The organism is Natrinema sp. H-ect4, from assembly GCF_041894845.1.
Lineage (GTDB): Archaea > Halobacteriota > Halobacteria > Halobacteriales > Natrialbaceae > Natrinema.
Genome location: NZ_JBHDYC010000016.1, coordinates 1 through 57002, shown reverse-complemented (window position 1 = coordinate 57002; position 57002 = coordinate 1). Strand labels below are relative to the sequence as shown.

Genomic DNA, 57002 nt, shown 5'->3' with positions numbered 1-57002 from the left:
TCTGCCCCACCCTCGAGCAGGTTCAAGTAGAGGTTCTCGTAGAACACCAGGATCGACAGTCCGAGGACGGTGATCGTGACCATGATCGCCATCGGAACGCCGGTGGAGATGAGCTGTTTGTTGTCGTCCCAGTTGGCGAGCCAGACGGTCGCGGTGAGCAGCGCAAGCGCCGCGAGCAGCTGGTTCGCGCCGCCGAACAGCTGCCAGAGGACGACCCACTGGCCGGAGACGACGAGCAGGTACGCGGGAACGATCTGGACGATCGGGTTCGTGTACCGACCGCGTGCGATCGAGCGCGGATCGAGGTTCAGCCCGGTATCGCTCCGTCCCGCGGGCGTGCCGACGAGCTCTTCCATCATGTACCGACCGAGACGGACGGCCGTGTCGGTCGACGTGAGCAGGAAGCTACAGAGGACCAGCGCCATGAACACGGCACCGACGTTCTGGGGAATGCCGAGACTCGTGAGAATGAGTCCACCACCAGACGCGAAGTTCGGCAGTGCAGCGCCGATCCCACCTGCGGGGTCGGCGAATCCCCACACTGCGAGTGTCGAGAGTGCAACCGCGGCGAGAAGACCCTCGCCGAGCATCCCGCCGTAGCCGATCAGCCGAGCGTCGGTCTCGTTGTCGAGCTGTTTGGCGGTCGTCCCCGAGGAAACCAGCGAGTGGAACCCGCTGATCGTCCCACAGGCGATCGTAATGAACAGCAGCGGGAACAGTGGTGCGAGTCCAGCGGCTTCAACGCCCCAGAAGCCTTCGAACGCGCCGATGGTGCTGTCGACGACGAGCGGCTCGGACGACGTCCCGAGGAGTGTCCCGACGATGATCGCGACGATAGCCCCTCCGACGCCAGTGTACAACAGGAACGACGACAGGTAGTCACGCGGCTGGAGCAACACCCAAACCGGCAACGCGCTCGCGATCGCGGCATAGACCATGACGACTGGTATCCATCCCGCAGTGTTACCGCCAAGCGCGGCAGCTCCCGGCACCCAACTCCCGTCACCGCCGAGCAACACGATCGTCTCGGCCGGATAATCACCGGCGAACAGCGCCAGCGGGTACTGGAGCCCCACCCAGACGGCCGCAAAGACCCCCGCGACGAATAGAATCGTTCCGGGGATGAACGGGCCGTTGAACTGGTACAGGTAAATACCGAACACCAGTGCCAACCCGATGTAAATCAGGGATGCCGTTACCACCTGCGGATAGGCGTTGAAGACGATCCCCACGACCAACGCGAACACTGCCACGACCAATATGATCGTCAGGAACGCGAACCACAACAGCATGTTTTTGCCGCTCTCCCCGACGTACTCGCCGATCATGTACCCGATCGACTTCCCTTCGTGACGGAGACTGCCCGACAGCGATACGAAGTCGTGAACGGCACCCATCAACGGGTTCCCGATGGCGATCCACAGCAAGGCGGGCACCCATCCCCAGATGGCGCCGGCTGTGATCGGTCCCACGATCGGTGCCCCACCCGCGATACTCGAGTAGTGATGGCCCAACAGGACCGGTTTCTTCGATGGAACGTACTCCTGTCCGTCCTCGTATTTGTGAGCCGGTGTTTCCGCCTCCTCGTCGAGTTCGACGAACTGCGTGAGGTATCGCGAGTATCCCACATACCCCATGGTAAACGTCACTAACACTGCCGCGATGATCCAGATTATCTGAGTCATGGTACGTCTACGCAAATCCAGTGGGTTCGATAACCTTAATTGTTATTTATATTATTTGGTGGCTATCTTCCCATTTTTAATTAGACCCGATGGTAAGGTTTTTTGGACGTAACGCCACGGCTGAAAGGTAAAAGAGAAGGGAAGAAGAATTTCACGAATATCTTATGATTGATGGCGTAGCTGAACAACCGATACGAGAGTACCAACTGAAACGATTCACACACCGATCGCACAGTCCGCGGTTCTCGCACACTGTGTTCACTCACGGCTCGCTTCGCTCACCGTTCGCGTCCCCGCGGTTCTCGCTCACTACATTCGCCGAGAACGGTAACGGGCCGACACACTACTCCAGAACCGCTTCGAGCGCGTCCATCGTCCGATCGATGCGCTCGAGGCGCGCGTTGTGTCCCATGTGACCGATCCGGAGGATGTCGTCCGCGAGGTCGCCGAGGCCGGTCGCGAGGACGATATCGTGCTCGGCGGCCAGCGTTTCTTGGAGCGCTTGTGCGCGTCCGTCAACCTCGAGTGCGGTCACGGTCGGCGACGACCGCGCGGGGACAGGATAGAGCGACAGCCCGAGATCGTCGGCTCGCTCGCGACATCGCCGCGCAGCCGCTTCGTGGCGCTCGAAGACGGTCTCGAGTCCCTCCTCGAGCAACAGGTCGATCGCCGTCTCGAGGCCGTACAGGTTCGCGGCGAGATGCGTATAGGGAAACCACTCCTCGTCGGCGGCGTCGCGCCACGGCTCGAGATCGGTGTACAGACTCGCCGTCTCGAACGACTCGATCTTCGCCCATGCGCGGTCGCTGACCGAGCAGACCGTCAGTCCCGGCGGCGCGCTGAAACACTTCTGGGAGGCACCCAGACAGACATCGATTCGCTCCGTCGGGACTGACACGCCGCCGAGCGAGGAGACCGCGTCGACGACGCTGATCACGTCGCGCTCGTCGAGCACCTCGAGGACTGGCTCGATGTCGTTGAGGACACCCGTCGGCGTTTCGCAGTGAACCATCGTCGCGACGTCGAACGGGCCCTCCTCGAGGTGGGCTTCGACTCGATCGAGGTCGAGTGGCTCGTCCCACGGCGCGTCGCAGACCACCGCCTCGCCGTCGGCCATCTCGACGAAATCGGCGAACCCCTCGCCGTAAAGCCCGTTCGCGATACAGAGCACGCGGTCGCCCGGTTCGACCAGCGACGCGACGGCGGCCTCGAGACCAAGGATGCCCTCGCCGCCGAGGATCGCGATGTCGTCGTCGCCGTAGATCGCCTCGAGTTTCGCGGTCAGATTGCGATAGAACTCGAAGAATTCCGGCTCGACATCCGGGTTCGGCGTCGGCTCGCTCATCCGCTCGCGGACGGCCGCCGGCACCTCGGTCGGGCCGGGCGTCATGCGCAGTCGATCGTCGGTCATACGGTGGGTACCGGCGCGTTTGGACATAAAACCTCTCGAGACGAGTGGGGAGTCTCGATCGCTGTTGGGAGAGAGCGCTTGTGTAACAGCTACTTTTGACGGAGTTGCTATGAAAAACGCGCTGCGATCGTGGCAACAGGGGATCGCCACGCCCTCCCCAACCGATTCGATCGCGCCTTCACGGCGCTCACTCATCCCTCGCACGATGTTGCGCCGCGGTGAACCGCGGCCCAGCGCGCGCCACCGCACGCCGGTTGGCTGGTCTGGAGCGATACGTGGTTCCCCTCTATCAAACGTGTAGCCCATCATTCGACGAGCTATAGTAGCCACTGCAAGTCACTGCACACCTGATCGCACGACAGCTGTGCGATCAGTGTGTGAATAGTTGCAGTTGGTACTATATTTCCACGTCGGCCGTCGCAGGTGCATCACCTTCATCCGACACCCGGCCGATTCTCGTCTGCGGTGGCGATGGGGTCGCGGCCTCGAGAGCGCTTTTCCGTTCGGCGCGCGTATCCCCGCTCAAGATGAGCGAGCGCCGACGGCTCACGACCGTCGAGACGGTCCACGAAAACCGGTCGTGGCTGTTCACGATCCGAGATCAGTACGGCGAACCGGACGAAGCGATCCTCGTGCCATGCGGGGACAACGTCGAGTCGTGGATCAATCGCTGCACCCACGAGGCCCAGCGGTTCGATACGGGCCGCGGGGCCGCGATGCGGGACGGACAGATCATCTGTCCGAAACACGGCTCGATGTTCGACTCCTGCTCGGGCTATTGCGACAACGGCGAGGCGGCCGACACGACGCTCCCGGGCGTCGAAGTCAGCGTCGACGACGGCGTCGTCTATCTGACCGACAACGACGTGACCTTCGCCCACGAGGGCGGGATCGACGAAGGCGACGACGAGGACGATGACGATGGCCCGGCGTCGACCTCCCACATCGGATTCTGATCGTCCGCGACGGCGAACGACTCTCCGGAAGGGTGTGCGCGTCTCGAAAACGTATTCCGCGCGCTACGACTACGACCGCCTATGCTCACCTTCATCGGCCTCGGTCTCTACGACGAGCGCTCGATCACCGTCGAGGGCCGGGACGCCCTGCGAGCGGCCGATCGCGTCTACGCCGAGTTCTACACCAGTCAGCTGATCGGGACGACGATCGACGACCTCGAGTCCTATCACGACCTCGAGATCGAGGTCCGGGATCGGGCCGGCGTCGAACAGCATCCCGACGACATGCTCACAGCGGCCGAGGACGAAGATATCGCGTTCCTGACGGCGGGCGATACGATGATTTCGACGACCCACGTCGACCTTCGGCTGCGGGCTCACGACCGCGGAATCGAGACGCGGGTGATCCACGGCGTTACCGCCCAGACGGCCACCAGCGCGCTGACCGGACTGCAGAACTACCGCTTCGGCAAGGCGACGACGCTGCCGTTTCCGTACGCTCACGGGGCCGAGGGACTCCCGGCGAGCGTCACGGAGACGATCGACGACAACCGTGCTGATGGGCTGCACACCGTCGTCTACCTCGATATCAAGGTTGGATACGATCCAACCAGCAGTCAGAACTCTTCGAGTTCTGACGACAAAGCAGAACGCGAGGAATACATGACAGCCGACGTCGGTGCCGAACTGCTCGCAGCGGAGTACCCCGATCTCGCGGGCGTCGTCGTCGCCCGCGCGGGGAGCCCGGATCCGCTCGTCGAGGCCGGGACAATGACCGAACTGGCGGGCCGCGAGTTCGGCGACCCGCTGCATCTGCTCGTGATCCCCGGGGAGTGTCACCTGCTCGAGGCCGACGCACTGGTCGAACTGGCCGGGGCAGACCGAGCTGTCCTCGAGATCGCCTGACGGCGGTTGAGGATCGCTGACAGCGGTTGAAGCTCGGTGACGACGACCGGTTCGGCGGCCGGTATCGTCCTCCCGAACGACCGCGTTTCGATCGGAAACGGACGCCGGGAGATTTACGGTCGGTGCGGGAAAGCATGGGCCATGAGCGGTCCGGAGGTCACGAGTACAACGCGCGGGTGACCGCCGTCAACGACATGTTCGCGACGATCACCGTCCTCATGGTGATCGCCGCCTTCGTCTACGTGGTCGCGGGAATCGGCGTCGGGGCGCTCGGCCCGTCGACGCTCGTCTCGGCGGTCGTCTTCCTCGCGCTCACGGCCGCGTTGCTGTGGCTCGGAGCCTTCGCGTACTACATGGACCACCTCGGTGCGAGCGACGAGCACTGGGAGGGGACGTTCGACGGCATCCGGATCTCGAAGGGCGTGACCCGAAAGCGCGGACTGTCGACGCTGCGGTCGATGCGCAGCGAGGGCGCGACCGACGAACGGGAGGAAGAAGCGTCCGCGGAGGGGGTCCCGGAGCAAAGCTCCAGGCGCTGAACCACACCACTACCACGGCTTCCGGCCCTACAGGACGGACTCGAGCCGATCCAGAAAGTCCCCCGGGACCTCGACATGGGGCGTGTGACCGACGTTTCCGAAGACGACTTCCTCGAACTCGCCGCCGCGATCGGCGTAGGCCTCGAGAACGGCGCGGGTCTGGTCGACCATCGGCTGTGGCGGGAAGACGTCCTCGCCGGGCCACTCCGGGAGTTCGTCCATTCGGCCGAGCGTGCCCAGATCGAAGAGGGAGGCGTTCGAGACGATCTGATCGGAATCACCGCGAATCCACAGTACGGGCGGTTTCTCGTCGGGATCGATTTCGGTGATCGCCTCGAGTTCACAGTACTTCGGCGAGATCGCGTTGTTCACACCCGTTTCGCCCGGGGCAATGCCGGGCCAGTTGTCGCTCGACTTCGACGATCCCGGATAGTTCTTATCGCCGGTCGCCGTATCGAGCATCCCCGTCAGATACGATTCCTCGCGCTCGCTGTCGAACTCGTGGGTCGGGTCGACGTAGTAGGTTCGCAGCACCTTTCGTGGAGAGGTCTGTCCCTCCTCGCTTCGGTCGCGGTTCTCGAGGCCCGCGACGAACGCGTCGTTACCGATCCCGCCGCCGGAGCCGGCGTAGTCGTCGAAACACGGCGTTCCGTCCGTATCCTTCGTGCCGCCGAAGCCGTACGGCGAGAGCGGGTTGACCAGCACGAGCGAGGCGACCGCCTCGGGGTGGTCGATCGCGTACCGCATCGCGACCCCGCCGCCGTTCGACCAGCCGACGATGACGAGCGGCTCCGCGAGCGCGAGTGCGTCGACGAACGCTCGGAGATCCGCCGCGAAGTCGCCGAGGCCGTTCGTCGCGTCGACCGGTTTCGTCTCCGAATCGCCGTACCCCCGCAGATCGGGCGCGATCGCGCGATGGCGGGCGGGCAAGTCGACCAGTACGTCCTCGAAGAACCGCGAGGACGAGACGTTCCCGTGGCAAAAAAGGATGGTTTCTCCCTCGGCGGCGGCCCGATCGGAGCCGCCCGACTCGAGGTAATGGGTCTCGAGTCGGTCCGTTTCGACGGTTCGCGAGTCGACGCCACCGAGGGTGTCGTCTCGAGTCATGGCCGCCGGTACCACGGCTCCCGTGATAACTCTCCGGCCACAAACGGAGACGCCTACAGCCGATCGATGATCGCGTCGGTCACGTCATCGGTCGAGGCGTCCCCACCCAGATCGGGGGTCCGCGGCCCGTCGGCAAGCGTCGCTTCGACGGCCTCGTGAACGGCGTCGCTCTCCTCGTCGTAGCCGAGGTACTCGAGCAGCATGGCGGCGGAAATGATCGTCGCGGCGGGGTTCGCGACTCCCTGGCCGGCGATATCTGGTGCGGTGCCGTGGACGGGTTCGAACAGCGCGCGATCGGGGCCGATGTTAGCCGATGGGAGCAGGCCGAGGCCGCCGACGAGGCCGGCCGCGAGGTCCGAGAGCACGTCGCCCGCGAGGTTCGGGCAGACGACCACGTCGAACTGTTCGGGGTCGAGACAGACCCGCGTCGCGAAGGCGTCCATCAGTACCTGATCGGTCTCGACGCCGTTCTCGTCGGCGACCGATTTGACGGTGTCGCGGAAGAGACCGTCCGTCTCGCGCATGACGTTGGCCTTGTGGACGATCGAGAAGCCGTCGTGGTCGTCGCCGGCGACGTAGTCGCAGGCGAACTCGGCGAGCCGTTCGGAGGCCGACTCCGTGACGACGCGGGTGAGCGTCGAGACGTCTTGCGTCAGTCGATCTTCGTGACCCGCGTAGACGCCCTCGGTGTTCTCCCGGAGGAAGATCAGGTCCGTCTCGGGGCGGACGGCGTCGATCCCCGGATACGCTTTCGCGGGCCGAACGTTGACGAACGAGTCGACCGCCGTCCGAAGCGGCAGGATGACGTCCGCGGCCGTCTCGCCGGCCGCGCCGAACAGCGTCGCGTCCGCCGACGCCGCGAGGTCGTAGGTCTCCTGGGGCAGCGCCTCGCCGGTCTCCTCCTTTACCGCGTCGCCCGCATCGGCGTCGACGAACTCGAAGTCGATCGCGAGGGCCTCGAGGACCTCGACCGCGGCGGGTGTCACTTCCTGTCCGATTCCGTCGCCCGGAATGACGGCGATTTCGTGAGTCATGCCCAAACATCGACGTGGGGCCGAAAAGAGGGTATCGATACCGGCGCTGGGGACCGAATCAGTGCGGACTCGAGACGAGTCGCCCATCGGCTGGCCGGCAGTCGTGGCTATCGTCGAGCTCAGGGACTGCTGACACCGGTCGAGAACCCGACCGCCTCGGCGAGCGCGCGGCGCTTGAGCAGGACGAAGCCGACCGCGACCAGCCCGAAGCCACCGACCGTCAGGACGCCGATTTCCTCGCCGAGCAGGAAGACACTCGCGATCGTCGCCACGATCGGGACCAGGTAGCCGATCAGCGCCGCCTCGAACGCACCGTGTTCCTCGAGGATGGAGAAGTAGATCATGAACGCGATGGCGGTCGCGAACACTCCGAGGTAGAGCAGGGCACCGATAGAGACGGGACCGAGCACGTCGGCACTGGGAAACTCGCCGGCACCCAGACTGACGGCGTGTAAGACCAGTCCACCGACGAGCATCGACCAGCCGACCAGCGGCAGTTGCTCGAGCGTCGGCCCGGCCCGCTGGATCAGGACCCCGCCGAGCGCGACGCTACACACCTGCCCGACGATGAGCAGCCGTGCGGCGGTGTCGCCCGCCAACAGGTTCCCTGGATCGGGCTGGACGACGAGGCCGACGCCCAGAAAGCCGATGGCGGCACCGACGGCCCCGAGCGGCGAGAGCCGTTCACCCAGCAGCGGGATCGCCCACAGTGCGGTGAGGATCGGAACCAGTCCCTGCAAGATCGCGGCGACCCCGCTCGGAACCGTCTGCTGGCCGAGGAAGAGGAGCCCGTTGCCCGCGATGAGGAAGATGCCACCGCCCGCGACGGCCGCTAGATCATTCCGCGCGGTCGGACGCCACTTTTCGACTCGGACGACAGCTGCAGCCAGTAACAAGACCGCTGCGATGTCGTACCGGGCGGCCGCGAAGAGCAGGGGTGGGAGGTACTCGAGGCCGATCGAAATCGCGGGAAAAGAAAATCCCCAGAGAACGGCCAGCAACACGAAAAGCGACGCATCGAGAGCGCGAGACATGGGGAAGTATAGCCGTCAGTCTCCGAAATAGCTCGCGATTTCCGTGGTTACCTGCCGCTTTCGGTGTGGCACCACGACGCAATTCGGTCGTCAGGGCGATACGCACGACTCGAGTCGTGACACGAGATGCGGTCGAATGTGACGAGCGATCAAAACCGAGTCGCAAAAACGGAGGCCTGCTTATTCGGCTTCGGGAATCGCCGCATCGTCGACGTACGGCAGTTCTCGAGCCTTCTCGCGGACCGCGCCGGCGTTGGACTTCATCAGCGCCGTCGTGTCCCAGACGCCGTCGACGAGCGCCTTGCGCTGGGCGTCGTCGACGGTCACGTCGATCGTGGTATCGTCGTAGGTCACTTCTTCGGCCTCGATGTCGATGTCGATCTCGCCGTCAGGATTCGCGTCGACCCAGTCCTGCAGGGCCTCGATCGTCTCGCTGTCTGCCGTGACGGTCGGAATGCCCAGCGCCAGACAGTTGCCCGCGAAAATCTCGGCGAAGCTCTCGCCGATGACCGCATCGATCCCCCAGCGCATCAGGGCCTGGGGGGCGTGCTCTCTCGAGGAGCCACAGCCGAAGTTGCTGTTGACGACCATCACCGAGGAGTCCTGGTAGCGCTCCTCGTTGAACGGATGCTCCTTCTGGTTGTCGTCGTCATCGAATCGCAGATCGAAGAACGCGAACTCGCCCAGTCCGTCGAAGGTGACGACCTTCATGAACCGCGCGGGGATGATCTGGTCGGTGTCGATGTCGTTACCCCGAATCGGAACGCCGGAGCCGGAGACGTAGTTGACCTCGGGAATCTCGACGTCGTCGCTCATGCTTCCACCTCCAGCACTTCGCGCTTCGATGGAAGCACTCGCTCCGCGTGCTCACGGGTCGTTACACTCCCCGTTCGCATTTCCGAGACGATTCGCGTCTCGCTACTCATGCCAGATTCACCTCCTTCAGATCGCGCACGTCAGAGACCTCTCCGTTGATCGCCGCCGCGGCGACCATCCGCGGACTCATCAGGACGGTGCGACCGTCCTTCGAGCCCTGCCGGCCGACGAAGTTCCGGTTCGAGGAGGAGGCACAGGCCTCGTCGCCCTCGAGTTGGTCTTCGTTCATGCCGAGACACATCGAACAGCCGGCGTTTCGCCACTCGAAGCCGGCTTCCTCGAATGTGTCCTTGAGGCCTTCCTCCTCGGCGGTCCGTTGTACGCGCTGGCTGCCGGGGACGACCATCGCGCGGACGTCGTCGTCGACCTGTCGGCCCTCGATGATCCGAGCGGCGCGTCGCAGGTCCGGCAGGCGGGCGTTGGTACAGGAACCGAGGAAGGCAACGTCGATATCGTAGCCCTCCATCGTCTCTCCGGGCTCGACGCGCATGTGTTCCTGTGCGCGTCGGGCGGTGTCTTGCTTCTCTTTCGGCAGCGACTCCGGTTCCGGAATCGGGTCGGAGATGCCGACTCCCTGCCCAGGCGTGGTGCCCCAGGTGACGACCGGCTCGAGTTCGTTCGCGTCGATGTGGACGACATCGTCGTACTCGGCGTCCGCATCGGAGCGGATCGATTCCCAGTAGGGTTTGAGTTCGTCGAATTTCTCCGGGTTCTCCTGGAAGTAGTCGGTCTCTTTCATCCACTCGTAGGTGGTCTCGTCGGGGTTGACGTAGCCCGCGCGAGCGCCGCCCTCGATGGACATGTTACAGATCGACATCCGCCCTTCCATCCCGAGGCTCTCGATGGCCTCGCCGGCGTACTCGTAGACGTAGCCGACGCCGCCCTCGGTGCCGAGCCGGCGAATGATCTCGAGGATGACGTCCTTCGCTTCGACGCCGTCGCCGAGTTCGCCGTCGATCTGGATCTTGCGGACCTTTTGCTTCTCCATGGCGACGGTGCCCGTCGCGAGCACGTCGCGGATCTGGGAGGTCCCGATGCCGAACGCGAGCGCGCCGAAGGCACCGTGGGTGGAGGTGTGAGAGTCTCCACAGACGATCGTCTTGCCGGGCTGGGTGATCCCCTGCTCCGGTCCGATGACGTGGACGATCCCCTGATCGCCCGTCGTCGGGTCCGAGAACTCGATGCCCGCCTCACGGACGTTTTCCTCGAGTTCGGCCATCATTTCCTCGGCCGCGTCCTCCTTGTAGGGACGGGACTGGTCGGCCGTCGGCACGATGTGGTCGACCGTCGCGTGGGTCAGCTTCGGAAAGGCGACCTCGAGGTCGCGCTCGCGGAGCATCCCGAACGCCTGCGGGCTCGTGACCTCGTGGATGAGGTGGAGCCCGACGAACAGCTGATCCTGTCCAGTCGGCAGGCGAGTTACCTTGTGTCGATCCCAGACCTTGTCGTACAGTGTGCCCTTGCTCATTCCTCTACTACCGTATCGCTATCGGACTGTCGTCCGTGTTCGGTCCCGCGCTCGAAAACGCGGTTCGCGTCGTCGGCCCGCTTCGGCGGCGTGTGGTCGACGTCGCTCATCGTTCCGGTCGTGTCGGTCTCGTCCGCTCCGTCGGCCTCGGTCGTCTCCGACGTACCGCCGTCAGCGGCGACGATCGGCCCGCGGCTGAACAGCCGGCCAGCCGTCTCCCCCGTGTGGGGATTCGTATGGCTGATCTCGCCCATCGTGTCCGTCGTCGTGTCGTTTTCGCTCATGGTTCTCGGGTTCCGGTGTTAGTCGTCCGCCTGCACCGTGGCGGACTCCGCTTCGTCTTCGGTTTCTCCCTCCTCGGCCCAGCTGAACAGGTCACGCAGTCGCTCGCCGACCTCCTCGATCTCGTGGTCCTTCTCGGCCTGGTTGAGCTGCGTGTAGACGGGCCGGTTCGCCTGATTCTCCGAGATCCACTCGGTTGCGAACTCGCCGTTCTGGACCTGCTCGAGCACTTCGTCCATGTTCTCGCGAACGTGGTCGTCGATCACGTCGTCGCCGCGGGTGAGCCCGCCGTACTCGGCGGTGTCGGAAACAGAGTCCCACATCGCGCCGAGCCCGCCCTCGTACATGAGGTCGACGATGAGCTTCATCTCGTTCATGCACTCGAAGTAGGCCATTTCGGGGCTGTAGCCGGCGTCGACCAGCGTCTCGTAGCCCGTTTTGATCAGTTCGGCGATGCCGCCACAGAGGACGGCCTGCTCGCCGAAGATGTCCGTCTCGGTCTCCTCGCGGAAGCTCGTCTCGACGACGCCGGCGCGAGTACAGCCGATCCCCTTCGCGTACGCGAGCGCACGCTCCTTCGCATCGCCGGTTTCGTCCTGGTAGACCGCGAGCAGTCCGGGGGTTCCCTCGTCGTTCTCGTAGTTGCGGCGAACCAGATGGCCCGGTGACTTCGGTGCGATCATCGTCACGTCGATGCCCTCCGGGGGCTGGATCTGGTTGTAGTGAATGTTGAAGCCGTGGGCGAACTGCAGCGTGTTCCCCTCCTCGAGTTCCGATTCGATGTCCGCGTAGACCGCCGGCTGAACCGTATCGGGAACTAACACGGAGATGACGTCGGCTTGCGAGGCTGCCTCGACCGGCGTCGTCACGTCTAACCCATCGGCTTCGGCCGCGTCGCGCGAGGACGAGTCCTCGCGCAGGCCGACGACCACGTCGACCCCGCTGTCGTTGAGGTTCAGCGCGTGGGCGTGGCCCTGGCTCCCGTAGCCGAGAACGGCTACTGTCGCGTTTTCGAGATACGATCCGTCCGCGTCGTCGTCGTAGTAGATGTCGGTGTTGAATTCGTCAGTCATTGGTAGCTGTCTCTGTGTATTGTCCGTCGTAGTTCGCCTCGTCGGCGGGCTGTCCCGTCGAATCGGACGCGGCGGTCCGATCGGTGCCGCGGGCCAGCGCCGTCGTCCCGGTCCGGGAAATCTCTCGGATCCCGAACTGGCTGAAGGTATCGATTGCGGCCTCGATCTTCTGGCGCGCGCCGGTCACTTCTATCGTCGCCGTCTCCGGACTCGAGTCGACCGTCTTGGCGTTGTACATGTCCGCGACGGCGGCGACCTGGCCGGGTCGATCGGCGTCGACCTTGATGAGCGCCAGTTCCCGACGCATCGCGTCGGGCTTGAGTTCGCGCACGGAGATCACCGGCACCAGTTTGCGCAGTTGCTTTTCGACCTGATCGATCCCCGGATCGGGTTCCTCGACGACGATCGTGATTCGCGCGTGATCGTCGTTTTCCGTGGGGCCGACGGTCAGGCTCTCGATGTTGAACTGCCGCCGCGAGAACAGTCCCGAGACGTCCGAGAGGACGCCCGGTTCGTGTTCGACCAGCGCCGAGATGACGGTGCGCCGGGGCTCGTGGGTCACTTCGACCTCCGGATCGATGCGAATGCCCTGTTTGTTGCGCCGTCCCGCGGGGGTCGGGCGCGTTTCGGGTTCGGGCCCGTCGAGACCGCGTTTCATAGCTGGTCCTCCGTCAGTGCGAACTGACCGTTGTCGCCGCCGCTTGGCACCATCGGGTAGACGTTGGCGTCGGGATCGATATGAACGTCGATCACCGACGGGCCGTCGTAGGCGATCGCGGCGTCGATCGTTTCGGCGACATCGTCGTAGTCGTCGATCCGGTACCCGCTCGCACCGAAGGCCTCCGCGAGCTTGTCGAACTCCGGCATCCAGTGGTAGTCCGACGCGGAGTGACGGCCGTCGAAGAAGGCGTCCTGCCACTGTCGAACCATGCCGATGTACTCGTTGTTGAGTACGGCAACCGTGATGTCGAGGTTCTCGCGGACGGCGACCGACAGCCCCTGCAGCGTCATCAGGAACGAGCCGTCGCCGTCGATGCAGACGACCTCCTGATCGTCGTCGGCTGCAAGTCGCGCGCCGATCGCCGAGGGCAGCCCGTAGCCCATCGTCCCGAGCCCGTGACTCGAGACCCAGGTGCGGGGCTCAGTGTAGGTCCAGTACTGACAGGCCCACATCTGGTGTTGGCCGACGCCGGTGGTGACGATCGCTCGGTCGCTCGTGGCCTCGTCGAGTGCCTCGACGACGAACTCCGGCTGGACCGGCTCGTCCTCGGGCGCGTCGTAGGCCATCGAATAGTCGGATTTCCACTGCTGGCACTGTGCGCGCCACTTTTTCGCTTCCGGCGAGGTGTCGACGGCCTCGGAGAGTTGCTCGACGACCGTTTCGGCGTCGCCGATCAGCGGGTAGTCCGCATGGATGTTCTTCGAGATCTCCGCGGGGTCGATGTCGACGTGGATGAGCTCCGCGTCGGGCGCGAAGGTCTCGATCCCGCCGGTCAGCCGGTCGTCGAATCGGGTCCCGATCCCGATCAGCGTGTCACAGTGGGTGATCGCCATGTTGGCATAGCCGGTGCCGTGCATGCCCGCCATCTCGAGGGAGAGTTCGTGATCCTCGGGGAACGCGCCGATGCCGGGCATCGTGGTGATGACCGGGATCTCGTGTTCGATGGCGAACTCGCGGCAGGCCTCGCTGGCCTCGCCCTTGATGACGCCGCCGCCGAGCAACATGGCGGGGCGGTCGGCGTTCTCGATCCGCTCGGCCGCGGCCGCGACGATCTCCGGATCCGCTCGCTCCTGCACCCGATAGGTGTCAGGAACTGCGGGGGCGTCGGGCTCGCAGTCGGTCTCGCCGTTCGTGACGTCTTTGGGGAGGTCGACCAGGGTCGGTCCCGGTCGGCCCGCGCCGGCGAGCGCGAACGCCTCGCTGACGTCGCTGCCGACGCGATCCGAGTCGCTCGCGAAGGTGTTGTCCTTCGTGATCGGCGTCGTGACGCCCGTGGTATCGGTCTCCTGAAACGCGTCGTTGCCGACGAACTCGGTCGGGACCTGCCCCGTCAGCGCGAGCAGCGGATCCGAGTCCATGTCGGCGTCCGCGATGCCGGTAACGAGGTTTGTCGCGCCCGGCCCCGAGGTTGCGAGGCAGACGCCCGGCTCGCCCGAGACGATGCCGTATGCGTCGGCCGCGTGGGCTGCGCCCTGCTCGTGGGCCATCGTCACGTGACGAATGTCCGAGTCATAAAGCGCGTCGTAGACGGGCATGATCGCTCCGCCCTGGACGCCGAAGGCGTACTCGACGCCCGCGTTCTCGAGCGCGCGAACGACGGCTTCTGCGCCCGACGTGACGGGGGCGGGCGTCGTCTCGGCGTCGCCGGCCGCCGCGTCGTCCTCGGTGGCCGCGTCGGGTGCGGCGCTGTCGGTGATCTGGTCGTCGTCCTGTTCGTCATCCGGTGGTGTGACCTTTGCTGCGCGTTCGCTCATCGATTGCCTCCCGCCGGTGTGCGGCGATCGGGTGGTGTACGGTAGTGTGTCATCTGCTGTGTTACTGATCGCTCGGAGAACGATGCGGATTCCGGTCCGAAGCTACGAGGTACTGAAAATGGGGCTAGAACGCCCCTACAATACGAATCGGAGCGAGCGCGCTGGTGCCGACCGTGTGAACGCGAGCCGACAGGGGAGCGCGGACCGTCATTACTGTCTACGTAGCTCCCTCGAGGGTGATAATCCTTACGAGTCGCATCCGTCCGTCCGCTCGAGCGCGACAGCAGGGGCTCGCGGCCGGTGGCAAACGGTGAGGACATTCCTCAGGCGCGCACCTCCTCTTGCTCCTGCTGGCGTTCGACGCCAGCCTCTTCGGCGAAGCGCTCGAGGATGTCGACCGTCACGCGGCGCTTCTCGGCTCCGTAGTCCTTGACGCGGCGGGTGACCGCCTTGACCTGCTCGTCGGTAGGGTCGAAGCCGCACTCGACGAGCCGCTCTCGGACCGAGTGGGTACCGGTGTGTTTCCCCATGACGAGCTTGCGCTCGGCACCGACCATCTCGGGGGTCATGACGCCGGGTTCGAAGGTGTCGGAGTTTTCGATGACGCCGGCGGCGTGGATGCCGCTCTCGTGGGAGAAGGCGTTGTCGCCGACGACGGGTTTGTTGCCCGGCGTCGCCATCCCGCTTTTCTCTTCGACGATCTCCGATAGTTCGGTGATGCGCGTCGTGTCGATCCCCGTATCGCACTGGTAGAGCGACTCGATGGCCATCACGTACTCCTCGTAGGCCGCGTTGCCGGCCCGTTCGCCGATCGAGTTGACCGACACCTGCGCCTGGGCCGCGCCGGCCTCGATACCGGCCAGCGCGTTAGCGGTGGCCAGCCCGAAATCGTCGTGCGTGTGCACGTCGACCCGCGCGTCGGTGTGGGCACAGACCTTCTCGATCATGGCCCGAAAGCGGGTCGGCGTCGCGACGCCGCACGTGTCCGGAATGTTGATCCAGTCGGTACCCGCGTCCGAGACCGCCTCGATGACCTCGAGCAGGTACTCCTCGTCGGTTCGAGTCGCATCCATCGGCGAGAACATGCAGGTCGCGCCCGCCTCTTTGATGCGTTCGACCGAGTCGACTGCGCGCTGTACGACTTCCTCCCGGGTGGCGTGCATCGAATCCTCAATCTGGACGTCGCTGGTGGACACGAACGTGTGCACCATCTCGACGCCGGAATCGAGCGCCGCTTCGATGTCCCCGTCGACGACGCGGGCTAACCCGCAGGTCGTCGAACTGGTTGCCGAAGCGATGTCACGAACGGCCTCGAACTCGGCGTCCGAGTTGACGGGGAATCCGGCCTCGATGACGTGGGTTCCCATCTCGTCCAGAATGGACGCGATCTGCCGTTTGTCGTCGTAGGAAAACGATGTGCCGGGCGACTGCTCGCCGTCCCGGAGGGTCGTATCGAAGACACGTGCTGACTCTATTTCGTCAGTGGAATCTAACGTGCCCTGGAAGAACTCGACCCCCCTGATTGGTATCAGAGGATGGGCTGTCTTGTGAAGACATTGTATCTGAATCCGAGGTGCGACGAGATATATAAACCTAACGCTGTGAGCAGCGGACAGCGGTCGCGGGCTCTGCCAGTTCCGATCAGATTCATTGCGAAACCGCACGACTGCGACGGCCTAGTATCTGATAGTATCTCCTAATACTGTTTAGGCACTCTCCAGCAATCTGCCCCGAATATCGAGCATCGAACCCGAATTACCGGCCGTTCGATCTCATTTGCCCCGTTCGAGCGCTGGCGCGCGGTCGACTGTGGACGTTCGATCACCGCTCGCATCCTCGAGTCAACATACTACTGTTCCGCCCCGACTTCCAGCGTAGATAGTAGACATTCATCCACCATTGGCGATGGGCGGTGGGGATCGGACCGACAATCAGGTGGCGTTGCTACGCTCCGTGGACTCATCGCACCCCACGCCAAGTAGGGACTCGAATCGGCGGAACGGAACCCCTCCGGAAGCAGTCGCGCGTGTGAGCGTTTTATGTCCGGTCGTGGTAGGACGGCGCGCATGACGACCGACGAGATCACCGACTTGCTGACCGGGGCGTATATCGACGAATTCGAGACCGTGATGAACTACCAGACCAACGCGATCGTGCTCGATGGCATCCACGCCGAGGAGGTCAAGGCGAGCCTCGAGGAGGACATTCAAGAGGAGCTCGGCCACGCGAAAATGCTCGGCGAACGCCTGAAACAGCTAGACGAATCCCCGCCCGGCTCGGAGTCGTTCGAGGCCAACCAGCACAGCCTGCAGCCGCCCGAAGATACCACTGACGTCCAGTCAGTCATCGAGGGCGTCCTCGAGGCCGAGGAGTCCGCCATCGAGACCTACCGGTCGCTGATCGAGGCCGCAACCGACGCGAACGATCCGGTCACGGAGGACGTGGCGGTGACGATTCTCGCGGACGAGGAGGCCCACCGGACCGAGTTCCGCGGCTTCCAGAAGGAGTTCCCGATGGACTGACAGACAGACGGTTGTTGGAATTAAATAACCGATATATTCATTCACTAATAAAAATCCAATATCTTGGTAAACAGTGACCGACAAGCAGTACAAGCTACTGCGCCGATCCCTGTAACTGCCCCTGCGCAAGCCGGACTACATGTGATATAGCTTCCAAGAGAACCGCCACAACCTGCGCACGGCCCAAAGCACAGGCGGTTATTTGAATAGGTTTCTGGCTCTTCTGTATATCGGTGATTCGAGCCAGTCCCGGTTTTTTGCGGCCTCTTCGAGTTTTTCTAACGCCTCTTTTTCGTCGAGCACGTCTCTTTTGACAAATGCTTTTAGGATGATCGGGGAGATAGCGACCCTCGCTTCTACTACTGGTTGTAGTTCTGGGAGCGCTCGGAGATCGTCGGTAATCAAGAAATCGGACTCTAATTGATTTGTGAGTTCAATGGTGGTGGCCTCTCCTTCGTCTATTCGAGAGGACTGTAAGTCAGTGTTTTCGGTGTTGTGGATGTTTATTCGGTGAGTTTGAGCCAAGACTGTTTGAGCGGCTTTTGCATGCCGATCTTCATACTCGCTGGTCGCCTTGAGCTCTTCGAGCACTGTTTCTGTGGTGTGAATATCGAAATCGGATACCAGGGTGTCGAGGAGGTCAATGCTGGCTACTGTGATCAAGGCGCTTGTATCGGCGACAATCATTCAAAATTGAGACCTGCGATTTTCAGAGATCGGCAAGTTCTTGGGCTACTTCTTCGCCTTGGTCGAGAAGGGTTTTCGAAGTCTTTACTGCTTCAGCGTCCTGCCTACCGATGAATTCTTTGAGCACCTCGAAGGAGATTTGATCGTCCAAGTAGAGTTCGATGACTGCTTCTTTGAATTTTTCGTTGTCCTCTACGTCTTCTAGGTATTCTTGGAGGGCCTCTTTGAGGATCTCCGTCCGATTTTTATGCGTGATTTCGGCTGCGACGTCGGTTTTCTGAATCAAGTTTTCCGGAAGCCGAAAGTTGACTCGTGTATTTCCCATTTGCAAACTCCCTCTTGTACATACATTGTACCCACATATTGAAGTATCTATCCACTCGGCCCACTCTTCTCCTTTCTGAATTGCACTCTTCATAGTAGAAGTATCCGCATCGCTGAGAAGAATTTCGTGGGAGAACGTTTTTCTCGTCCCGGTTCGAGCCACCCTGTATGAGCGATTTCGACCTCGACCTTCGGACCGTCGAGGAGCACATCGACGACGAACTCGAGCTCGAGGGCAGTATCATCCTCGGCTTCCTCGATGGAGAGACGCCGGACGACGAGTGGCTCGAGGCGATTTCGAAGGGAAACGTGCTCGTGCTCAACGTCGACGGCGACGTCAACGAACTGGCCGCGGGATTCGCGCGAGATATCAAGGAGTCGGGCGGGAATCTCGTCCACTTCCGGGGGTTTCTGCTCGTGACACCGCCTGGCGTGGACGTGAGTACGGAGCGACTGTAGTCGTCTCGCGAACGACCGGCAAAGCAAAGTGGTCGAATTTCGATGCCGTCTCGATCGTGCCTCGATGAATGAAGAGCGCGTTCTACTGACACTGGCAACACGGAGGGGCCACACCCTCCCCAGCCGATTCGCTCACTCACTCCGTTCGTTCGCTCATCCCTCGCACAGTGTGAGTCGCGTCTCGCTTTCGCTCGCCGCGACACAGCGCGCGCCACCGCATGGTTGTTCCCCGTTTCGAAGTGCAGACGCCCTCACGCCACGGTAAACGTTAGGAAGTGGCCGTCCGGATCGCGGATGACGACCTCTTCATCTGCCTCCCGCTCGAGCGAACCGATCCGATCGCGCACCGCCTCGAGCGCAGCGGCCGGCTCGTCGGTTTCGAATCCGAGGTCGACGTGGACGCCGCCGCGGGCGTCGGCGATTCCGAGGTGGGGTTCCCAGAGCTCGAGAGCCATCGGCCCGTGGAGTCGGACGCGCTTTCGGTCGTCGCCCTCGTCGACCGTTTCGAATCCGAGATCCTCGTAGAAGGCCTGTGCGCGCTCGAGATCCGCGACCTCGAGGACGACCTCGAAGATGCCGTCGATTCCCGGCCCCGCGACGTCCTGTTGACCGAGTTCGACGCAGTTGCCATCGGGATCGTACAGGTAGAGCGATCGGGAGGGGCCAAAGCGCGCCTCCTCGAGGTCGTAGTTGTCGTCGAGGCGGTCCCACCAGTCGTCGTACTCGGCCGCGGGGATCGAGAACGCAAAGTGCGTGTGGAGCCCGCCCCGCGGGAGCGCCGCCGGTCGGCGGAGCACGAGATCGGTGTTGCCCGCCGCGAAGACGAGTTCGTCCGCCCCGCGCTCGCGACACGTTAATCCCAAGGTCTCCTCGTAGAACGTCCCCGCGACCTCGAGGTACTTGGCCTCGAGGGCAAGCCAGTCCAACCCGGTTAGCATACGCGGACGTACGCGAAGCGCGTGCATAGAAGCGTCGCCGGTTGCCCCGGCGGGTGGCTCGAGTCCGGTCGGCCGCGCTCCGGCGACTGACCGGTCGGTACAGTGGTCGCCGAGGTTTATGGAGCGACGGCCCAAAGGATGGCAGTATGACTTCCCGCGTCGACGAACGCGAGACCGAGTTCCGCGAGATCGACCGCTTCGAGAACGGCGTCGGCTGGATCGCCTACCCCGACGAACGGATGCAACGTGCCAGCCACGCCCTCGCGGTCGACGGCGAGGTCTGGGTGATCGACCCGGTCGACGCCGCAGGGATCGACGACCTGTTCGCCGAGTTCGGTGACGTGACCGGTGTCGTCGTCACGCTCGACCGGCACAAACGCGACGCGGCCGCGGTCGCGGACCGCCACGATGTCCCCGTCTACCTGCCCGAATTCTTCGACGGCGTCACCGAAGACATCGACGCCGCGGTCGCCCGCTTCGACGACGAACTCTCCGATACCGGGATCCGCGCCATCACGATCGTCGACAACCGCTTCTGGCAGGAAGTCGCCCTCTACAACCCGGCCGACGGGACGCTTGTCGTCCCCGAAGCGGTCGGGTCGGTGGCGTACTTCCAGGCCGGCGACGAGGAACTCGGCGTCCATCCGATGTTGCGGCTGAACCCACCGCGGACGGCCCTCCGCGGCGTTGCACCCGAGCGCGTGCTCGTCGGCCACGGCACTGGCGTGATGGCGGACGCCGCGCGCGTCCTCGAGACCGCGCTCGCCAACTCCAGAAAAGGCGCGCCACGGCTGTACGCTACCACAGCCTGGGAGCTGCTTCCCGTTTAACGCGTCCGGGAACCGATCGGGACGAGACAGCACGGCTCCCTGGAGAGGCATACAGCTAAACTCCCGGCCACCCAAAGGGACCCTGTGGTCTACGTAACTCGCGCACTCGTCGACGTCCTTCTGGACCTGGCGAGCGACGCCGACCCTAACGACGTGACGACCGGCGTTTCGGTCACGCCGGCGAGCGAACTCGAGGGCGCGGACGCGATCCCGCCCGAAACACCCGTTTTCACCGACTTCTTTCTCCCCGATCCCGACAACTCCGTCAACGCCGTCTTCGGCGTCGATCTCTCGACGCCCGCGCGCCAGGCCCAGGGTCGGTTCGTCTCCCACCCCGTCGGCGAGCTCGAGGTGACGCGCCGGGACCACCTGGCAGAAGTCATCTTCGTCGCCGTCCCGCCGTGGGGACCCGACGATCGGTCGTTCGCCGCGTTCGACCGGAGCGGCAACCGGCGGACCCTCGAGATCATCGACGCCTCGCCGCCGGGGCAGTCGTTGACCGATTGATCGATACCGTCCGACGGCGACCGGACACGTCGACTGCGTAGCGCGGCTGCTATCCGTCAAGCAGTGATGCTCACTCGTTACTGGGATCTGGCAATCTCAAAAATAGCTGAAGTTAGGTCAGCCCCCTAGCGGCAGCTCTCCGTCTCCGATGATCCGGTCGATGATGCGATCGGGGTTCCGGTCGCGTCCATCGTCGTCACTGTCGTTGGATGGAAAGTCCGGGATGTGAGGCATGCCTTTCCCTCGTGCATAGCGATGCGCTCGAGGCAAAAAACGGTGTTCCGGACCCTCTACCGGGGCCATCTGCGGTCCCACAGGAGCGTTCGATGCGGAGTCGGCCGCGGCCCCGGGTCGCTCGAGGCGGACGGGCAGGGGTGTCTCGGGTAGTACTGGGCAGCTCAGATCGGTTCAGGCCGGCTCACTCGAGATAGCCCAGCCCGCGGAGCTGTTCGGTGATCTCTTCGAACTCGGCTTCGGTGAGTTCACCCTCCCGCTGGTGCTGGATGACGATGCTGCGCAGCAGGAATCGGACGAGGTCACTCGTGCTCTGGAAGCTCGTTCCCTCGATGGTTTCATCGACGCGGTCCGCGAGATCCTTCGGAATCGACACCGTGGTGTAGTCGGTCATACGCCATACTCTGTCGCGGGCCCCAAATGCGTGTCGACAGGTCGATGGTCGCCACCGACCCGGTGGTCGATGGCTCACGCGGCTGTCGGCCGGGTTGCCGTTGGCTGCGGTTGCTGTCGGCCGAAATTGCTGGTAGCGGAGGGCGGTTGACAGTAGGCAGTTGACAGTGGGCAGTTGGCAGCGTCGACAGCGTTCGACGAACAGTCACTGTTCGGTGACACTCCGCTACCGTCTCCACAGGCATTTTTATATCCGGCTCCGTAGCGGGAGGTACAGGTATGGGAGTCCGGCCACCATCGAGCGGAGACGACGAGGAAACCGACAGTATCGAGTTCGGCATTGCGGCCGTCGACGCTCATCTCAGCGATTCCGATCTCTCCTTTCCGGCCACGAAGGACGACGTCAGAGCCGAGATCGGCCACGAGAACGTACCCTACGACGTTCACGGGAACGACGTGCCGCTGAGCGAGATGCTCGCCGAAGTCCCGACTGAGCAGTTCGACTCGCGCCAGGAGCTGTTGAACGCGCTCCATCAACCCTTCGAGGAGTACCGCCGAAACAACTCGAACGGGGTCGTCGCCCAGTTCCGCTCGCTATTGCCCTTCTGAATTTTCACTGTCGATGAAATATCGCTGACAGCGAACAATAGCGGTGTCAGTGAAAGAGCCATATTTACAAAATGGAAACGAAGATGATGAGCGTCCTGCTATCGTGGCAACACGGAATCGCCACGCCCTCCCCAGCCGATTTCTACTCACGGCGGCTCCGCCGCCGTCTGCTTACGAGCCTGCGGCCCGTTCGCATGGTCTGCGAGACCGCCGGTCTCGCACTATTCGTATGGTTCGCGGAACCCCCGGTTCCGCGCTAACGCTCGCTCCTGTCGTCACTCGCTACACTCGTGACGACCCCGCACAGCTTCGTACCGTGATTCGCTTTTCGCTCATCACGGTACAGCGCGCGCCACAGCACGCTGGTTGACCGGCTGATAGATGTGGATTATCTGAACGTTTTGGGTAGACCGCAGCCCTCTTTCGGCAGTTCACGACACCCGCCGTCACTCGTTGTTCGACTCTCGAGCGATCCGCTCGAGTCGCCGCCGCTGCTCGCGGTGGAGGGTCACGAGCATGTCCGAGAGGACGCCGAACATGAGGAGCTGGACGCCCAGTAGGATGGCGGCCGCCGAGGCGAGAGCCATGACTTCGTGGCTCTGGGTGTACTGGATCCACTCCCAGAGGACATAGACCGCGATGAGACTGCCCGAGAAGATCCCGGCGACCCCGAGACTGCCGAAGTAAAACAGGGGGTTGTTGGTCTTGGCCAGCGAGTACAGCGTGAGCAGGATCGTTCCGCCGTCTGTGACCGGGTGGAGATTGGTTTCGGACTCGTCGGGCCGAGCGCGGTAACTGACCGGGACGACCGTCGTCTCGACGCCGTGTTTGACGCATTCGACGGCGAGTTCGGTCTCGATCGTGAACCCGTCGGAGTCAAGCGAGAGCCGTTCGAACGACTCGACGGTGAACGCTCGGTAGCCTGAGAGGATGTCCTCGTAGTTGGCTCCGTGGACGAACCCGAACGCGCGGTTGATCATCCGATTGCCGAAGCCGTTCAACGCGCGCATCGCGTCGTCGTCCATCTCGGCGAAGCGGTTGCCGATCACGTGCTCGTACCCTCGCGAGAGCGGTTCGACCATCTTGTCGGCGTCGGCCGGATCGTAGGTGCCGTCGCCGTCGGCCATCAGTACGTACGGGACAGTGACGTACTCGAGGGCCTCGCGGACGGCCTGGCCCTTTCCGTCACCGGACTGGACCAGCACTTCGGCGCCGTGCTCGCGAGCGATCTCGCGAGTGCCGTCGGTCGAGTTGCCGTCGACGATGACGACGTTCGTGTACCCCTGCTCGTAGAAGCCCTCGATCACGTCGGCAATCGTGGTCGCCTCGTCGAGCGTCGGGATGAGAACGCAGACGTCGTCGGGCGAGATCTCGCGGGCGTCCTCGGTCGCGGCGACCTCCCCTGCGCCGTCCGAGAGGATGCTCGAGCCCGCACGTACTGCGTCATCTTCCATCGGACAGTATTCGCCCGCGTACCCGCAAAAGGCTACTGATTGAGTAGTGTCGGGCTTTTACGTCGGACTGGCTTCGACGCGGCCACCGCCTCGTCACCAGGTCAGACCTTCGTAGACCTCGAGGGACTCCTCGTCGATCTCGATCCGCCGACCGTCGACCACGACGGAGCGTGCCATTCCCTCGAACGACAGGTCATCGAACTCCGGCCAGTCGGTCGCAACGACTGCGCCGTCGGCCCCCTCGAGCGCGCTTTCGGCCGACTCCGCGTACTCGATCTCGGGAAAGTCGGGTCGAACGTTTTCGATCGCGACCGGATCGTAGGCGACGATTTCCGCGCCGCGATCCCGGAGCTGCTCGATCACGTCCAGCGCGCGGGACTTGCGCACGTCGTCAGTCCCGGGCTTGAACGAGAGTCCGAGGACCGCGATTCGGGCCCCCTCGAGGGCGACGTGCTCCTCGAGCAGGGCCACGAGCCGCCGCGGCTGTTCGTCGTTGACCGCGACGGTCGCATCGAGCAGTTCGGGATCGTAGCCCTGCTCGCGAGCGCCGGCGCGCAGCGCGTTGACGTCCTTGGGGAAACAGGAGCCGCCCCAGCCGAGTCCCGAGCGCATGAATCGCTCCGAAACCCGGTCGTCGAGCCCGACCGCCTCGAGCACCTCGTATGCGTCCGCGTCGTACTCCCTGGCGATGTTCCCGAGTTCGTTGACCAGCGAGACCTTCGACGCGAGAAAGGCGTTGTTCGCGTACTTGATGAGTTCGGCCTCGCGGATGTCCGTCTCGACGAGGTCCGTCTCCTCGCGCGCAAGAATGGGCGCGTACAGTTCTCGGAGGGTCGCGGCAGCCCCCTCGCTCGCAGTCCCGAGAACGACCTTGTCCGGCTCGAGGAAGTCCTCGACCGCGGTCCCCATCCGGAGGAACTCGGGGTTCATCGCGAGCTCGAGGCCGTCGCCAATCTCCGTTCCGGATTCGGCCTCGAGGATCGGCCCGACGACGTCTTCGGTCGTGCCGGGCAGGACCGTGCTCTTGACGACCACGAGGTGCTCGCTGTCTTTGTCGGCCAGCGCGCGGCCGAGCGACTCCGCACCGGCTCGCATGATCGCGAGGTCGAGACTGCCACTCTCGGACTGGGGCGTGGGCAGACAGAGAAACGTAACGTCCGTGTCGCGGACTGCATCGTAGTCCGTCGTCGCGCGGAGGTTTGTGCCCGCGTGGTCGGCGATTCGTTGCTCGAGACCCGACTCGTGGATCGGTGCCTCCCCGGCGTTTATCGTCGCGACGATTTCATCGTCGATCTCAACGTTCGTGACGTCGTAACCGAGGTCGGCGAGACAGGCGGCGATTGTGGTGCCGACGTAGCCGCTGCCGACGATGGAGACGTTCATAGGGGACGGGATGCGGGGTGGACGTTAGACGTTTTTGGGTTCGAGCACACCGACTTGTCCCGATCGGCGACCGTCACCAACACGAAAGCTATTCTTGTCGTTCGAGACTCCCTAGAGAGACATGCAGGAACCCTTCGGCCACCGCGGCCGTCTCGCGGCGGGCATCGTCCTCCTCGCCGTTCTGGCCGGGCTCGTCCTGTGGGCGGGCGCGGTCCCCTCCGATCTGATGAGCGGCGGCTATCCGGACGAAGTCGACGTCACCCCGAACCGCGAGGCCTACGTAGGCGAGCAGGTCGTCCTCGGCGGTCGCGTCGTCGACACGGACCCCGTCATCATCGCGACGCGCGCCAGCGGCTACGGCAGGTTCACCCTCGTCAACGCGGACGACGGACTCCAGAACTCGGATGCGCCCCTCGAACAGGGTGACCGCGTGAGCGCGTTCGGAACCCTCGAGGACGAGTCGACCCTTGTCGTCGACCGAACGACGATCGGCGATACGGCCGGGACGACGTACATGCTCCTCGTCTCGTTTTTCGGCGGGCTCTGGGCGTTCGGCCGATTCGCCCGCGACTGGCGCTTCGATTTCGGTCGGTTCGCGGTCGTCCCCCGGGACGAGCCGATCTCCCTTCGGGACGTGATTCCCGGGACTCGAGGCGGCGCGAGCGGCGGTGATCGGAGTGACTGACGTCCTCACGCACGTTCTCGTCGGCTACGTCATCGGGACGCTCCTGTCGATTCGGTACGCGCGGCTGCGGCGAGCGCACGTGACGCTCGTGATGATCGGCGCGCTCTCTCCGGACTTCACGAAGATCGACCTCGTGTTCCCGGACGAACTCGTTAGCTACCTGCTCGACATCCCCTTCTCGTGGGCGCCGCTCCACCTTCTCGGCGGAACGATCGTCGTGACGCTCTTCGGCTCGCTCCTGTTCGCACCGGAGTACCGCCGGGACGTCGTCGTACTCGTCGCGATCGGTGCGGCGTCACACCACGTCCTCGATCTGGGCCTCATGACCTCGACGGGATACTCCTACGCCGCGTTCTGGCCGCTGACCGAGTACCGACTGCCGGCAGGCGGGCTCTACCTGAGCACCGACCGCTGGCCGGCGCTCGTCGCCGGGCTGTGTGCGGTACTCGTCTGGGCGCTCGAGCGACGGGTCGGCGTGGGGGGATATGAGGATTCGGCATCGCTCGAGTGAAAGTGGTGAGGTGGAGAGAGGATCTCAATCGCGGCTCTAACGAGTGCTGTCGTTATTCGGCCGGTGCCGCGACCTCGGCATCGGTCAGTCGCTCCTCGGCTCGATCCCTGTCTTCGGGATACCCCACGTCGATCCGCCAGCCGCCCATCCGAATCGCGTCGATCGTCCGGCCGGACTGGATAAGTAGGTCAATCGCGTCCGGCAGTTCGTACTCGCCGCGATCGGAGGGCTGGACGAGGTGGCACGCGTGGAAGATCTCCGGCGTAAAGGTGTAGAACCCCGTCATGACGAGATTGGATGGCGGATCGTCGGGTTTCTCCATCACTTCCACGATCTCGCCGTACTCGTTCGTGTCGAGGACGCCGTATCTCGAGGCCTCCTCGTAGGGGACTTCCTCGACGAGGAAGGCGGCATCGGCGCGCTCTTCCTGCTGGCGGTTGATCACGTCGCCGAGATTCGATCGGAAGACGTTGTCCCCGAGCATGAGCATGAAGTCGTCGTCGATGTGGGGTTCCGCCTGCAGGATGGCGTGGGCGAGGCCGAGCTGCTCGCGCTGGTGGGCGTAGGTGATGGGGATATTCTTGTATTCGTCCCCGTAGCGTTCTATTATCTTCTCCTTCATGTAGCCGACGACGAGGACGAACTCGGTCGCACCGATTTCGATGAGGTTGTCCATGACGTCCTCGAGGAGGGGGTTGCCGTCGACTTCGACGAGGACCTTGGGTTTGTCGTCGGTGAGGGGCCGGAGGCGAGTTCCTTTGCCAGCGGCCAACACGACTGCTTGCATATTCCCATCGATAATACTTGATTACTATATGTCTTTGGGCTGGAGGCAAACATCATATCAGAGATCATTTCATGAGAATTGTGAATATAGACGTAATTAGAGATAGTACTTAACGGTTCGTTCTAACCCTTCTTCGAAGGACCAAGACGGCTTCCATTCAAGACGTTTGATTTTGTCCGTCTCGAGTGCATACCGCTGGTCGTGACCTGCCCGGTCCTCGACGAATGTAATTTGGTCTTTCGATCCGCCAACAGCGTCGAGAATCGCCTCGGTCACCTCGAGATTTGTTCGCTCTTCACCAGAGCCGATGTTGTACACCTCTCCGGGGTCGCCGTCACGGAGGACGAGATCGAGCGCGCGGCAGTTATCCTCGACGTAGATCCACTCACGGACGTTTGATCCGTCACCGTACACGGGGAGACCGTCACCCGCAGCGGCCTTCCGGATGAATTTTGGAATGAGTTTCTCTGGATGCTGTCGTGGGCCGAAGTTGTTACAGGTGCGGGTGATGAGGACAGGTAGATCGTGCGTCATCCCGTAACTTTTGGCGAGCAAATCGGCACTGGCTTTCGTCGCCGCGTACGGATTTCGCGGGTTCAATTTATCGTCTTCTCTGAATGTACCATCGAGGATCTGTCCATATACTTCGTCCGTCGAGATCTGGAGAAATCGATCTATATCTGCATCGACCGCGGCGTCAAGGAGAATTTGGGTTCCCTCGACGTTCGTCGTGACGAACGGGCCTGCGCCCTTGATGGAGCGATCGACGTGCGATTCAGCGGCGAAGTTGACGACTGCATCCGCGTCCGCGACGAGATCGTGGACGAGTTCGCGATCACAGATATTCCCTTCGACAAATTCGTGGTTCGGCTGCTCGAGAACCCCCTCAAGATTGTCGAGTGAACCAGCGTAGGTCAGCGCGTCAAGTGTGACGACTTCGTCCTCTCGGTTCTCGAGCAGATAGCGGACGTAGTTAGAGCCGATGAATCCCGCGCCGCCAGTAACGAGTATTCGCATATGATCACCTGCATCCCAGCACGTATTTACAGTTTCGGGAAGGCAGGTCGTATATGACGGTGCTCGTTCTCGGTGCAAGTGGATTACTCGGGAGTGCGCTCGTAGGCCAGTGCCTTGAGCAATCGATCGACGTAGTTGGGACGTATCATTCAACCGCTCCGTCATTCGAAATCCCACTCGAACAGCACGATATCCGTCACACGGCGGAATTCCAGACACTACTGGACAAATATCTGCCCAACACCGTGGTGAATTGCGCTGCAATGACGGACGTTGATGGCTGTGAGTCTGACCGAGAAAGGGCGTTCGACGTCAATGGAACTGCCCCTGGAGAACTCGCTCGTAGCTGTGCGACACGTGACATTCAGTTCGTTCACATCTCGACGGATTATGTCTTCAACGGCGAAGCGACGGCACCGTACGACGAAATGGAATCGACAGCGCCGATTCAGGTATACGGTGAATCGAAGCTCGCCGGTGAAGAAGCCGTCCGAGCTGTCGATGGTGAGAACTTGGTTACTCGGTTGTCGTTCGTCTACGGGGTTCGTGGAGATACGAACGACCTCGTTGGCTTTCCATCCTGGGTTCGCGATACACTACAAGCGGGCGACGAGGTTCCGCTGTTCGTCGATCAGCACCTCACACCGACTCGGGCAGGTCAGGCGGCTGCGACGATCCTTGACCTCCTTGAGTCAGGTGCGGAGAGCGTGTATCATATTGCGAGTCGATCATGCGTGACGCCGCACGAATTCGGGCACGAGGTCTCCCGCATACAAGATGCAAACAAAACGCTAATTCGCGAGAGCGACCAATCTGATATGACTAGAGCGGCGGATCGACCTGCATACACGTGTCTCGACGTGACTGCCGTCGAAGACGAACTGGAACGTCCCCAACCGACGCTTGAGGACGATTTACGGGCGATTGAGGACCACTTCTAAAGTCCGTACTGTTCTGCATGTTCGAGGAAGAATTCGCGGTCGTCTGCCGGGAGGTCTGCAAACCGGAGCACGTTCTCGCACTCGAGCCCCGGACATTTCATGACACGGTTGGCCTCTAATTCATTCGCTGAGACGACCGTTCTACACTCCGTGCAGGTGTGTGTGATGATGCGCATGGTTAGAGTTTGAGCTGTGAATTTTCACCGACGACGAGTCGACGTCCTTCCGGGAGTTCGTCGTCTGCACGACCGATATTTGCGCCACGTCCGAGGAGGCTATCCACGATCTTACCGCTCGTCTCGATCAACGACTCACCAATGATGACACTGTTCTCGATATGGACGCCCTCAAGTGTCGAGTTCGGCCCGATTGACGTATACGGGCCGACGTACGTCCCGGACTCGATTACCGTGTTTTCGGCGATTGAAACGGGGCCGCGAATGACCGCGCCATCTTCGATCCTCGCTGTTTCGTGCAGATCGACTCGGCCGTCGACTGTCGCATCGGGTGCGACATAGCCAGCACATTCAAGGTGATTGTCTTCGAGTACCAGTCGGTTTGCCTCAAGAATATCCTCGGGCTTGCCTGTGTCCTTCCACCAGCCGCGGACCACATGAGAGTCGATCGAATGACCGTCCTCGAGCAGGGTCTGGATTGCGTCCGTAATCTCGAGTTCGCCGCGCCAGGATGGCTCGAGACGCTCGATGACGTCGAACACCTCGTTCGAGAAGACGTAGATTCCAATAAGTGCGAGATTGGTTGGTGGATCGTTGGGTTTCTCGATAAGTCGCGTGACAGCTCCCTCATCGTCGACATCAGCGATCCCGAACTGTTCCGGGGTATCGACTTCCTGAAGCGCGATCCCTGCCCCGTAGTCGCCTCGCTCGAAGCTCTCGACGAGTTCTGCGATTCCCTGTTTGAGAATATTGTCGCCGAGGTACATTACGAAGTCGTCATCACCAACAAAGTCTCGAGCACAGCCCGCCGCATGGGCAAGTCCTAATGGGTTTCCTTGGACGATATACGTGATTTCAACGCCGTAGTCGCTGCCATCACCGAGCAGTTCCTGAATCTCCTTGCGGCCCTTGTGGCCGAGAATGACGCCGATTTCGGTGACGCCAGCTTCCTTGAGGTCCTCGATCGCGTACTCGAGGACCGGTTTGTTCGCGACCGGGACGAGCTGCTTCGGACCGGTGTGGGTGATTGGACGGAGTCTCGAGCCCGTCCCGCCCGATAGAAGAACACCTTTCATTGGTTATCCGCTCGGTTCTTCGTCCCAGTCTAAAGGTATTTTGTCCGTGTCGTAGGGGATTCGTTCCTCGTCGGGTTCGTCGTAGTCGTAGAGCTTCGACGGGAAGTTGAGCAGGAACGCCGGCTCATCGCCGATCGCCTTGAACCCGTGCCAGCAGTCACCCGGAATGCGGATGGCCTTCTGGTTGTGCTCGCCGATGACGAACGTGTCCAGTTCACCCTGTGTTGGGGAGTCCTCGCGATCGTCGTAGATGCCGACCTTGATCCGTCCCTTCGGGCAAATGAAGTGGTCGATCTGTCCTTCATTATGCCGGTGCCAGGCACGAACGATACCGGGATAAGTCATCGAGTAGTACGACATCTCTGGCTCGGAATCGAAGAGTTCCCAATCCGCTCGAAACACCTCGACGAGATGTCCCCGTTCGTCGGCGTTCACACGGAGATCCCGTGCCTCTACCCCGTCAATCATGACTTGGGGGAGTTTCTGGACAGCTATAAGTCTGTTGAACGTCGTTCTGGAGCGATATTTCAGTCCCCGCGCGGTAACCGTACTATGGATGTCTGCTGTCGGTCATCAACCGTCCTCGCTCAGCTAAATATTGTTACGAGTTGAGTACTAATGGCTCATACCATTGTCGATTCGCACGATACCAGTCAACGAAGCAGGAGACACCGTCACGGATGCTCGTTGAAGGCTCGTAACCGATTAATTCGCTCGCCTTAGAAACGTCAGCGTGAGTGTGGCGGGCATCGGCCTCCTTGGCCGCCGTGTATTCAATTGTCACGTTGGCTCCAGTCTCGTCGATGATGTACTCCGCCAATTCTTGAATCGTGATAGTACCAGTCGATCCGATATTCATCACCTCGCCGTCCGCTGCGTCGGTCTCGAGTAATTCGAGATTCGCTTCAACGATATCATCAATGTAGGTGAAGTCACGCGTCTGCTGTCCATCCCCATAGATGACCGGCGGATTTCCATTCAGACACCGGGATGTAAAGTTTGTAATCGCCATATTCGGCCGCATCCGGGGACCGTAGACCGTGAAGTAGCGAAGGCTAACGGTCGGCACGTCGTAGACTTCATTCCAGACTCGACAGTAGTGTTCGGCCGTGAGCTTGGTTACGCCGTAGGGGCTCTGCGGTACATTCTGGTGCTCCTCGTCGTACGGGAGGTACTCGACTTCGCCGTAGACGGACGACGAAGATGCATTAACGAACCGTTCAATACCGTGGTCATCGGCAGCGAGTAGGAGATTCAAGAGGCCGGTCGTATTGATCTCATGCGGTTTCTTCGGATTCTCGACGCTCGTTCGGACCCCCGCCTGCGCGGCTTGGTGATAGATGAACTGGATATCGCGGCTCGAGACGAGTTCGCGAACCAGTTCCTCATCAGTGATTGAGCCCTCGACGAACTCGTACCGATCAGGAGCGGTTTCGCGGCAGTGTTCAATATTTTGTTCCTTGATTCCTATATCGTAGTACGGATCGAGGACATCGAGAACAACTATGTCGTGGCCCGCATTGAGGAGCCCCTCGGAGATATGAGAACCGATGAATCCCGCACCACCGGTTACGAGGACGTTCATACCCGTCCGAACGGGAGGGGGTCGTTAGTTAGTTTCGGACCAGTCTCTATTACCTGGACACTGTAATCAAACGTACGACGTTTTTAGCGAGCAGACAACTCTAGTGCATATAGTCATTGCTGGACCTGCCGAAACAGCAAGTTTATGACTTGAGAATGGAAACCGAAGACAACTCCGAATGACGAACTCCGAAGACCTCAGCTGGCGCGAAAAAATCGACGCACTGACCCGGGTCGCGAAATACCGGCCAGTTTTCACGTTCGGACTCATTATACTAGGTGGATTCGTTGCCTTCTTCCAAGGTGTCGGACTCGGTTTTATTTACCCGATTATCGAGGTTGCCCAGACGGAAGGACCAGTCACCGGGGAGGGCCGAGTCATGAACGCCTTCATCTCGTTCTACGAGTTCTTTGATATCCCCTTTACGTTAGGAAATTTGATCGTGGGTGTCGCTATCGTGATGACGTTTCGGTACGCGATGTCATTTCTCGCCGCCTGGCTGAAGGCCCTTCTGAGTTATCAGTACGAGGAAACGCTTCGGACTCGTGCGTTCAAACGCGCCCTACATGCGGAGATCGGTTACTTCGACGAGGAGGGTTCTGATGACGTACTGAACGCCATTATTACTGAAACGAGGTACTCAGGGCAGGTGATTCGGAAAGGAGTCGAGTTGATGGAGACGCTCTTTCTGATCGCCATGTACTTCGTCGTAATGTTGTACATCACTCCAACGATGACGGCACTCGCACTTACGGTCCTCGGCGGTATCACCGTTTTACTGCGGGTCGTCGTCGAGCCGGCCGTCACCGTCGGCTCCCGAGTTGCCGAGGCGAACGAACAAGTTCAGAGGTCCGTTCAGGCCGGCACTCAGGGAATTCGGGACGTTAAGCTGTTCGGACTTGGCGAGGAAGTGTTTACAACGTTCCTCAATTCGGTCGAACAGTATACGACTTCATCGATAGACCTATCGCGAAACGAAGCGGCGATCGAGAACTTCTATCGCCTTTCGGCTGCGATGACAATCTTCGTACTCATTTACATCGGATTCGTCTTTTCCGGGCTTTCTCTCGGCGAACTCGGGATCTTTCTGATCGCGATGTTCCAACTTGCCCCGGAAGTCAGTAAGCTGAATAGCCGACTGTATCAAGTCGAAGGTCAAATCTCTCATCTCGTCCGAACCCAGACGTTTTTAGACGAACTCGAGATGCAACAAGAAGACGGTGGAGAGCGCCCGATCTCAACAGTTCAGCGTGTCGAATTCGAAGGCGTCGCCTTCTCGTACGATGACGACGAAAATGTCCTTGAGGATATCTCTTTCGCGGTCGAGAAAGGTGAATTCGTCGCATTCGTCGGTCAGTCTGGGGCTGGGAAATCGACTATCGTCTCGCTGCTGACTCGGATGTACGATCCAGATCAGGGAGAGATCCAGGCCGACGGCGTGCCACTCGAGGAGTACAACCTTCACCAGTGGCGCGAGCGAATCGCAGTGGTCCAACAGAAGCCATTTATTTTCAACGACACTCTTGAGAATAACATTTCAGTCGCCAAGCGGGACGCGACTCGAGAAGATGTCGAGAGAGTTTCCGAGATAGCCAAGGTCAACGAGTTCCTCGACGAACTCCCTAGCGGGTACAAGTCCAAACTCGGGGACGACGGCGTCCGGCTATCAGGTGGACAACGTCAGCGAGTTGCTTTGGCGCGAGCATTGTTGAAAGACGCTGACTTCCTCGTACTCGATGAGGCAACCAGCGATCTAGACTCGAGCCTCGAGAGAGAAGTTCAGGATGCGATCGAGTCGATGGACCGCAATTACGGAATCATCGCGATCGCTCACCGATTATCAACGGTGAAGAACGCTGACCAGATCTATACGATAGATGATGGAAAGATTATCGAACGAGGGTCCCATCGGGAACTTTTAGCTGATGAGGGAGAATATGCAGAGTTATACGCGATCCAGTCTCGGAGCTAATACCCAAATATCTACCTTAATCCATTTCCCTAATATATTTGTCATTATTAACACCTCGCCAGAACTGTCAATAATAATACAATAAAACTTTCGCCACAATTTTGCAATCTACATTTTGTAGATTCTATGCCCATTGACCGATCTGTCGGTCTGAATCAGTTATTTAGTTCGCTTCTGTCCGCTTCTGGTGTCCGAAATTCAGCATTTTTCTATCCAGGGGCGTTGTCCCTCAGATCTTTTTGCTTTTTGACCAAAAGATTGTTTCTTGCATCCGGTCTAGACTCTTCTGCTATATTCGGATCTTTACACAAGTACTGTACATCTGGCCAAAACAACCTTAGCAGAGATCGGACGATAGGGATGTTTTCGTCCACCCTTTTTGCCAGTTTGGTTAGGGTATGAGGCGAGGGATCATAATCTGATGTTTGGAATGTTAGATATTCTACGTCACTAAATATCCGGTTTAAGTGCTTTTGCGCAGTGATTGTTGTCATCATGAACTCTGATGTGCGGTAAAATTCAACGGTTTCATCATCCAGTAGATAGGGTGCAATCCTAGTTCCTATTGGTACCGGTAAATATGAGTACCATCTAGGTAATGGATGAGGTTTAGTTGGCGCTAAGCGATTTGGGAAAGTAAAAATACATTTCCCATTCCTCTTCAGAACACGACTTGCCTCAGCAACTATTGTGCCAGTATCTGGCACATGTTCTAAAGTTTGGCTACAAAAAACAAAATCGAAGCTATTGGAATTAAATGGTAAATTAAACCCATCGCCATAGACATATTCAGTTTCGCCTGACGTTTCAGTAAATGAAATGTCCACACTTACTGTCTTAGTAGATAATTTATCCATATACTTACCATTTTTACATCCGAGATCCAGTACCAAATCGTTTTTCGATATTTTGTCTTTGAGATAATACAGTGATGGATGGATGTTTTTGCCGCCTGTCGTAGAAGTACTCATGACCTTAACCGGTTATATCATTTTAAACACTTAACTGTTTTGTCTGTCAGAAATATATTGGTCTGTAGGATCGCTAGATGCAAAGGCGACAATCTCGTTATCTCCGTAGAAAGCGAGGAGACGGGTTGGTATAATTTCAGAATTCCACCTCTTCACTCGTGTTACGGTTGCTAAGGCTAAATCAGTTATCGAGAACCCAGACGAACCCAGCGACCCCGAAGGAGGTGGCGGGTTCGCTGAATGGGTGATGCTCGCGCTCCAAGCAATCCGTCTCAAGTTCGGTAAGTCCTACCGCCAGATGATCGATCTCCTTAGCGAGACGCCTGGAATCGTTGAGGTACTCGGCTGAACGCGTCTTCCTCACTTCCCGATCCTGCGCGATTGCTTCGAGACCATTCCGATGGAGCCCTACCGTGCGTTTCGCGGCTGTTTCGCCGGGAAATGCACTGACCACGCTGCAATCGACTCGACTGGCTTCGACCGGGACCAGCCCTCACCACTATGCCCAGCGAGCATACTACCGCATTCGCTCGCTCATCTACTCATTGCTGGACCTTGCTCATAACGCTCGAATGAGCCGTCTCTGGTACAATTGCCACTGGATGATCGAAACTGTCTTCTCCTGGATCAAGCGTATTTGTTGAACGGTCAGATCCCGTAGAATCCACCGCAGTCTCTCGGTTTCTATGTTTCGACGTGCTCAGTGAAATCGCTCAAATCAAGTGCGGACTAGCGATACTACAAAGCGGATAATCCGATAAAGCGGCCTGTTCAGACGGTTTTTCACTCTGGGTTCTGACCGATAGCTGTAAGAACCATGATGCCATTTTTAATACAGAATTCCGACTTACTGTCATCAGCTACGCCCTTAGAGACGACCTCATAGGACAAATTTTCGAGCAGGCTCCGAATACGATCGGGAGGTGCATTGTGCATTCCGTGTGTCTCAACCAGTATCGTACGAGGACGCTGTTCGAGGTTTTCTAGTATTTCGATCTCAGCACCTTCACAATCTAACTCGAGAACATCACATCCGGGGAGATCAGAAGGAGGCAATGGATCAAATGACTCTTGATCACCATATACTCCAACAGCCGCTCCTACGACTCGATGGTGGACTTCTACGATCTCATTCACTCCATTGAATTGAATTGTTTGTCTTGTTTTTCTCACCTGAGATTCAGATCCTTCGAATACAATAACTCTCCCTTGTTCTCCAACTCGCTTCGCCGCTTTCACAGCCGTGATCCCTTTTCCACCGCCGACGATCACCACCGTATCCCCAGAACACACCTTGTCATTTATTCCTTTGATTAAGCCTGATTCATACGTAGGATTGTCAACGTCCTGCCAAGGGAAATGAGATAGTTTTATTTGGACGCCATTGTACTCAGGAGCGGGAAATCCGGGTAACCCTGCTAGATAAAATCCGTAACCACTCCTCATCTGATGAATGAAAAATTGAAATGTTTCTAGCATGAAGCTAGCGACCCCCCGCCGTTCGAAGTATTTTATATCCTCGTCTGAACAAGTCAATCATCAATATTTATATTGTTATTCAAGTTGATCATAATACCGTTGCATTTCCTTGGTCTAAATCCACTGTCTTGTAAAGACCCTTTCGGAATTTCGAGTGCTACTTTTAAACAATCGAGTATAACTATCCTTTTTAAGCAGTTGAATATAACGCACCAATATGACTCTAGGGGATTCATCTACCTCTGATATAGTAGTCTACACCGGTATATTCAACAATTATGATATATTAGTTGACCCGAAGGTAGTCGAAAATAATATTGAATACGTTTGTCTTACTGATGATCCGACACTAACATCTGATATTTGGAACGTGAAAGAGGTGGGACTTGAGTACGATCCACATCTTGCCAATCGATACGTGAAAACCCATCCTCACGAATATTTCCCCAAACAGAATTTGAGTCTTTACATCGATGGGAACATTCTTATATCGGAGCCAGTTGGCGAAATTATCAGGGAGAGATTACAGAATTTCAACATTGCACTACACAAACATCCCAACCGTTCTGGGATCAAGGAAGAGGCAGAAGCTTGTATCATCCAGAATAAAGCAAGTGAAGACGCAATACAAGCACAAATGAGGAAATACCAGAATGAAAATTTTCCGGACTCGAATCATCTGACAGAAAATCACGTTATTTACAGGCGACACAACGAACCGGATGTGAAATCGACAATGGAAACTTGGTGGAACGAAATACTGACCGAAACTCCCAGAGACCAACTGAGTTTGATGTATGCGTTCTGGAAAGAGGACGTGGAATTTAACATGGTTTCTCAACCTGCACGAGAAAGCGATGTATACCGCATCTTTCCACACAAACCAAACGATTGGAGAAATAGATTCTGGCCGTATTGGGTCCAAATCAGAAGAACTAGAGATGATAGCAGAATATCTAACGGATTGTTCTACTTAGGAAGAACCGGTTATGTCCTACTGGATGAAGGACCTCACTCACTTGCAATCAAATCTGGGAAAAAGCTCGCGAGGCATTTAGACGTAAGATAAATTCAAGAACAACACAGGCTTTGGATATATCTGGACAATTGTGTTTAAATAAATAAAAATATTTATTGATGAATAGGTCATTAATGAATTGAGTCGAAAATTTTCACAAGATCCTCAGATCGCTGATGGGTCCAGAAGCGTTCCTTCTCGACGCGTTCTAGTGCTTTGTCACCCATTGAGGAAATCTGGTTCGGACTTTCGATAAGTTTTGAAAGATACAATATCCATTCATCGTGGGAATCAGCGTGATATCCACATTCCCCGTGAGTGACTATGTCCGTTAACATCCCGACTGGGGTAACGACGACCGGCATCCCCATAGCCATACACTGGACCACCGAAGTGAAACCGCCTTTCGCTCGACTCCACTCGTCATGTATGAGCGGCCTGATACCGATATCGAACCGACTCAGATCATCAAGTTCTGATTCCTCACTCCACTCTATATACTGTACGTCATTACCGATTCGTTCTTCTAGCGGCGTTGTTGGACGGTCATTCGATGTAATGACGTGGAGTTCAGCGGACTCGTAACTCGAAAGGACCTCTCGAATCGCGTCTTCGATCTGATTCAGGTACCAAATGTTCTCTTCATTGCCGATCCAACCGATTACAACGCTCTTAGTATCGTTTTCGTTGTTCCGATATTGTAGATACGGCTCTTCGGGTATCGCAGTTGGTGCTACGAATACATTTGAGCAGTAGTTAGATGCATAGTCGGCTAAAACGGGATTTCCAGCGATAACATAGGGGATTCTTTCTAATACTCTAATCACACTTTGTCTTCGTTCCTCATCTCGCGTAGAGTCCCAAGGAGGATTTGTATAAATGGCATCGTCGAAATCGTAAATGACGTTACTGTTAGAAGACAATAATACATCCAACTCCTTCGAACCAGGAAGGATCTTCTGCAGAACTACGATATCGTAACCTCTCGCTTTGACAATATTTCTGAGAGAGCCGAATCTACGTCCGACTGGTCCGAGAATATTCCAACTTATTCGCTGATGAACTGTACAGTTGATGCCTCTCTTTTGTAATTCAGGAATTAAATACAGCGCTCTGTATCGCGTGCTTGCCCACGTTCTATCTCCGACGGTAATATACAACACATCGGTCATTTTTGTTTTACAGTTTCCCCAGCGTTTGTAATGCGCTGCCAAGAGGTCTCCCGCCCGCTCATGAATTCCGTTTTTTCACTCCTGTCTCCGGCCCACTGGTCTAAATGCCTGAACGAATTAGTTGGTATTTTCACTTCTTTAGTTAATTTTCGAAGTGTGTCCTTCTGACATGTACCTCGAATGATCCGCATCTTATTCATGGTCGTTATCTCGAGGGAAGTTTCATCATCGTTTTGGCTTTGATAATCAGATTCAACGTGACATCTGAGTATTGATCCCTATTTCTGGACTAAATGCCGATGTACGACTTCGTGCCTGCCACTCCCATAGAGCGTATAAAAATCTTTCTTCTCGAAAGCATCAATGTCCCTCCCAGTTTCGGCCGAAACAACCCGACGGATATATAATGATACTGTCCGGAAGAATCAGGATGGAACAGTTCGAGGGAACCAGGTGATGACTCGGAAACCCAATGTCTGCTTCGTTTCAGACACTCTCCACTCATACTTCGGTTCTGGTCTCGAGTCGGGCACTGGCGGCGCGGAGCGCCAACAGTATATGCTCGCCACTGCGCTACGAGAACGAGGATACGAGGTCTCGGTAGCGACGTTGGCACACACCGACCAACGAAACGCCAAAATCGACGGCATCGATGTCTGGCGAGTAATTCCGGACATCCGGGGCATTACCAGAGCACCGCACAAAGCAATACAGACCCTCCATGCTCTCCGCAAGATCGACGCTGACATCTACTACGTCCGGGGGAATGACTTCCTCTGTATGGTCACTGCCGCTCATGCTCGCCTCTCGAGTGCAGCCTTTGTCTATGCCGTGGCCAACGATACAAACGTTGATCCGGAACTCCTCGAGCAGCGAGGCATCCTCCGGCACCCGTTTACGTGGGCGATGCGATCGGCCGATCGCGTGATTGCGCAAACTCACCACCAGCAGGAACTACTCGCATCCGAGCACGGGATCGACGCGCTGCGGATCCCGAACGGGTACGAGGTACCCAACGAGTCGGACCTCGTACCCCACACCGAACGGGACCACGTGCTCTGGGTTGGTTCGATGGATCCTGACCAGAAACGTCCTGGCAGATTGCTCGAGCTCGCACGCGAACTCCCGGACGTCCAGTTTCGCATGATCGGTCCTCCGGACAACGACATGCCGGAACACTACGACGAGATTGAATCCCAAGCCGTTGAGATACCGAACCTGAATTTCCTGGGCTTTGTCGATCCCGACGAAATCCACGATCACTTTCGGTCGGCAATCGCGCTCGTAAATACCTCTGATTATGAGGGCTTCCCCAACGTATTCCTCGAAGCATGGCGATATGCAACGCCTGTCGTCTCGCTGCACCATACGCTCGACGGCGTCCTCACGAACGAACCGGTCGGAATACATGCCGGATCAATGGGGTCCCTTGTCGATGCTGTTGACCGTCTCGAGTTAAATAACTCGCTCCGTGAGACACTCGGAGATGGCGGACGAGAGTACATGATCGCGAACTATTCGTTCGATCGACTACTGAGCCTCTATGAACCACTCTTCGAAGAGGTAGACAGGGCGAGACGCTCGTAAAAACCACGATTCGCTTTAATCCCTGCGGAAACGGATCACGCCATACTTGATTTCTAGCTCCGCAATTCTGGGAACCTTGGCTATCTATGGTCCGTTTTGCACGATCTGAATACCTCGAGTAACTCTCCCACACACTCTTTCACGTTAAACTCCTGAATAATCTGCTTCCGTGTTGACGAATGGTCTATAGGATACTCATCGGCGAAATACTCACGTAAGACATCAGCTAGTCCGTCTGCGTCACCTGGATCCACAAGCAGTCCGTTCTCCCCGTGATCGATCAACTCGGGGATCCCGGATACTCGCGTCGAGAGTGGAATCGTTTCCATCGCCATCGCCTCCATCAGAGCAACGGGAATGCCGTCCCGATCTCCATCTGAAGCGATCATACACGGTAGCAAAAACAACTCGGCCTCGTCCAGTTCCCTGATCAACCGATCATCACTCACGTGGCCCAGAATCGATACGGTCTCCTCGAGTCCATGTTTATCGATCCGATTACGAATCTCCGCTTCTTGCCTGCCGGATCCGATGATGTGATACTCTACGTCTGGAAGTTCTTCTTGAATTCGACCGATTGCGTCGATTCCGTATGGGATGCCTTTCTTCTCTTCGAACCGTGCAACCGTCAGAATTCGGTTCGAAACCACTGATCCAGATGAGTGAAACTTCGAAGGATCGATTCCCATGTGGACGACATCGACTGGTGACGTTGTCTTAATCTGGTTGCGCAGATACCGACGGTTGTACTCCGAGATCGTCACGATGCGATCCATCCGATTGGTGAGTAACTGAAGCAGTCGCTCGTTTGGATCCGAGTAGAGGCCGTAGGCGTGTGCTGTCGTCGTACTCGGAACCCCGAAATGGGAGGCGACGTAATCCATTGCGAGCTTCGGCCAGTTGAGAAAGTGGCCGTGAACGTGATCGATATCGAAGTTTAGTGATCGGACGAATCGAACACAGTGACCAGCGATATACGCTGATCCGGCATGTGCAACTGGTGGTGCGGAATGCACCGCACGTCGGAGAACGTCTCGATCGAGACACCACCGACCGGGCGTTTGTAGAGTTGACTGGACTGATGGCTCCGGGAGATACCCAGCGGTTGCGTCAAGGTTGTTAACCTCTTCGTGCTGCATGTCGATTTCCGGCCGCCGAAGAGAAAAGACGGCTATGCGATGACCGCGTTGCTCGAGCTCATGAATCTCATTGATTATGAAACTCTCCGATAACTTCGGAAATCGATTAACGAAATAGAGTATATTCATTCGAGTGATAGCGCGATAATGTGGTGTGCCCCGTTAGGCCTCCGCTGTAATCTCACGATCGATCATCAACTTCGACTGATCGACGTCCACTAGACCATACAGATATCCGAGGCCAACTGCCGCGGTAAATACGAAAATCGTCAGGAACTGTTTCACTTTTGGAACCGACGGCCGCCGGATGAGACCTGATAGCCGTTTCGGAACAAACTCAAGCATGAGCTGTCCCAAGTACTCGTTCTTGTCTCCTTTCGCCTCCGGCAGCAATAAATCCATAATCCGCTTCGAGTACCCCTGCCAAAACGACCGAAACACCAACCACCGAAAGTCACCGCGGTAGTCGAACAGCTTGTGGTTCACTACCGCATCCGTATTGTAGATCACACCCTTTCCGTACTTATTGGCCATCCGGATACAGACTGGCGCTTCGTGGGCCTGAATGTGCCGATCGCCGTGCCGACCCGTATTCTCGTCGTAGCCACCCACTGAGAGAAACACGTCCCGCCGAAACGAGATATTCGAACCGTACGTATTCCGTAACTCCTCCATGTGCTCGCCCATCCCGCGCTCGTCACAGCCGACGAGCCAGTAGAATTCCTCGGGGAAGAAGTCGGGCTTCTCGGTCACCCAATCCGGTTTCGCGTGGCCGCCGACCGCGATCGCGTCGCTTTCCTCGTACACTCGAGCCAGCTCTTCAACCCAATTCGGCTCAGCAACGGCGTCGTCGTCGATAAACGCAACGACCTCCCCGGTCGCGATTTCGGCCCCGCGCGTCCGACTGTACGAAATCCCCTGATTCTCGTCGTTACAGTGGAGGACGACGTCCTCTCTCCCGCCGTAGTCATCTTGTACGCGCTCGAAAACCGCATCGTTCCCATCGACCACGATCACGACCTCGAGTGGCTCGTACGTCTGTGCGAGAACGCTGTCGACGCACTCGGAAAAGACGTCGTAGCGTTCCATCGCATAGGTACAGATAACAACGGAGACCTTCATTTCGAACGGCTTTCGGTGACGCCTGAATAAGCTTTTTCGTTCACTCGGAGCTGGTAACACATTCCTCACGTATCAAAGACAATCACCGAATTACCCCTGGTTGGGCTCGAGATAGCAAAGGCGCGCGAGTATACAACAAGACTTATTCTTGACTTGCGTCTGGTGCAACCTAATGAGCACCGACACCGAACGTGTCGAGGACGGGACCGAAACGTCCGTCCTCGAGTCGTTCCGAGATTGGTATCACCTCCCCGTGATCGGGGTCGTGATGCTGTTTATGGTCTGGTTGCGAACCCAGTCGTACGATCGGTTCGTCACCGAGGACGGAACGCCCGCCCTGGCGGGAGTCGACTCGTGGTATCACTGGCGGACGATCAACTGGACGGCGGAAAATTACCCGCACACGATGCCGTACGAGGTCTGGACGGGGTTCCCGACCGGAAACTACGTCGGCCAGTTCGGCACGCTGTTCGATCAGCTCATCGTCACCGTCGCGATGATCGTCGGACTCGGTGATCCATCGCAGCAAACCCTCTACACCATCTCGCTGCTCGCGATTCCGGTCATGGCCGCACTCGTGGCGATCCCAGTCTTCTACGCGGGTCGGCGCCTCGGCGGCACGCTCGGCGGCGTCGTCTCCGTCCTTGTCCTCGCACTCGCGAAGGGGCAGTTCCTCTCTCGATCGACGGTCGGCCAACTCGACCACCACGTCGGCGAGGTCCTGTTCATGTCCATCGCGGTCCTCGCGATGATGGTCGCGCTCACCGTGGGCGAACGAGAGAAGCCGATCTATGAACTGGTCGTCGACAAGGACTGGGACGCGCTCCGACGGCCCGCACTGTATAGCGGACTCGCCGGACTCGCGCTCACGCTCTACATCTGGGTCTGGCCGTCCGCGATCCTCCTGATCGGTATCTTCGCCATCTTCTTCACCGTCCAGCTCTGTCTCGACTACCTTCGCGGTGTCTCGCCGGATCACGTCGCCTTCGTGGGTGCGGTGAGCCTCGGCGTGACGGCCATCCTGACGATCCTGCTCATGGAGCGACCCGGAAGCATGAGTTCGACGAGTTTCGGTCTCCTCCAGCCGCTACTCGCCTTCCTCGTGGCCGCCGGCTGTGTCTTCATGGCCTGGCTCGCACGCGAATGGAATAATCGCGGCCTCGAGCGCCAATACTACCCCGTCGCAATCGGCGGACTCATCGCTGCGACGTTCGTCGTGATGTGGCTCGCCGTCCCGAGTCTGTTCGACTCGATCATCGGGAACGCGACGCGTCGTATGCTCCCGTTCGGCGGGACGGCCACTGACCTCACCATCGCCGAGGCCCAGCCGCCGGAGAACTTCTTCGACCGCGTCTTCACCGAGTTCGGGAGCGCATTCTACACGATGCTCGCCGGGCTGGCATTCCTCGCGATTCGGCCGCTCCTCGGTCGCAAATTCCGCGCCGAGCACACGCTGGTCATCGTCTGGGCGCTGTTCCTGATCAGCATGGCCGCGACGCAGGTGCGCTTCATGTACTACCTCACGCTCGCGGTCGCAGTGGTCAACGCGGCGTTCGTCGCGGAAATCACCCGCCTCTTCGATCTCGACCTCGAGAGTAGCCTCGATTCCATCAGACAGGTCGAAACCTATCAGGTGATCGTCGTCTTGCTCGTCGTTTTGCTCCTTTTTGCACCGCTCCTGCCACCGCTCGCGCAGGCGACTGCGTGGGATCAGGGCAAACAGACCGGTCCGAGCGGGAGCGCGACGAATTGGGAAGAATCGAACCACTGGCTCAAAGAGAACACGCCTGCGCCGGGGAACTACGGCGGCGCGAACAACGCCGATAAGCTCGACTACTACGGAACGTACAATCCGGGTGACGGCGACTACGAGTATCCGGAGGGGGCCTACGGCGTCATGTCGTGGTGGGACTACGGCCACCTGATAACGACCCAGGCCGAACGGATTCCGCACTCGAACCCGTTCCAGCAAAACGCGCGGTCGTCGTCGACGTACCTGACCGCCGAGTCCGAGGAGCGGGCGGAACTGGTTCTCGACGCGATCGCCGCGGGCGAGCCGGTTGCCGATCGCTCCACTGAGGAACTCCGGCAGGCGACTTCGGGCAGTGATTCGGGCGAGGACGTCCGATACGTGATGATCGACAACGAGATGGCCGGTCAGAAGTTCAGTCCGATCACGCAGTGGTCCGGCCCCGACTACGGCCACTACGTCAGCGGTGAGCAGTTCTCGGCTGGAGGGAACCAGACGCAACAACTACCGAGCGCAAACGAGAATTACGACAATACGACGCTCTCGTCGTTGTACCTGCAGGATGCGGCCGGGATGGAACACTACCGGTTAGTCCACGAGAACGACAAGTACGCGATCGTCGGCGGCATGGGTGTCAACGGACAGGCCATTCCCCGCTACTCCCTGCGGCTCCGGGGCTCCGGATGGACGAACCAGACGCAGGCGATCCAACAGCAGCTCGCACAGGCCCGCAGCAATAATCAGATCTATCAGGGTCTCGGGAGGCCTGTGTGGGACGGTCACGTCGTCTCGTCGGTGAAAACTTATGAGCGCGTCGAGGGGGCGACGATCACCGGCAGCGTCGACGATGCCGACGACATCGACGCTGCTAACGCCACGGCTGTCGTGGCGGTCGATCTCGAGACCGACACCGGACGCACGTTCACGTACAGACAGCAGGCGTCGCTCGCGGACGACGGGAGCTACGAAGTGACAGTCCCGTACGCGACCAACAACGAACTGGGCGTCGAGGACGGCTACACCGACAGCAGCGTCGAGGCGACCGGCAACTACAGCGTCAGCGTCTTCGAGTCCGGCGAACAGGGACTGCGGCAGTTCACCGGAGAGACGGCCGTCCCCGAGCCTGCAGTGGTGGAGGGCGACACCGTCGACGCCGGCGACCTCGAGGAGGTCGAGGATCCGTCCGGGAACGAGACGCCGGGCAACGAGACGGCGGGTAACGAAACGACCGGCAACGAGACCGACGACGGAAGCACGGACGGAACCAACTCGTCGGACGACGGAACTGCCGACAACGGGACCGCGAACGCGCTCGAGCCGGTCGCACCGCAACGAGCACACTAACGCGGCTGTCCGTTCTTCACGTCGCGGCTCGGTTCTCGATCGGTGCGAAAGCTGAGAACGTTTTTGAGCGACTCCGAAATACGACACGAGCGATGCGAACGGCTCTCCCGGCGTCTCTCGAGGGGGGTCTCCACGGGATCGGCCGACATCGCGGCCGGCGTCTCGAAGGCGACGCGCGCATCGATCGTCGGTCGGTGCGATCGAAACCTCGGGGCGCTGGCAATCGCGTTGGCTGCCGAGATCGAACGACGGATCGATCGTTGCGCGACCGACTCGACCGCGGGGTTCGTGATCGGCAGGAGCGCCGCGGTGAGCCGGATGAACCGCGTCGTTCGACGGGTCCTCGAGCGGTATCGAACCGCGTCGCTCGCGGTTCTCCGGCTTCGATCGGCGTGCGTTCCGGTTATCGGGTGCGGGGCTGGCGACGATCCAGCGGGTTGGCCCATCCGAACGGCCGGCAGTTGTGGCCGTCGCGGCTGTCGCTGGTCCGGATCAGTGGTATTATTGTAACGACACGCCACTGTCATCGAGTACGGAACTATCGCTGACTAGCCGCTGAAAACTGGAATCAGACCGCCGTCTCCCCTTTCGAGAACCGTTCTCGTTGAAACATAATAATTACTATATGTAACTATTAGATAAATTTATTCCCATTGGAAACAACCATTGGATTGCAATGTCCGCGAAAAACAGCATGAAAGACTACCTCGCAAAGCACCCCCGAATGATCGGCGCGCTGTTCACCCTGTTCGTCCTGCTCAGTCAGGCAGGGTCGGTTGCAGCGGGAAGCATGTCCCAAGTGGGACCCTGATATCGGGAGACAATCGCTTCGAACCGTTCCGTCGTGACCAGAAACTGAACCGTATCGAGCCCGCCGTCGCGAAGACCCTCGTTCTCAATTTAGTAGCGACGTTCCGATGCCGTCGTTCCAGTGTAACTCGTCGTCGACGACGACCGGTAACTCCGTCCAGGTGAGGTATTCCTGAAGCTCCATCGTCTCGACCGGCAACTGCGGCGTGTGGCTCGGAGTGAGGTGACAGTCGGACACCGAATCGATAGGCGAGGCCGTCGTGGTTCCCAGTTTGAACTCCTTCGTCGAGTACGATTTGGCGGAGAAATCGTATCCGTCCCCGTCGCGAGAGTCGATCGCGACGAGCATCGGCGCACCGCCGTCCGACTGGGCGATATCCGTCGAACCGTCGCCGACGATGAGATACTGCTCTCCGAGCATGGCGTTGTCTCGAGCGATTTCGAGCGCCCCCCGAAGCGGGAAGCCGCGGTTGAGCAGTCTGGCTATGGTCTCGCCGGCCGTGACGGCGTCCTCGTTGATGACATCGGCGTACGTGCTGACGCCGCCGAACGCGCCACGGCGGGTGAGTGCAAGCCCCTGTTCGTATGACCGGCACGCATTCAGGAAGAAGACGCCGAGGTCAACCGATTCGAGAGTTCGGATGTCGAGGTCCCCGTCGGGACAGCGGAGTCCGTCTTCGGTCGCGTGCCCGATGTAGTGAAAGAAGTCGTAGCCGCCGTCGGTTAGCAGCGCGGCCAATTGCTCGGAACCGACGCCGAACTTCGAGTCGATTTCGAAGGGGAGGTTCTCCCGATTGCCGTAGCTGCCGTCGAGCGAGTCGTGTTCGTCCATCATCCGAACGTCGTTACAGACGAGCAGGAGTTCGATCGACTCGACCGGTTTCCTGTGTTCGAGTTGGCTCTGGTATGCCTCGAGTGTCGCCTTCGAGGCCTGCTGGGGAATACCGCCCCCGAACCAGGCGTGTTCGACGGACTCGCCCGTCACGGCCGGAGCGACGAACTCGGGCTCGTCCCGAAGCTCCGAGGGGGAGCGATACGTCGTTGCCGACCGAACGAGTTGTGAACTCGTCGTCTCCGGAGACGGGATCGACTCGGGCGTCTGCCCCCGCGTCTCGCGGACGATTCCGAGTTCGTTGATGATGAACGGGAGCAACGAGGCGCTTTCGGGCTCCGATGGCACGTGGGCGGTCAGCGGCCACCGCGGGACGTGGGGTTCGATCACCTCGAAGGGAACCTCGAGGTATCGGTTGAGCCGGTGAGAAAGCGACAGGTCGTACGTTTCCGCGAGGTCGAACGGGAGGTCGTCCTCGAGCGAGGCCCGTTCTAGCAGTTCATACCGGAACATGCCGTCCATACGGACGATCGCGTCGAGAAAGAAGAATCGTTTCAGAAGGTGGGCCATCTCGTCTTCGAACGAGCGGGGAGTCGAGAGTGAGTACTCGAAGCGCGACGTCTCGAGCATCGGCTCAGTCCCAGGCCGGATCGTCGCCCCGAGGAAGAACGCGAGCGGAGCGGCCTGATATACCGAAGTGTACTCCCGCGGGACGGTCAGTGAGATCTCGCCGTCCGGTGGATCGATAGCGTCGGGAATCTCGAGTCGGTCGCCGAGTTCGAGCAACGGCGGATGGCCGCGCAGCGTCGGCCACGTCCGCTCCGGCGAGGTCGTTTTGAGAGCGGACGGAAGCGCGGAAACGGCCTCCATCATCGATTCGACGTCGGGCGGTGTGGTGATCGTCCCCCGCGGCCGGTCGTGGAGTGACCGCGCACCGAGTCCAACCGTCGTTTCTCGATCGGTCGAAATCCGGACCGACGTCAGCCCGATGTCGATCGTGCCCGGTGCGTCGATGCGACAGTACAACTTGATCGGGCCGCTCAACCCGACGAATTGGGTCCGTTCCTCGAGTCGAACCGTTTCACTGGCGTCGAAGCTCGCCTCCGTGCGACCGGTTTCGTCGTGAACGGTGACGGAGTAGAGCTGATTGAACGTGAGCGAGTCAGTCTCGAGTCGGCACGTCTCGTCGATCGGGAAACAGAACTCCCCCTCGACCGCATCGAGCGACACTGTCCCCGGCATTTCGATCTGCAAGCGGCGTTGCTCGATGGAATCGTATACCTCGAGCCCGGACGGGTCGGCCGTTTCCGCGATCTCGATAGTCATGTGTCCCCGTTGTCGTCCAACTCATTCCGCCGCACGGTCAAAAATGATTGTATCGGCCGTCGATCATGGAGCGTCGTCGATCATGGAGCGTCGCCGATCACGGAGCGTCGTCAAGCGAGACCGTCGTCAGCGATCGGAACGCGATCGTGGGGTACCGCGGTTCGACCGTGCTGGGTTGCCGCCCGCTGTTGTGACCGGGGGACGACAACCGAACCCGTTCGATGACGCCTCGATCCGCGAGCTCGTAGAGGAATCGCGTGACCGTTCCGGCGGTTAGTGACGACCGGGCGGCGATAGCGCTCGCTAGCTCGCGGATCGGGCGGTCACTCGGATCGATATCGACGAGCGCGAGCAACACCCGTTGCCGGGTGGCCGAAAGCGCGAGCGCTCGAGCGACGTGCACGCCGTCGTCGGGAACGTCGGTCCGCGCTGCCTCGAGGTGGGGGGACTCGATCCGGTCGGCCTCGTCCTCGCTCGCGAGGACGGCGGCGCCGAACAGGGCCGCGAGCGCGTCGTGGGCGTTCCCGTCGGCCCAGTCGGCCAGTTCACGGACTGCGCCGTGATCGAGCGCGCCCGCCGCGAGTCCTGTCGAAACGCGATCGGTGACGACGTCGACGAGTTCGTGATCGCGGTAGGCCGGGACGGTGACCGTCTCGCCCCGGTGATCGTCGGGTTCGGTCCGTCCGACCGCGACGGTGGCGCAGTCCGCGACCGGTGCCAGCAGTTCGCGGACGCGACCGACCCCGAGCGTCTCGGGCTCGTCGTGGTGGTCGATCGCGACGACGGCACGCCGATCCGGACGGGACAGCCTGTCGCTGAGACGGTCGCGGAGGTCGTCAGTGCCCACGCCGCTCTCGGGAACCCGTTCCGACGAGAGCCCCGACAGCACCGCTCGGTAGAACGCGAAAGGGCTCTCGACCTGCCGGCCGTCGACGGTGACGAACCACGTCACCGGCTCGGTTCGTCCACCTCTTGTCGTCGTCTCGATTGCGCGGCTCGAGCCGCCGAACTGGTCGTTCAACGCGTCGAACATCGCGGTCACGACCGCTGATGTGCCCGATCCAGCCGGCCCGACGATCGCGACCGGCGGCGGCAGCTCCCCGTCGAAGATCGGCTCGAGCGCGTCGAGCAGTTGCTCCAGCACGGGGCCTCGACCGACCGGTTCCGGCCGGTGGACGACCGGGCTGAGCTGGTCGCGATCCACGACGATACGTCGTCCCTGCCGCGCCGATCGACGGCGAGCGATTCGCTCCTGAAGGTCCATTACTGCGCGTCTGCCTCCGTCGCGGTTCCGACCAGCGCCGCCTCGAGCACCTCGAGCGTGTGGGTGATCTCGTAGCCGGTCCCGTGTTCCATCTGCATCGAACAGGTCGGACACTCCGTGAGTCCCGTTTCCGCGTCCGCATCTTCCATGTGGTCGACCATTTCCGACCCGATTTTCATGGATGTTTCGTAATTCTCGGCCTTCCAGCCGTAGGTGCCGGAGATCCCAGAACAGGAGTCGCCGACATCGTGGGCGTCGACGCCGTCGATCGCTGCCAGCACCTCCATCGTCTGCCCGTCGAGGCCCTGATTCCGCGCGTGACACGGCGCGTGGTAGGCGAAGTTCGAATCCGCAAGCGCCCCATCGATCGACGTCCCCTCGAGTTCGCTCTCGAGGTCCTCGTGAACCCGGAGGTACTCGACGGCATCCCAGGTGTTCGCGGCGACATCCTCAGTTCCCTCGAAGTCGAACAGTTCGGGGTACTCCTGCCGGATCGACATCGAACACGAACTGCAGGAGGCGACGACGTCCGCGCCGTCTTCGAGCGCCGCGGCGAGTTCCCGGACGTTCGTCTCGGCCGACCGGCGCGCGTCCTCGAGCATCCCGTTGGCGAACATCGGCGTCCCCGAACAGTGCTGGTCGGGAACCATGATCTCGTAGCCGAAATGTTCGTAGACCCGCACGAGGGCCTTGGCCACCTCTGGCGTGTTGTAGTTCGCGTAGCAGCCATGGAAGTAGGCGATGCGCTTCTCGTCGTTTTGAACCTGTGCACCGCCTCGCTCTGTCTGCTCGCGGGCCGACTGCCCGCTCGCACGGTCCGAGGGACTCTCCGAGTCCCTCGCGACTCGCGCCTTCTGCGCTCGCTTTTTCGAGGTGGCGTTGCCACCTCGCTTTATCCACCACTCCCGAAACGTCTCCGTCGCGAACGCCGGCAATTCCCGCTCGCTCGTAATTCCGAGGAGTTTCTCGCCCAGCCACTGCGTCGCGGAGAGCCCCATTACGAAATTCGTCGTCCGTGGGAACATCGACCCGAGCGGGGCGAGTCGGCGGTAGTTCGCGAGGATGCGATTCCGAACGTACTCTCGCGAGAACGTGTCCATCTGTTCCTCGACGTACTCCCCTCGAGCGGTGTTGTGCATCTGGGAGAGGGGGACGTCCGATGGGCAGGCACTGTCACAGCGCATGCAGTTCGAGCACTTCATCACCGAGTCGTCGATGTCGTGATCGTCCTGGCGCTTGAGCCGCCACTGCTCGGGGCCCTGGAACTTCGGCCCGGGGAACTCGTCGTCTACCTCGGCGACGGGACAGTTCGTATCGCAGGTCGAGCACTTGTAGCAGTCGTCCGCACCCGGCCGAAGGTCCATCTCCTCGGCCTCGGGAAAGACCTGAATCGGCTCGAACTCGTCGTCGCCCGCTGGGTCGTCGGTCGGTCGTTCTGCGTCGCTCATTGAATTACCTGAATCAGTCGGTTGTCGCCGTCCATTCCGTTCGTACCGTCCGTGCCGTTCGTATCGTCCGTGCCGTTCGTACCGTCCGTGCCGCTCGTACCGTCCGTGCCGCTCGTGTCGGTCGGCCGGCTCCGATCATGTGCGTGCCGTCGGTCGATTCCGCCGCTCGAGGCGCACACGTCGTCTCTCATCGTTCGCCCTCCGAGGCGGCGCGCCGGCCCGCGACGTAGCCCGTCGCGAGCGAGACGCCGGCGCCCGATTTCTCCGCCGCGAAGTCGTAGCCGCCGAGCACCGCTCCCGCCGCCCGGAGGTTCGAAAACTCGGGCTCGTCGCTGGCGTCGAGCGGGCGGAGGTCGCGGTCGACCGGCAGCCCGAACCGCGCGTAGGGCTGGTCGCCGAAGACGTCGTCGACGAACCAGTCGTAGCGGTCCGCCGCGTGCGGGACGTGGCAGTCGAAGATGGGTTCGAACACCCGCTCGCGCTCCGATCGCACGCCCTTTCCGACCAGTCCGCCCGTCGCGAGCACGTACTGGTCGGCGCGGTGGGGAATCTCGCTGCCGTTCCGGTCGACGACGACGTGATCGATCCGGTCGAGACCGTTCGGGGCCGTCTCGCCCGCGTCGGTCTCGTAATCGACCACCGGAACCCCCGTCGTCACCCGGACGCCCCGCTCCTCGAGCGCGTCGTACAGGCGATCCTCGAGTCGCATCCCGGGCAGGCTCGGCGGCCCCATCGGGACCTCGAAGACGTCGACGCCGAGTCGATCCGCAAGGTCGGCTCTGACCGCGTCGGCGTGCTCGTCGCCGAGGATTGCGGGGAAGCCGACGCGGGACTCGCCCTCGAGGTGAGAGCGAACGGTCTCGGTGAGGGCGTCACGGGCGGTCGTCTCACCGGCTGCCGTCTCCACGGACTCGTCGTGGTCGAGCAGGTGCGCGTACCGGGTGATTTTCGCGTCGTCTCGAGCGATGCCGGGGAACTGAACAGTGACCCCGCAGGCCTCGAAGGGGACGCCCGCCGCCTCGAGGTGTGACGCCGCCAGCGGCGCTTCGAAGTCCGGCACCGTCTCGAAGCCGACGAGCAGGGCGTCGCGGTCGTCGCTCGCGAGCCCGGCGGCGGTCGAAACCGGATACCTGGCGGTCGGCTTGACCGTTCCGCCGTGGGTCGGGACGAGCGCGTTCGCATCGGTGTGGGCCCCGTCGTAGGCGTCGCCCGCGATATCGTCAAAGAACTCGAGTGCATCGCGGACCGCCTCGCTCCCGACGCGCTCGTAGGGGTGTCCGTCGGGGAGTCCCTCGAGCGCGTCGAACGGATCCACGAGCGGGCCGTCGCCTGCCGGCGTGTATCCGAGAACGTCGATCAACCCACTCGCGTGCCGGAGCGTGCTCTGCTTGTACGAAACCAGCCGGACTTGCACGTCTCCGTCTCGCTCTGTTGCGGCGAGCGCGGCGGTCGTCCCGGCAAGTCCGCCGCCGATGACGAGGACATCGTCCTCGATCGCCATTTATCGAACCCCCCGTGAGCTGTCGACCCGGTCCCCCTCGGTCCGACCGCCGTCGAAGGCCGCGAAATCGACCGCTGCCGTATCCGCGTCCGCGCTCGCGGGATCGCAGTCCCGGTTCATCGTCGTCGCGTGCAGCGCGTAGTTGAGCATCGCCTGCGAGAGCTGTTCGCCCCACAGCGCGTGACGCTCGCCCTTCCAGCGCTCCTGAAAGAGGTCGTCCAGCGCCTCGCGGACCGTCTCCTCGTCGTACTCGGGATGGAGTTCGTTCGCCATATTCTGACAGCAAAAGCCGCCCTGACAGTTCCCCATCGAGGCTCGCGTCCGGATCCGAACCGCGTTCAGATCCGAGCCCGACTGCGAGACCGCGTCTCGAATCTCCGCGCGCGTCACCCCCTCGCACTGGCAGAGCACCGGGTTCGGCTCGTCCGTCTCGAGTACGTCACGCGCTCGGCTTCCCAACCGTTGCTTGCTCCGGCGGGCCACCGGCGAGCGCAGTCCGAAGTCGTCCATGCCTGCCTCGAGCGTTTCGATGTTCTCGCTGCCGGGCAGGGGTTCCTCGGCGGTCGTACAGGCGGCGGTCACGCCGAGTTTCTCGCAGACGTGGTCGGAAATCTCCTCGGCCATCGCCCGGTAGGTGGTGAACTTGCCGCCGACGATGCTCGACATCCCCGAGACGCCGTCGCGGTCGGCGTGATCGAGCAGGAAGAAGTCCCGTGTGATGTCGGTCGGGTCCTCGGTGCCGGTTCCCGGCGGCTCGTACAGCGGGCGGACACCCCAGAACGAGCGGATCGTTCGAGCCTCCTCGAGGATCGGGACGAGTTCCGAGAGGGTGTCGATCATCTGATCGACCTCCCACCCCGCTTCCGGGTAGTCGTCCGGATCCGAGACCTCCTCGTCGGTCGTCCCGAGGATCGCCGTCGTCTCGTGGGGAACCACGATGTCGGCGTCGCCCTTTGGTCGACAGCGGTTGATCACCGTGTCGACCTGCCGGACGTTCATGATCGTCATGACGCCCTTGGAGGGCCGGACCGCGATCTCGAGGTCGGCCATCGCGCCGATCTGGCCGGCCCACGCGCCGGTCGCGTTGACGACGTAGTCGGCGGTGATCTCCTCGGTCGTCCCGGCTGTCGCGTGCGTTCGCTTCCCCGGTCCCGACTCGTGGCGCACCTCGACGCCGTAGATGTCGTCGCCGTCGCGCAAGAGGTCCACCACTTCCGCGTGGGTCTCGATCCGCGCGCCGTGGGTCTCGGCGTCGATCGCGTTCGCGACGCAGAGCCGGAACGGGTCGACCGCGCCGTCGGGGACTTCGATCGCTCGCTTCACGTCCGCCGCGAGATGCGGTTCGACCTCGCGGGCTTCCGCGCCCGAGAGTACGCGAGCGGGGATCCCACACTCACGACAGCCCTCGAGTTTCTCGCGGAAGTAGTCGTCCGGGTCCTCGGGTCGCTGGACGAACAGGCCGCCGGTCTCCTCGACACAGTGGCCCGCGATCTCCCGGAGCACCTCGTTTTCCTCGATACACTCCCGCGCGCTGGCCCGGTCGGACACCGCGTACCGCCCACCGCTGTGCAACAGGCCGTGCATCCGGCCGGTCGTTCCGTCTGTGAGGGTTCCTCGCTCGACGAGCGTGACCTCGAGGCCGCGGCGCGCCAGATCGCGGGCGATACCGCAGCCGGTCGAGCCGCCGCCGAGAACGAGGACCTCCGTATCGGTTGCCATCCCTTCGTCCGCATCTACGATCACCCCACCCATTATTTTATCGGTGGTAGCCAAACGCCCGTAAATTCCTGTGCAGGTCGGCTCGTCCACGGCGGGACGACGCGATCAGGCGACCAGACCGACGGCTTCGAACCCGTCGTATTCCCGAATCTGGGCCGTTATTACGGGGTTCCCGCCCTACTAGTACTTCTATACCATTTTATGACACGTTCAGAAACGTTTATAATGGTCGTCAAAATTGTTTACCGGTATCACGCGACCAATAGTAAACCGTCGCGTGGCGACACAACACCGGGTGAATACGAGTGACAGAATCCACGTACGTCGGTGCGGTCGACCAGGGAACGACCGGGACCCGCTTCATCGTCTTCGATCACGAAGGGCAGGTCGTCGCGAACGCCTACCAGAAACACGAACAGATCTATCCGGAACCCGGCTGGGTCGAACACGACCCGATGGAAATCTGGGAAAACACCAAAGAGGTCATCCGACGGGCGCTCGGGCAGGCGGATATCGGTCCCGACCGGCTCGAGGCCATCGGGGTGACCAACCAGCGGGAGACGACACTGCTGTGGGACGCCGATTCCGGAAAGCCAGTTCACAACGCCATCGTCTGGCAGGACCGCCGGACGACGGACCGCGTCGAACAGCTCGAGGACGACGGAATGGTCGAAACCATCCGCGACAAGACCGGCCTCGAGGCCGACGCCTACTTCTCGGCGACGAAAGCCGAGTGGCTGCTCGACAACGCCGATCCGATCAAACTCGAACGATCCCGTCCACAGGACATCCGCGACCGCGCGGAAGAGGGGGAGGTCCTGTTCGGCACCATTGACTCGTGGTTGATCTACAACCTCACGGGCGAGCATATCACGGAGGTCACGAACGCCTCGCGGACGATGCTGTACAACATCCACGATCTCGCGTGGGACGACGACCTCCTCGCGGAGTTCTCGATCCCCGAGGCGATGTTGCCCGAGGTCCGCCCCTCGAGCGACGACGAAACGTACGGGTCGACTGACCCCGACGGGTTCCTCGAGGCCGAAATTCCGGTCGCGGGTGCGCTGGGCGACCAGCAGGCGGCCCTGTTCGGCCAGACCTGTTTCGACGCCGGCGACGCGAAGAACACCTACGGTACCGGCTCGTTCTTCCTGATGAACACCGGGAACGAGGCCGTCGAGAGCGATCACGGTCTGCTGACGACGATCGGCTTCCAGCGCTCAGGTGAGGCGGTTCAGTACGCGCTCGAGGGGTCGATCTTCGTCACGGGCGCGGCGATCGAGTGGCTCGAGGACATGACGCTGATCGACGACCCAGCCGAAACGGCGTCGCTCGCCCGCAGCGTCGACACGACTGACGGCGTCTACGTCGTTCCCGCCTTTACGGGACTGGGCGCGCCCCACTGGGACCAGCGCGCACGTGGCACCATCGTCGGGATGACGCGGGGCACCCGCAAGGAACACGTCGTTCGCGCGACCCTCGAGTCGATCGCCTACCAGACGCGCGACGTCGCGGAGGCGATGGAGGCCGACTCGGGTATCGAGATGCGCTCGCTGAAGGTCGACGGCGGCGCGGTCAAGAACAACTTCCTCTGTCAGCTCCAGTCGGACATCATCGGCTCGGAGATCGTTCGCCCCGTCGTCGACGAGACCACGGCGCTGGGGTCGGCCTACGCGGCCGGACTCGCGGTCGGCTACTGGAGCGATCCCGACGAGCTGCGGAGCAACTGGCAGGTCGACGCCGAGTTCGAACCCGAGATGGACCGGGACGACGCCGATCGGCGCTACGACCGCTGGTCCGACGCCGTCGACCGATCGCGCGACTGGGCGCAAGACGCGGAGGAGTAACCCATGTTCCAGCCCCTGTTTCAGATACCCGTCATCGGGATGGAACTCGAGCCGTTCGTCGTCCTGCTCATTGCCGCCCTCGCCGGCGGCGCGTTCGGCGCGGCCCTCGGGGCGCTGCCCGCGTTCGTCTTCACGGGGTTCGTCGTCTTCCTCGGCGAGGGGCTGGCCGTCCTCGAGGGCGAACTCGGCGGACTCGATGCCGTCGGTGCCGGTACCATCGCGACCGGCATCACCGGGACGATCGGCTTCGGCGCGGTCACCGGTCCCCATATCGCCTTCGCCGGCGGCGTGGCCGCGACGGCGTACGCCGGCCGGAAGTACCCCGAGATGGAACCAGACGACTGGGACTATCATTTCGGGAAGAACATTTTGTACGCGTTCGGGACCAAGCCCGACATCCTCGCGGTCGGTGCGATCTTCGGCGCAGTGGGGATGCTCTTCACCCGGATCATGGGCGGAGTCGGCTTCCCGACGGACAACATCGCGCTCTCGGTCGTGGCGACGGCGTTCCTGGCTCGACTCGCCTTCGGCTACCCGCTCGTCGGCAGGGTCGGCGGCTCGAGCATCCTCGACATGTCGCCGTTCGAGCACGAAGAGAAGCGCGTGGCGGCAGACGGCGGGACCGAGACCGAGCGGCTGGCGACCGAACCCTGGCTGCCACACCAGTACGAGTGGGCGGGCGTCACCGCCATCGGCATCGTCGGCGGGATCCTCGGCGGCTTCATTTGGCTCGAGAC

General features: G+C 60.5%; 52 protein-coding genes and 2 pseudogenes (1 of these 54 running past the window's edge). 19 read left to right on the top strand and 35 right to left on the bottom strand.

What is annotated here, in order from left to right; translation table 11 throughout:
* Positions 1–1685, bottom strand: the 5' portion of a protein-coding gene (locus tag ACEWFR_RS18410) for a carbon starvation protein A (protein WP_374062431.1). It extends 154 nt beyond the left edge of the window; the window shows 1685 of its 1839 coding nt (coding positions 1–1685); it begins with the start codon at positions 1683–1685; its stop codon lies beyond the left edge, outside the window.
* A gap of 343 nt (positions 1686–2028) precedes the next feature.
* Positions 2029–3096, bottom strand: a complete 1068-nt coding sequence (locus ACEWFR_RS18405) for an alanine--glyoxylate aminotransferase family protein (protein ID WP_374062430.1) — start codon at positions 3094–3096, stop codon at positions 2029–2031.
* A gap of 527 nt (positions 3097–3623) precedes the next feature.
* On the opposite strand from ACEWFR_RS18405, the gene ACEWFR_RS18400 reads away from it, so the two are divergent.
* From ACEWFR_RS18400 to ACEWFR_RS18390, 3 genes and pseudogenes are all read left to right on the top strand, one after another.
* Positions 3624–4052, top strand: coding sequence for a Rieske (2Fe-2S) protein (locus ACEWFR_RS18400; RefSeq protein WP_374062429.1), 429 nt, complete (start codon positions 3624–3626; stop codon positions 4050–4052).
* Positions 4053–4133: 81 nt separating this feature from the next.
* Complete coding sequence (gene dph5 / locus ACEWFR_RS18395) at positions 4134–4958, top strand: diphthine synthase (RefSeq protein WP_374062428.1); 825 nt, start codon at positions 4134–4136, stop codon at positions 4956–4958.
* Between the two features lie 161 nt (positions 4959–5119).
* Positions 5120–5497, top strand: a pseudogene (locus ACEWFR_RS18390) (hypothetical protein); the annotation flags it as partial.
* Between the two features lie 27 nt (positions 5498–5524).
* Here the strand turns inward: ACEWFR_RS18390 and ACEWFR_RS18385 are convergent.
* From ACEWFR_RS18385 to ACEWFR_RS18340, 10 genes are all read right to left on the bottom strand, one after another.
* Positions 5525–6604, bottom strand: a complete 1080-nt coding sequence (locus ACEWFR_RS18385) for an alpha/beta fold hydrolase (RefSeq protein ID WP_374062427.1) — start codon at positions 6602–6604, stop codon at positions 5525–5527.
* Between the two features lie 53 nt (positions 6605–6657).
* Positions 6658–7638: a 3-isopropylmalate dehydrogenase gene (gene leuB, locus ACEWFR_RS18380; RefSeq protein WP_374062426.1), complete on the bottom strand. Its 981-nt coding sequence runs from the start codon at positions 7636–7638 to the stop codon at positions 6658–6660.
* Between the two features lie 119 nt (positions 7639–7757).
* The gene (locus ACEWFR_RS18375) at positions 7758–8672 is read right to left on the bottom strand and encodes a DMT family transporter (protein ID WP_374062425.1); all 915 of its coding nucleotides are present in this window, start codon (positions 8670–8672) and stop codon (positions 7758–7760) included.
* Between the two features lie 180 nt (positions 8673–8852).
* Positions 8853–9488, bottom strand: a complete 636-nt coding sequence (gene leuD / locus ACEWFR_RS18370) for a 3-isopropylmalate dehydratase small subunit (RefSeq protein ID WP_374062424.1) — start codon at positions 9486–9488, stop codon at positions 8853–8855.
* A gap of 106 nt (positions 9489–9594) precedes the next feature.
* Positions 9595–11016: a 3-isopropylmalate dehydratase large subunit gene (gene leuC, locus ACEWFR_RS18365; RefSeq protein ID WP_374062423.1), complete on the bottom strand. Its 1422-nt coding sequence runs from the start codon at positions 11014–11016 to the stop codon at positions 9595–9597.
* On the bottom strand, positions 11013–11300 hold the full coding sequence (locus ACEWFR_RS18360; protein WP_374062422.1) for a hypothetical protein: 288 nt from the start codon (positions 11298–11300) through the stop codon (positions 11013–11015). The genes leuC and ACEWFR_RS18360 overlap by 4 nt, the downstream gene beginning before the upstream one ends.
* Before the next feature lie 18 nt (positions 11301–11318).
* Entirely contained in the window at positions 11319–12371 is a 1053-nt protein-coding gene (gene ilvC / locus ACEWFR_RS18355; protein WP_374062421.1) for a ketol-acid reductoisomerase, read from the bottom strand.
* Positions 12364–13029: an acetolactate synthase small subunit gene (gene ilvN, locus ACEWFR_RS18350; RefSeq protein ID WP_374062420.1), complete on the bottom strand. Its 666-nt coding sequence runs from the start codon at positions 13027–13029 to the stop codon at positions 12364–12366. Before ilvN ends, ilvC begins: the two co-directional genes overlap by 8 nt.
* Positions 13026–14846: a biosynthetic-type acetolactate synthase large subunit gene (gene ilvB, locus ACEWFR_RS18345; protein WP_374062419.1), complete on the bottom strand. Its 1821-nt coding sequence runs from the start codon at positions 14844–14846 to the stop codon at positions 13026–13028. Before ilvB ends, ilvN begins: the two co-directional genes overlap by 4 nt.
* A 323-nt stretch (positions 14847–15169) precedes the next feature.
* Positions 15170–16378, bottom strand: coding sequence for a LeuA family protein (locus ACEWFR_RS18340; protein ID WP_374062475.1), 1209 nt, complete (start codon positions 16376–16378; stop codon positions 15170–15172).
* Positions 16379–16912: 534 nt separating this feature from the next.
* Between ACEWFR_RS18340 and ACEWFR_RS18335 the strand changes: the two genes are divergently transcribed.
* Complete coding sequence (locus ACEWFR_RS18335) at positions 16913–17368, top strand: ferritin-like domain-containing protein (protein WP_374062418.1); 456 nt, start codon at positions 16913–16915, stop codon at positions 17366–17368.
* Positions 17369–17566: 198 nt separating this feature from the next.
* Here the strand turns inward: ACEWFR_RS18335 and ACEWFR_RS18330 are convergent, their stop codons facing one another.
* On the bottom strand, positions 17567–18055 hold the full coding sequence (locus ACEWFR_RS18330; protein WP_374062417.1) for a hypothetical protein: 489 nt from the start codon (positions 18053–18055) through the stop codon (positions 17567–17569).
* Between the two features lie 22 nt (positions 18056–18077).
* Positions 18078–18380 (bottom strand): ribbon-helix-helix protein, CopG family, encoded by a 303-nt coding sequence (locus ACEWFR_RS18325; RefSeq protein WP_374062474.1) that lies wholly within the window; start codon positions 18378–18380, stop codon positions 18078–18080.
* Positions 18381–18547: 167 nt separating this feature from the next.
* Between ACEWFR_RS18325 and ACEWFR_RS18320 the strand changes: the two genes are divergently transcribed.
* Positions 18548–18838 (top strand): DUF5779 family protein, encoded by a 291-nt coding sequence (locus ACEWFR_RS18320; protein WP_098726028.1) that lies wholly within the window; start codon positions 18548–18550, stop codon positions 18836–18838.
* A gap of 251 nt (positions 18839–19089) precedes the next feature.
* On the opposite strand, the gene ACEWFR_RS18315 is transcribed toward ACEWFR_RS18320, so the two are convergent.
* Positions 19090–19776 carry a VOC family protein gene (locus ACEWFR_RS18315; RefSeq protein WP_374062416.1) on the bottom strand — a complete coding sequence of 229 codons (687 nt, stop codon included), beginning with the start codon at positions 19774–19776 and terminating at the stop codon, positions 19090–19092.
* A 146-nt stretch (positions 19777–19922) separates the two neighbouring features.
* Here ACEWFR_RS18315 and ACEWFR_RS18310 point away from each other — a divergent pair, with 146 nt between their 5' ends.
* Together ACEWFR_RS18310 and ACEWFR_RS18305 are read left to right on the top strand one after the other, a co-directional pair.
* A complete protein-coding gene (locus ACEWFR_RS18310) occupies positions 19923–20606 on the top strand; it encodes a hypothetical protein (protein ID WP_374062415.1) in 684 nt (227 codons plus the stop codon).
* Between the two features lie 84 nt (positions 20607–20690).
* Positions 20691–21113 carry a hypothetical protein gene (locus ACEWFR_RS18305; RefSeq protein ID WP_374062414.1) on the top strand — a complete coding sequence of 141 codons (423 nt, stop codon included), beginning with the start codon at positions 20691–20693 and terminating at the stop codon, positions 21111–21113.
* Positions 21114–21531: 418 nt separating this feature from the next.
* Here the strand turns inward: ACEWFR_RS18305 and ACEWFR_RS18300 are convergent, their stop codons facing one another.
* Positions 21532–21741, bottom strand: coding sequence for a ribbon-helix-helix domain-containing protein (locus ACEWFR_RS18300; protein ID WP_374062413.1), 210 nt, complete (start codon positions 21739–21741; stop codon positions 21532–21534).
* Between the two features lie 278 nt (positions 21742–22019).
* Between ACEWFR_RS18300 and ACEWFR_RS18295 the strand changes: the two genes are divergently transcribed.
* Positions 22020–22349: a hypothetical protein gene (locus ACEWFR_RS18295; protein WP_374062412.1), complete on the top strand. Its 330-nt coding sequence runs from the start codon at positions 22020–22022 to the stop codon at positions 22347–22349.
* A 446-nt stretch (positions 22350–22795) separates the two neighbouring features.
* Here ACEWFR_RS18295 and aglJ read toward each other — a convergent pair whose 3' ends face one another.
* Complete coding sequence (aglJ, locus tag ACEWFR_RS18290; RefSeq protein ID WP_374062411.1) at positions 22796–23803, bottom strand: S-layer glycoprotein N-glycosyltransferase AglJ; 1008 nt, start codon at positions 23801–23803, stop codon at positions 22796–22798.
* Between the two features lie 93 nt (positions 23804–23896).
* A complete protein-coding gene (gene aglM / locus ACEWFR_RS18285; RefSeq protein WP_374062410.1) occupies positions 23897–25186 on the bottom strand; it encodes a UDP-glucose 6-dehydrogenase AglM in 1290 nt (429 codons plus the stop codon).
* 121 nt (positions 25187–25307) lie between these two features.
* Between aglM and ACEWFR_RS18280 the strand changes: the two genes are divergently transcribed.
* Positions 25308–25871, top strand: coding sequence for a hypothetical protein (locus tag ACEWFR_RS18280; RefSeq protein WP_374062409.1), 564 nt, complete (start codon positions 25308–25310; stop codon positions 25869–25871).
* A complete protein-coding gene (locus tag ACEWFR_RS18275) occupies positions 25855–26382 on the top strand; it encodes a metal-dependent hydrolase (RefSeq protein ID WP_374062407.1) in 528 nt (175 codons plus the stop codon). Before ACEWFR_RS18280 ends, ACEWFR_RS18275 begins: the two co-directional genes overlap by 17 nt.
* Before the next feature lie 52 nt (positions 26383–26434).
* Here the strand turns inward: ACEWFR_RS18275 and aglF are convergent, their stop codons facing one another.
* Both aglF and rfbB read right to left on the bottom strand, forming a co-directional pair.
* Positions 26435–27169 (bottom strand): UTP--glucose-1-phosphate uridylyltransferase AglF, encoded by a 735-nt coding sequence (aglF, locus tag ACEWFR_RS18270; protein WP_374062406.1) that lies wholly within the window; start codon positions 27167–27169, stop codon positions 26435–26437.
* A gap of 96 nt (positions 27170–27265) precedes the next feature.
* Positions 27266–28186 carry a dTDP-glucose 4,6-dehydratase gene (gene rfbB, locus ACEWFR_RS18265; protein ID WP_374062405.1) on the bottom strand — a complete coding sequence of 307 codons (921 nt, stop codon included), beginning with the start codon at positions 28184–28186 and terminating at the stop codon, positions 27266–27268.
* A gap of 53 nt (positions 28187–28239) precedes the next feature.
* Here rfbB and rfbD point away from each other — a divergent pair, with 53 nt between their 5' ends.
* Entirely contained in the window at positions 28240–29127 is an 888-nt protein-coding gene (gene rfbD / locus ACEWFR_RS18260; protein WP_374062404.1) for a dTDP-4-dehydrorhamnose reductase, read from the top strand.
* Here rfbD and ACEWFR_RS18255 read toward each other — a convergent pair.
* The 4 genes from ACEWFR_RS18255 to ACEWFR_RS18240 all read right to left on the bottom strand — a co-directional run bounded on the left by ACEWFR_RS18255 (position 29124) and on the right by ACEWFR_RS18240 (position 31964).
* On the bottom strand, positions 29124–29303 hold the full coding sequence (locus ACEWFR_RS18255) for a hypothetical protein (RefSeq protein ID WP_374062403.1): 180 nt from the start codon (positions 29301–29303) through the stop codon (positions 29124–29126). The two genes, rfbD and ACEWFR_RS18255, sit on opposite strands and share 4 nt — an antisense overlap.
* Before the next feature lie 2 nt (positions 29304–29305).
* Positions 29306–30379 carry a glucose-1-phosphate thymidylyltransferase gene (locus ACEWFR_RS18250; RefSeq protein WP_374062402.1) on the bottom strand — a complete coding sequence of 358 codons (1074 nt, stop codon included), beginning with the start codon at positions 30377–30379 and terminating at the stop codon, positions 29306–29308.
* Positions 30380–30382: 3 nt separating this feature from the next.
* Positions 30383–30847 (bottom strand): dTDP-4-dehydrorhamnose 3,5-epimerase family protein, encoded by a 465-nt coding sequence (locus tag ACEWFR_RS18245; RefSeq protein WP_374062400.1) that lies wholly within the window; start codon positions 30845–30847, stop codon positions 30383–30385.
* A 133-nt stretch (positions 30848–30980) separates the two neighbouring features.
* Positions 30981–31964, bottom strand: coding sequence for a GDP-mannose 4,6-dehydratase (locus tag ACEWFR_RS18240; RefSeq protein WP_374062399.1), 984 nt, complete (start codon positions 31962–31964; stop codon positions 30981–30983).
* A gap of 178 nt (positions 31965–32142) precedes the next feature.
* On the opposite strand from ACEWFR_RS18240, the gene ACEWFR_RS18235 reads away from it, so the two are divergent.
* Positions 32143–33936, top strand: a complete 1794-nt coding sequence (locus ACEWFR_RS18235; protein WP_374062398.1) for an ABC transporter ATP-binding protein — start codon at positions 32143–32145, stop codon at positions 33934–33936.
* A gap of 209 nt (positions 33937–34145) precedes the next feature.
* Here ACEWFR_RS18235 and ACEWFR_RS18230 read toward each other — a convergent pair whose 3' ends face one another.
* Entirely contained in the window at positions 34146–34907 is a 762-nt protein-coding gene (locus ACEWFR_RS18230) for a class I SAM-dependent methyltransferase (protein WP_374062397.1), read from the bottom strand.
* Between the two features lie 130 nt (positions 34908–35037).
* Here ACEWFR_RS18230 and ACEWFR_RS18225 point away from each other — a divergent pair.
* Positions 35038–35464 (top strand): annotated as a pseudogene (locus ACEWFR_RS18225) (IS5/IS1182 family transposase); the annotation flags it as partial.
* A gap of 226 nt (positions 35465–35690) precedes the next feature.
* Here ACEWFR_RS18225 and ACEWFR_RS18220 read toward each other — a convergent pair.
* On the bottom strand, positions 35691–36386 hold the full coding sequence (locus ACEWFR_RS18220; protein ID WP_374062396.1) for a hypothetical protein: 696 nt from the start codon (positions 36384–36386) through the stop codon (positions 35691–35693).
* 217 nt (positions 36387–36603) lie between these two features.
* Here ACEWFR_RS18220 and ACEWFR_RS18215 point away from each other — a divergent pair, with 217 nt between their 5' ends.
* Entirely contained in the window at positions 36604–37455 is an 852-nt protein-coding gene (locus tag ACEWFR_RS18215; protein WP_374062395.1) for a glycosyltransferase domain-containing protein, read from the top strand.
* 80 nt (positions 37456–37535) lie between these two features.
* Here ACEWFR_RS18215 and ACEWFR_RS18210 read toward each other — a convergent pair whose 3' ends face one another.
* On the bottom strand, positions 37536–38576 hold the full coding sequence (locus ACEWFR_RS18210) for a glycosyltransferase family 4 protein (RefSeq protein ID WP_374062394.1): 1041 nt from the start codon (positions 38574–38576) through the stop codon (positions 37536–37538).
* A gap of 456 nt (positions 38577–39032) precedes the next feature.
* On the opposite strand from ACEWFR_RS18210, the gene ACEWFR_RS18205 reads away from it, so the two are divergent.
* Entirely contained in the window at positions 39033–40163 is a 1131-nt protein-coding gene (locus ACEWFR_RS18205; protein ID WP_374062393.1) for a glycosyltransferase family 4 protein, read from the top strand.
* 80 nt (positions 40164–40243) lie between these two features.
* Here ACEWFR_RS18205 and ACEWFR_RS18200 read toward each other — a convergent pair whose 3' ends face one another.
* Positions 40244–41431 carry a glycosyltransferase gene (locus ACEWFR_RS18200; RefSeq protein ID WP_374062392.1) on the bottom strand — a complete coding sequence of 396 codons (1188 nt, stop codon included), beginning with the start codon at positions 41429–41431 and terminating at the stop codon, positions 40244–40246.
* A 33-nt stretch (positions 41432–41464) separates the two neighbouring features.
* Complete coding sequence (gene aglG, locus ACEWFR_RS18195; RefSeq protein WP_374062391.1) at positions 41465–42424, bottom strand: glucosyl-dolichyl phosphate glucuronosyltransferase; 960 nt, start codon at positions 42422–42424, stop codon at positions 41465–41467.
* A 172-nt stretch (positions 42425–42596) separates the two neighbouring features.
* Here aglG and ACEWFR_RS18190 point away from each other — a divergent pair, with 172 nt between their 5' ends.
* The gene (locus tag ACEWFR_RS18190) at positions 42597–45518 is read left to right on the top strand and encodes an oligosaccharyl transferase, archaeosortase A system-associated (RefSeq protein WP_374062390.1); all 2922 of its coding nucleotides are present in this window, start codon (positions 42597–42599) and stop codon (positions 45516–45518) included.
* Between the two features lie 676 nt (positions 45519–46194).
* Complete coding sequence (locus tag ACEWFR_RS18185) at positions 46195–46329, top strand: hypothetical protein (RefSeq protein WP_255291454.1); 135 nt, start codon at positions 46195–46197, stop codon at positions 46327–46329.
* Between the two features lie 84 nt (positions 46330–46413).
* Here the strand turns inward: ACEWFR_RS18185 and ACEWFR_RS18180 are convergent, their stop codons facing one another.
* From ACEWFR_RS18180 to glpA, 6 genes are all read right to left on the bottom strand, one after another.
* Positions 46414–48486: a hypothetical protein gene (locus ACEWFR_RS18180; RefSeq protein WP_374062389.1), complete on the bottom strand. Its 2073-nt coding sequence runs from the start codon at positions 48484–48486 to the stop codon at positions 46414–46416.
* Positions 48487–48583: 97 nt separating this feature from the next.
* The gene (locus ACEWFR_RS18175) at positions 48584–49750 is read right to left on the bottom strand and encodes a Cdc6/Cdc18 family protein (RefSeq protein WP_374062388.1); all 1167 of its coding nucleotides are present in this window, start codon (positions 49748–49750) and stop codon (positions 48584–48586) included.
* Entirely contained in the window at positions 49750–51198 is a 1449-nt protein-coding gene (locus ACEWFR_RS18170) for an anaerobic glycerol-3-phosphate dehydrogenase subunit C (protein ID WP_374062387.1), read from the bottom strand. Before ACEWFR_RS18170 ends, ACEWFR_RS18175 begins: the two co-directional genes overlap by 1 nt.
* A complete protein-coding gene (locus tag ACEWFR_RS18165) occupies positions 51195–51389 on the bottom strand; it encodes a hypothetical protein (RefSeq protein ID WP_374062386.1) in 195 nt (64 codons plus the stop codon). Before ACEWFR_RS18165 ends, ACEWFR_RS18170 begins: the two co-directional genes overlap by 4 nt.
* Positions 51386–52699 (bottom strand): glycerol-3-phosphate dehydrogenase subunit GlpB, encoded by a 1314-nt coding sequence (gene glpB / locus ACEWFR_RS18160; RefSeq protein ID WP_374062385.1) that lies wholly within the window; start codon positions 52697–52699, stop codon positions 51386–51388. Before glpB ends, ACEWFR_RS18165 begins: the two co-directional genes overlap by 4 nt.
* Positions 52700–54418: an anaerobic glycerol-3-phosphate dehydrogenase subunit GlpA gene (glpA, locus tag ACEWFR_RS18155; RefSeq protein WP_374062473.1), complete on the bottom strand. Its 1719-nt coding sequence runs from the start codon at positions 54416–54418 to the stop codon at positions 52700–52702.
* A 305-nt stretch (positions 54419–54723) separates the two neighbouring features.
* Here glpA and glpK point away from each other — a divergent pair, with 305 nt between their 5' ends.
* Together glpK and ACEWFR_RS18145 are read left to right on the top strand one after the other, a co-directional pair.
* Positions 54724–56265 carry a glycerol kinase GlpK gene (gene glpK, locus ACEWFR_RS18150; RefSeq protein WP_374062384.1) on the top strand — a complete coding sequence of 514 codons (1542 nt, stop codon included), beginning with the start codon at positions 54724–54726 and terminating at the stop codon, positions 56263–56265.
* Positions 56266–56268: 3 nt separating this feature from the next.
* Positions 56269–57002, top strand: a 734-nt coding sequence (locus tag ACEWFR_RS18145; protein WP_374062383.1) for a hypothetical protein, incomplete at its 3' end; no start/stop codon positions are given.

Bases quoted from the DNA above. Each gene is read 5' to 3' on its own strand.
- ACEWFR_RS18405 (WP_374062430.1), bottom strand. From the start codon at position 3,096: ATGACCGACGATCGACTGCGCATGACGCCCGGCCCGACCGAGGTGCCG.
- ACEWFR_RS18400 (WP_374062429.1), top strand. From the start codon at position 3,624: ATGAGCGAGCGCCGACGGCTCACGACCGTCGAGACGGTCCACGAAAAC.
- dph5 (WP_374062428.1), top strand. From the start codon at position 4,134: ATGCTCACCTTCATCGGCCTCGGTCTCTACGACGAGCGCTCGATCACC.
- ACEWFR_RS18385 (WP_374062427.1), bottom strand. From the start codon at position 6,604: ATGACTCGAGACGACACCCTCGGTGGCGTCGACTCGCGAACCGTCGAA.
- leuB (WP_374062426.1), bottom strand. From the start codon at position 7,638: ATGACTCACGAAATCGCCGTCATTCCGGGCGACGGAATCGGACAGGAA.
- ACEWFR_RS18375 (WP_374062425.1), bottom strand. From the start codon at position 8,672: ATGTCTCGCGCTCTCGATGCGTCGCTTTTCGTGTTGCTGGCCGTTCTC.
- leuD (WP_374062424.1), bottom strand. From the start codon at position 9,488: ATGAGCGACGACGTCGAGATTCCCGAGGTCAACTACGTCTCCGGCTCC.
- leuC (WP_374062423.1), bottom strand. From the start codon at position 11,016: ATGAGCAAGGGCACACTGTACGACAAGGTCTGGGATCGACACAAGGTA.
- ACEWFR_RS18360 (WP_374062422.1), bottom strand. From the start codon at position 11,300: ATGAGCGAAAACGACACGACGACGGACACGATGGGCGAGATCAGCCAT.
- ilvC (WP_374062421.1), bottom strand. From the start codon at position 12,371: ATGACTGACGAATTCAACACCGACATCTACTACGACGACGACGCGGAC.
- ilvN (WP_374062420.1), bottom strand. From the start codon at position 13,029: ATGAAACGCGGTCTCGACGGGCCCGAACCCGAAACGCGCCCGACCCCC.
- ilvB (WP_374062419.1), bottom strand. From the start codon at position 14,846: ATGAGCGAACGCGCAGCAAAGGTCACACCACCGGATGACGAACAGGAC.
- ACEWFR_RS18335 (WP_374062418.1), top strand. From the start codon at position 16,913: ATGACGACCGACGAGATCACCGACTTGCTGACCGGGGCGTATATCGAC.
- ACEWFR_RS18330 (WP_374062417.1), bottom strand. From the start codon at position 18,055: ATGATTGTCGCCGATACAAGCGCCTTGATCACAGTAGCCAGCATTGAC.
- ACEWFR_RS18325 (WP_374062474.1), bottom strand. From the start codon at position 18,380: ATGGGAAATACACGAGTCAACTTTCGGCTTCCGGAAAACTTGATTCAG.
- ACEWFR_RS18320 (WP_098726028.1), top strand. From the start codon at position 18,548: ATGAGCGATTTCGACCTCGACCTTCGGACCGTCGAGGAGCACATCGAC.
- ACEWFR_RS18315 (WP_374062416.1), bottom strand. From the start codon at position 19,776: ATGCTAACCGGGTTGGACTGGCTTGCCCTCGAGGCCAAGTACCTCGAG.
- ACEWFR_RS18310 (WP_374062415.1), top strand. From the start codon at position 19,923: ATGACTTCCCGCGTCGACGAACGCGAGACCGAGTTCCGCGAGATCGAC.
- ACEWFR_RS18300 (WP_374062413.1), bottom strand. From the start codon at position 21,741: ATGACCGACTACACCACGGTGTCGATTCCGAAGGATCTCGCGGACCGC.
- ACEWFR_RS18295 (WP_374062412.1), top strand. From the start codon at position 22,020: ATGGGAGTCCGGCCACCATCGAGCGGAGACGACGAGGAAACCGACAGT.
- aglJ (WP_374062411.1), bottom strand. From the start codon at position 23,803: ATGGAAGATGACGCAGTACGTGCGGGCTCGAGCATCCTCTCGGACGGC.
- aglM (WP_374062410.1), bottom strand. From the start codon at position 25,186: ATGAACGTCTCCATCGTCGGCAGCGGCTACGTCGGCACCACAATCGCC.
- ACEWFR_RS18280 (WP_374062409.1), top strand. From the start codon at position 25,308: ATGCAGGAACCCTTCGGCCACCGCGGCCGTCTCGCGGCGGGCATCGTC.
- aglF (WP_374062406.1), bottom strand. From the start codon at position 27,169: ATGCAAGCAGTCGTGTTGGCCGCTGGCAAAGGAACTCGCCTCCGGCCC.
- rfbB (WP_374062405.1), bottom strand. From the start codon at position 28,186: ATGCGAATACTCGTTACTGGCGGCGCGGGATTCATCGGCTCTAACTAC.
- rfbD (WP_374062404.1), top strand. From the start codon at position 28,240: ATGACGGTGCTCGTTCTCGGTGCAAGTGGATTACTCGGGAGTGCGCTC.
- ACEWFR_RS18255 (WP_374062403.1), bottom strand. From the start codon at position 29,303: ATGCGCATCATCACACACACCTGCACGGAGTGTAGAACGGTCGTCTCA.
- ACEWFR_RS18250 (WP_374062402.1), bottom strand. From the start codon at position 30,379: ATGAAAGGTGTTCTTCTATCGGGCGGGACGGGCTCGAGACTCCGTCCA.
- ACEWFR_RS18245 (WP_374062400.1), bottom strand. From the start codon at position 30,847: ATGATTGACGGGGTAGAGGCACGGGATCTCCGTGTGAACGCCGACGAA.
- ACEWFR_RS18240 (WP_374062399.1), bottom strand. From the start codon at position 31,964: ATGAACGTCCTCGTAACCGGTGGTGCGGGATTCATCGGTTCTCATATC.
- ACEWFR_RS18235 (WP_374062398.1), top strand. From the start codon at position 32,143: ATGACGAACTCCGAAGACCTCAGCTGGCGCGAAAAAATCGACGCACTG.
- ACEWFR_RS18230 (WP_374062397.1), bottom strand. From the start codon at position 34,907: ATGAGTACTTCTACGACAGGCGGCAAAAACATCCATCCATCACTGTAT.
- ACEWFR_RS18220 (WP_374062396.1), bottom strand. From the start codon at position 36,386: ATGCTAGAAACATTTCAATTTTTCATTCATCAGATGAGGAGTGGTTAC.
- ACEWFR_RS18215 (WP_374062395.1), top strand. From the start codon at position 36,604: ATGACTCTAGGGGATTCATCTACCTCTGATATAGTAGTCTACACCGGT.
- ACEWFR_RS18210 (WP_374062394.1), bottom strand. From the start codon at position 38,576: ATGACCGATGTGTTGTATATTACCGTCGGAGATAGAACGTGGGCAAGC.
- ACEWFR_RS18205 (WP_374062393.1), top strand. From the start codon at position 39,033: ATGACTCGGAAACCCAATGTCTGCTTCGTTTCAGACACTCTCCACTCA.
- ACEWFR_RS18200 (WP_374062392.1), bottom strand. From the start codon at position 41,431: ATGAATATACTCTATTTCGTTAATCGATTTCCGAAGTTATCGGAGAGT.
- aglG (WP_374062391.1), bottom strand. From the start codon at position 42,424: ATGAAGGTCTCCGTTGTTATCTGTACCTATGCGATGGAACGCTACGAC.
- ACEWFR_RS18190 (WP_374062390.1), top strand. From the start codon at position 42,597: ATGAGCACCGACACCGAACGTGTCGAGGACGGGACCGAAACGTCCGTC.
- ACEWFR_RS18185 (WP_255291454.1), top strand. From the start codon at position 46,195: ATGTCCGCGAAAAACAGCATGAAAGACTACCTCGCAAAGCACCCCCGA.
- ACEWFR_RS18180 (WP_374062389.1), bottom strand. From the start codon at position 48,486: ATGACTATCGAGATCGCGGAAACGGCCGACCCGTCCGGGCTCGAGGTA.
- ACEWFR_RS18175 (WP_374062388.1), bottom strand. From the start codon at position 49,750: ATGGACCTTCAGGAGCGAATCGCTCGCCGTCGATCGGCGCGGCAGGGA.
- ACEWFR_RS18170 (WP_374062387.1), bottom strand. From the start codon at position 51,198: ATGAGCGACGCAGAACGACCGACCGACGACCCAGCGGGCGACGACGAG.
- ACEWFR_RS18165 (WP_374062386.1), bottom strand. From the start codon at position 51,389: ATGAGAGACGACGTGTGCGCCTCGAGCGGCGGAATCGACCGACGGCAC.
- glpB (WP_374062385.1), bottom strand. From the start codon at position 52,699: ATGGCGATCGAGGACGATGTCCTCGTCATCGGCGGCGGACTTGCCGGG.
- glpA (WP_374062473.1), bottom strand. From the start codon at position 54,418: ATGGCAACCGATACGGAGGTCCTCGTTCTCGGCGGCGGCTCGACCGGC.